The sequence below is a fragment of the Bradyrhizobium quebecense genome (genome assembly GCF_013373795.3).
GTDB classification, from domain to species: Bacteria; Pseudomonadota; Alphaproteobacteria; order Rhizobiales; family Xanthobacteraceae; genus Bradyrhizobium; species Bradyrhizobium quebecense.
Genome location: NZ_CP088022.1, coordinates 5,771,130 through 5,828,800, shown reverse-complemented (window position 1 = coordinate 5,828,800; position 57,671 = coordinate 5,771,130). Strand labels below are relative to the sequence as shown.

The window sequence follows — 57,671 nt, the reverse complement described above, 5'->3', positions numbered from 1 at the left end:
GCTCGTCTCAAGAAGCGCATTGTACGCACCCTCGTCCATGAGGTCGTGGCCGATATAGACGACGCGGCGTCCGAGATCGTTCTCATCGTCCACTGGGTGGGTGGCGCTCACAGCGAGTTGCGCTTGCCCAAGCGCCGGCGCGGACAGCGCAACAGCACTTCCGCCGATATTATCCAAGCCGTGCGTCAACTGGTGCTGATCGCCAGCGACGATCTGATTGCCGGCCTCCTCAACCGAAACGGCCTCAAGACGGGCAACGGCAATCGCTGGACCCGCGAGCGCGTCACATCAATGCGCTCGAGCTACCACCTCCCGGTGTTCAAGCCCGCCGATGACGGGATCGAACCCTGGCTCAACCTTAGCAACGCCGCAAAGCTCCTGAAGGTCGCGCCCAAGACGCTCCGGCTCGCCGCTGAAGCCGGCGAGATCGCAGCCATCCATCCGCTATCGGACGGCCCGTGGATCTTTGCTCGCGCCTCGCTGATAACAGCTGCCGCTCAATCTATCGCCGAAGGAGCGCGACAGAACCCAAGATACCCCACAGGATCGCATCCCGATCAGCAAACTCTCTTCTCTTCAACAACATAGACAGATGGGTGTTCTGATGCGCGGTTGTAGAAGCCTTCGATGAAGGCGAAGATATCGCGCTGGGCCTCGGCGCGGGTCTTGTAGTTGCAATGATGAACGAGCTCAGTCTTCAAGGTATGGAAGAAGCTCTCCATCGGAGCATTGTCGTAGCAATCGGCCTTGCGGCCGCATCGATGCGGTGATGCCGGCGCCTGCGAGAGCATTGCGATAGGCGTGTGAGGCATACTGCACACTTCGATCGGAGTGGTGGATCAACCCGGCTGGGGCCGTTGTTGCTGGATGGCCATCGTCAGTGCCGCTGCTGCGAGTTCGACCTGCATATGATCGCGCATGGCCCAGCCGACGATCTTTCGACTGAAGAGATCCATCACGGCCGCGAGATACAGCCAGCCCTCCGCGGTCGGGATGTAGGTGATATCGGCGAGCCAAATCCGGTTCGGAACCGGGGCTGAGAAGTCGCGCGCGATCAGGTTCGGCGCGATCGGCAGGTTGTGACGGCTGTCGGTGGTGCCCACACGGCGCGGCGGCGCCCTGATGGCGCGGATACCGTGCCGACGCATCATCCGCTCGATCCGGCCGCGGCTGGCGCCGCGGCCCTGCCTCCGCAGGACGGCATGGACGCGGGGACTGCCGTAGCGGCCGTTGCTGTCTTGATGGACTTGCCGGATCGCGGCCAGGAGCGCGGCATTGGACTTTGTCCGCTTACTCACCGGGCGATCGCGCCAGGCGTAATAGCCGGCCGGCGAGACCTCGAGTACGGCACACATCAGCCGTACCGGATAGGCATCGCGGTGATCCTCGATGAAGCGGAAGCTCATGTCCGGGTTCCGGCAAAGATCGCGATCGACTTTTTTAGAATGTCGCGCTCCATGCGCAGCCGTTCGTTCTCCTGGCGCAACCGGGCGATCTCCGAAGCCTGGTCCGCCGGACTTATCCACCCAGCGCCGCAACACCGAGTCTCGCAGACCAAGTTCCTTGCCAACCGACGTAATCGAGCGGCCGCTCGACACCACCAGCTCAACGGCTTGCCGCTTGTACTCCTCGGTAAACGACCGACGTTGACGTTCCATTCGACACCTCCGCGCTCAATGAGCCTACTACAGGTGTCCACTCATTCGGAGGAGGTTCAGTCCGCTTCCAGCATGCGCATGTAGGTGACGGCGTGCTCCCGGTCATAAGGCGTCAAGGTCTGATCGCTCGGGGCGATATCCCATGGCGGTCTTTGCATCGGATGCAACTTCGGTTCGTCACAACCTAGAGCGTGATTACTTTAGTTTTGGCCATATCCGGCGTCGGCGAAGTAATTGGCACATTCGGCGGGTGAGGAGCTATCGCTGAAAGTTGGTGACGGCGGGAATCGGGAAGGCGGCATATCGTGGGGGTGCTTGACGCCTCCACTTCTCCACCGAAGGAGCGATATGCCGTGTCCAAAGATAACATCATCAAGTTGATTCAGCCAGGAAACGTCGACGATCAACTCACCGAAATCTTGCGCAATGGGGCGCGTGCTCTGTTGGCCCAGGCGGTCGAGGCCGAGGTCGCGGACTTTCTCGGCAAGCATGCCGATTTGAAGACTGCGGACGGCCACCAGCGCGTCGTGCGCCACGGTCACCTGCCGGAACGCGAGGTGATGGATGGTATCGGTCCGGTCGGCGTCCGCCAGCCGCGTGTACGCGATCGCGAGGCGGAGGCTACCGATCCCGACCGCATCCGGTTCTCTCCATCGATCCTGCCGCCCTACATGCGCCGCTCGAAATCGATCGAGACGCTGCTGCCGATCCTTTACCTGAAGGGTATCTCCACCGGCGACTTCTCCGAGGCTCTGGCGGCGCTGCTCGGCAAGGATGCTGCCGGGTTGTCGGCATCGGCCGTCTGAAGGACGGTTGGCTTGACGAACACACCGCGTGGCAGAGGCGCGATCTGTCGGCGAAGCGCTACGTCTACATCTGGGCCGATGGCATCCATCTCCAAGCACGCCTCGAAGACGAAAAGCAGTGCATCCTGGTGCTGATCGGCGCGACGCCGGAAGGCCGCAAGGAACTGGTCGGCCTCACCGATGGCGCCCGCGAGAGCGCGCAGGACTGGCGCGATCTGCTGCTCGACCTGAAGCGGCGCGGGCTCGGCGTGCCGCCGCGGCTCACCATCGCCGACGGCGCGCTCGGGTTCTGGAAGGCCGCCGGCGAGGTCTGGCCGAAAACGCGCGAGCAGCGCTGCTGGGTACACAAGACCGCCAACGTGGTCGCCAAGTTGCCGAAGAGCCAGCAGCCTAAAGCCAAACGCGCGTTGCAGGAGATCTGGATGGCCGAAACCAAGGCCGCCGCCGAGCTGGCGTTCGACGCCTTCATCGAGAGCTATACGCCCAAATACGAGAAGGCGACCGACTGCCTGAGCAAGGATCGGGACACGCTACTGGCGTTCTACGACTTCCCGGCCGAACACTGGAAACACCTGCGGACCATCAATCCCATTGGAAGCACCTTCGCTACCGTGCGCCACCGCACGATAGCCTGTCCAACAGAACGGCGCTCGCGATGGTCTTCAAACTGCTTGAGGCCGCGCAGAAAAGCCGGCGTTGTCTCGATGGCCACAACCAGTTGCCAAAACTCGTTCTCGAGTCTGACATTCAACGACGGGATCGAGGTCATCGCCAAACCGACTGACCGTCAGCCCATAACCGCCGCCGCCTGACCGGCCGCGCCGTCACCAAAATTTGGCGATAGCTCTTCTGTCCAGCACCGTCATCCAACTGCCGACATTGGTAGGTTGTCGCCCGCCTTCTCACATGAGAGACCTTCCATTGTGGCTCGACACGGTGCCGCGCCACTCTCTCTGGCTTTTACTGAAGCCTAGATTTGAGACGACGAGAAGCCCGATCACCCGGAGATTGACATGAAGAGCACAACTGCAGACGCGCCTAAGCGGCCATCGCGGCCCGATACAACTGACCTCCCCTTACCGGTACTGCCACCTCCCACTATTCAGGGAGAGAAGGGCCCCTTCCCTAACGACAGCAGTAACTTCGGCTACCTTTAAGATCATTCTTAACTCCGTTACCGCCTCTCCCACGAGAGGCGGCAACGTTTAAGGAACCAATGCTCAAGGCCACTCTGAAAATAGCCGACTTGGAAAACTACGATCCTGTTGCCAAAGGCAGTTCGATACAGGTTGGTGAAAGCTACATCCGGCCGTTCCAACATAAGAGTCTTGAGAGTTCGTTAGTGAAGAACACTGAACAATGGTTCTTCGTCATACGTGAGCGTCAAGTAGCGGCGGACGAGGCTGGCGTTCATTCGGCCGTAATAGCCCATGCGTCTATGGATCAGTTTCGTCAGCACTACCAGAAATGTATGCACTGGCCGCTCGATTTTATCGTGATCGAGGCGGCTCGACGGGGCCCTCGGTTGCGTGTACGAGCAGGCTATATAGCCAGCCTCCCAATTTACTTCCACGTGGAGGAGCGCACTCGTACGGTTACGCTCTCCTGGGATTTCATGGATCTCTTGGATAAATCGGGAACGATCGATACAGAAATCATAGCCCATCATCTATCTATGAGAACGTTCTACTCTGCGCGACAGGCCCGCGTTGGCGTTAATCTGCTGACTGCTGGCGCCACCTTGTACGTCGACAGATCGCAAACGTCATTTGAGTACGGCGCGACAACCTCATCAGCCCCTGAGCTCTCTGGACGAGAGGGGAGCAATTATGTCCTTGAGTTTTCTGATACTCTTCAGGCGGTTGTTCGTTCGCGGCCGACGGCCTTCTGCGCAAACGCTGTGGAGCTGAGCGGAGGAATGGACTCCGCTTCCGTCGCAGTTGCTGTTAGCGAGAGTGTAGCATCGCTAGCATGTGGCGGGATACTATTGGGCGACGGGAGTAGCCCCAAGCAGATTGACCGCCGAGCTAGCATTTTGAGCGCACTGGATTGTCGCGATCACAAAGTTGACATGCACGCCCACATGCCGGCGATTGATCTAGATCTTGACCTGAAAGGACGCCTGCCACTCATTTCAGAGTATTACCTTGAGGCGTTCGGGTCACTCTGGGATCGGTTCCGAGGTGATGGCTGCGAAATAATCTGGACCGGCATAGGAGGAGACGAGCTTTGCGCTCGCTTCAGCAGCGACGAGGAGGAACCCAGATCTCCGTCTTCACCCGACCTGGATATCGCGCTTGGGCTTGCAGAAGACCTATTGACGAAACGCGGGCTTGACGCCGCTCGTTCATCCTTCCTTTTTAGCGCCCCCATCAGCGCCACTCTATCCACAACTCTGCTCGCAAGTCTTTGTCATGCTCGCCCACTCGCGACGCGAGGACTTTGGCCCGTCCGCCCATTCGGCGATCCGAGATTGATCAATTTTGGAGCGAAGCTTCCGTTTGCACTTCGCTCGGGCAAGGAGCTCCTCCGTTCTTACTTGCGTGAGCGCTTGGGCTCTGACGTATTTCCACGCGGTTACGCAAAGGAGACTTTCGCGCTTGTACTGCCAAAGGCGATTGCGGCTCGTGCGGACATAATTTCATCACAGCTTGCTTCTTGCGCCTTGGCCGACTTCGGCTTGGTTTCGCAAGAGGCTGTCATGGCACTCTTGAACAGGGTGATAACAACACACGAATTTTCCGCAACGAGCACCTTGGCACGTTTTTTATGGGCAGAACGTTTCGTTCGGCAACTCTGTTGATTGCGCCATTATCAGCGATGGGACATTCCCGGGCAAGGCACGGGTCATTGCAGCTACCGCTTCAGACCATTTTTCAAGGATAGCTATGTTGATCTCGGGGTCCAGACCGGCGGCGTCTTGCGCAAGATCTACGAGGTGAAGTCGAGTTGCGAGCGGCAGGCGCTCTACACGGCGATCGGGCAAGTCGTGGTTCACGACGATACCCGGAATGGCGATTGCAAGCGCCTAGGCCGCCTCTAATCGGCTCGCCAGATCGTTCGCGCCGATATCAGAGACATGAACGGAGGCAGCCTTCGCCGCCGCGCGTGAAGCCGGAATTCGACCACCCGACCTTGCCACGGCAGATCGGCTAAAGCGTCGCACGTAATGGCTGTGGACGCGACTCGTCTGGCAGACGCAACAGGGACACAGCAAGACCGCTGACTTCAGCCGAGCCACGAGCGCCACCCTGTCGGTCCGGGGAAGGATCTGGACAATCGAAAGCTCGGGGGAAACCAGTGAGCGGAAGGCTTGGAGCAAGGCGAATCACGGGCGCCGACTGCGATTCCGACCTTATGCCCTTATTCGCACTGTCCGTGAATCCTGCACCCTGCTGTCGCGCGCCATGGAAAACTGCCCCCTCAGCGTCACGAGGAATTGCCCCCCCTCGGATAGCTGAGGAGAGAGTGAATGAAGCGGGAACGAATCACTGAAGGCTCGCCGTGGAATGATCCACGGGGGCAGGTGATGAAGACGCCGGATGACGTGGCGGAAATGATGCGCCTGAGAGCGTGCGGGTGGGGCGTGAAGCGGATTGCGCGGCAGCTTGGCTGCAGCCATCACACGGTGAAGGACTACGTGGCGGCGGGCGGGGTGAAGCCGTTCAAGTCGCCTGAGCGGCCGAAGCGTCTCGACGGCCTTGAGGGCTGGCTGCGCGAGAGGCTCATTCGGCATCGCGGCAATGCCGACGTGGTGCGCCAGGACCTGTTGGCCGAGAAAGGCGTGGCCGTCAGCCGACGGACACTGCAACGCTCCGTGCAGCCCTATCGCCAGGCGCTGAAGGCGGAGGCGCTGGCGACGACGCGGTTTGAGACGCCGCCGGGCCGGCAGCTGCAGATCGACTTCGGGGAGCGTCTGGTCGAGATCGGAGGGGCGAAAGTCAAGGCATTCGTGTTCGTGGCAACGCTTGGACACTCGCGACGGCTCCATGTGCGTGCGTTCCGGGCCGAGAGGCAGGAGCATTGGTTCGCCGGGCTCGAGAGCACGTTCACGACCTTCAGCGGTGTGCCGGAGAAAGTGCTGATGGACAATCCACGCGCGCTTGTCGTGCGCCACGACGCGGTGAGCCGGTCGGTTCAGTTCAACGACAAGCTGATAGCCTTCGCAAAACATTGGGGCTTCCGTCCTCGCGCGTCCGCGCCATATCGGGCGCGCACGAAGGGCAAGACGGAGAACGGCGTCGGCTACGTGAAGAAGAACGCGATCGCCGGTCATTCCTTAGTTGGGAAGCATTCGAGGCGCATCTCGACAGGTGGGAGCGTGAGGTTGCGAACGTTCGTATCCACGGCACGACCGGCGAGGCGCCGATCATCCGCTTAGCGCGTGACGAAATACATCGGTTGAAGCCGCTCGGCGAGCAGCCGCCGTTCGGATCCTTGCGTGAACTGACCCGCGTCGTCGGCAATGATTGCGCCGTCGAGATTGATACGAACAGCTACTCGGTGCCGTGGCGCCTTATTGGCGAGCGCGTAGCGGTAACGATCGCGGCCGGCGAGGTGCGGATCCGCCATGGCGTGCACCAGGTCGCGGTTCACGAGCAATCGAAGGGGCGCCGGCTGCGGATCGTCGATCCGGTTCATCTCGACGGTGTTGCCGGGCGCAATGGCGCGGTCCGCCGGCCGGAGACTGCAGCGGCGGTGCCGGGATCGTCTCCACCGCATTCGTTGTTGCGTCCGCTTACCGAATATGAAGCCGTGATCGGGGGAAGCTTCTGATGACGCGCGCAAAGAAGGCAACCGAAGCACCGACCGATCCGCTCGATGCCATGCTGGCGCGATTGCAGCTCTCCGGCATCCGCGATCAGCTCGACAGCCTGCTCGACGAGGCGGCGCGCGCGAACCTGTCGGCGCGTGAGACGCTGATCTTGCTGTGCGAACGTGAGATCGCGCGCAAGGATCATCGCCGCATCGATATGGCGCTGAAGCTTGCACACTTCCCGGCCGTGAAGGAGCTCGCAGGCTTCGACTTCGAGGCGCAGCCCTCGATTGATCCCAAGCAGATCCGCGACCTTGCCGCATCACGTTGGATCGCTAACGGAGAGAACGTGCTGTTGCTCGGGCCGCCCGGAGTCGGCAAGACGCACTTGTCGATCGCGCTGGGCGAGAGGCGATCCTGGCCGGGTACACGGTGCAGTTCACCACGGCGACGACACTGGTCGCAGGCCTTGCCAAGGCGCATGGCGAACGGCGTCTGGATGAGAAACTGCTCGCGCTGTCGAAGCCAAAGCTGCTGATCGTCGACCAGCTCGGCTACCTGCCGCTGGAACCTGACGCGGCGCATCTGTTCTTCCAACTGGTCAGTCGGCGCTATGAAACTGGCGCCATGCTGATCACCTCGAACCGCAGTGTTGCCGAATGGGGCACCGTGTTCGCCGAGCCGATGACTTCATGATGCCTCCTTCTTCGAACGCTTGGTGCGTCGTACCCGATTGCGAAGCTGACGGATTTGGTCGTCTGAGAGCTCGATCTGCCATGGCTGGCCTTTGGCTAACTGACGACCTGCCAGCAATTCCCGCGCGAGATAATCGAACACCGTCTGCGGGGTCACTCCAAGCTCAGCCGCTGCGCCCTGAATTGAGAAGCTTCCATCGGGCCAGCGCATCGGATTCTTGTCCACGCCGTTGATTTTGACGGTGGGAATGCCCCAGCGGGTACGCAACAGCCAGACATTCTCGCCTTTGAAGGCGCAGCCTCGAGCCGCGACGAAGCCTTCCTGATTGAGTATTGCCGCGATCTCGGCATCCATTTTGTGTTCAGCATTCAACTCGACGATCCGTTGCCGCAACCGATCAATGTCGATGTAATCACGGTATGTCTGAACGCGCCGTTGCACGTGATGCTCGCTGGTTGCACCGGTCTGCCAGACGATCTTGAGCCACACCTGACCTCGGGTCCGCTTCTGATCAAGAACGACTTCGCGGATCACAAATCGCAGAATGCGCTTGCGATCGGCTGCCGACGTGGTGGCCGCGTTCCAAATCCGCGGCAGGTTCTCGCCGAGCGCTTGTAGCCCTGCGCATTCCGCCGGGCCAATCAGAAGCGGCTCTTGCCCGCGCCAACGCGCATGCTCCTGCTCGACCGCCTCTGCGACACGCAGCCTCTCTTCCCAAGCCCGCTCAAGTGAGCGCGCCACAAGACGGTTCTCGGGCTCTACGGCGTCATACTGGCGCCGAGCGCGCTCGGCCTCGTAGCGGGCGCGCTCCACGCGAAGCGCCCACTGGCGCTCGAGCTGACGGCTCTCCTGCTCCAGTTGGCCCGCGGCTGCGAGTGCGATCTCAATCTGATCCGGCACCAGGGCGTCGAGGACTATCCGCTCGACCAGCGCGTCAACCGCCAAGGCCCGGACTTCCTGGCACATTGCACTGCCTTGCTGGTCCCGATCCGAGCGGCAGCAATAGACCGGATAGTCGGCATTCGGGCCCGTGTAGCGCATGCTCATGCGCCGTCCACAACGACCGCAGACCGCAATTCCTTGTAACAGGGCTGCCCCCTTGCGCGGTACGCCAGAGTGACCTGCCTCATAGCGGCAGACGTTATCTGCCAATCGCCCCTGGTTGGCCATGAACTCCTCCCAGCTGATATAGCCTGGGTGAGCGGCGTGGAGGCAAACCGCCCAATCCGCGATCGCTACCTTGACCGTTCCCGTCAGCGATCCCCGCCGGCATCGGCTCGGGTCCTTTTGCCGGCGGCCATAAACATACGCCCCAGCATAGGCCGGATTCTGAAGGATATTAAGGACGCGTGTGCTATCTGGCGCACGCCAGACGATCTCGTGTGGAGAAGGTCCAAGCAGCGGCCGAACCGGCAAGGACAATCCATTCCTGTCCAAGTAGCGCATCACACGGCGCGCACTTTGCAGTTCCCGGAATTTAGCAAACACGAGATGAAGACGGGCGCGCACCTCCTCATCCGGATTGAGAACAATTGTGCCCGCTCGATCGTAGGCGAGCCCGGCCGGCAGCGGCAGCCGCAGTTCGCCCCGCGCCGCCTTCTGCCGTTCCCCTTGGTGAAGGCGCATCCGAAGCTGATGCAGCTCCGCCTCGCTCATGATGCCGGACAGGCCCAACAGCAGGCGGTCGTGATAGGCGCGCGGATCGTAAAGCCGCTCGCCATCCGCAATCAGCACGCCAAATACCGAGCACAGTTCGAGAAGCTGATGCCAGTCCCGGTTATTGCGGGCCAAGCGCGAAGCGTCGAGACTCACCACGAGACCGGCGTTGCCAAGGCCGATCTCGGCAATGAGCTTCTGGAAACCATGACGGTCCACGCCGCCAGCACCGGATTTGCCCAGATCCTCGTCAATCACCTGGACGCGCTCGGGCGGCCAGCCCAGACCGATGGCGCGATCGACAAGGCGGTACTGCAGCTCGGTGCTCTCCTGATGCTGGCGCACCTGGTTCACGGATGACTGCCGCACGTAGACATAGGCCAACTTGGCTCGGTGAGCCGTCGTGAGCCGCTCGTCAGCGACGGTCGAGCTGATCAGCACGACCCAGTCCCCTTCCGGGCGTGCCGGGGATCGCTTGCATTCGCCGCATCAGCGCGGCGATCGTTTGAGCAATCTGGGTTTGCGTCGCGGTCGACAGATTCGGCCAGAGGCGCGGAATATCGGCCATCGGACGGCCGGATGGATTTGCCAACGTTGGCAGGGGTCGATACGCAACGCGACCTGGGAGCGGTCGGTGGGTCATCGCGAATCACCTTCTCGTCGAGAAGGCTCAGACTCGCGCTCAAATGTTGCATCAATGGGATCAGCGTCCGTACACTGATGCGCGGCAGGTCGGCCGCGTTCGGGCGGAAAGCGATCGACGTCTCGGTAAGATCCGTCGACGCGATCCGAACCCCCCGCCGCCGTCCGTCCGGCAGCGCGACAACAACGTAGGCGGGACCGCGTCCCGACCGCTCCTTCAGCACCTCAAGCCGGTGCCCAAATAGGAAATGATGCGGGTCAGTGATCGTGACGTGAGACACGACCCGTTCAAGAATAGGGGTACTCTGCCGTGTTCGGCGATCCCGTGGTCGCCACCGCGATCCTCGACCGGCTCTTGCACCACAGCCACGTGCTGACGATCCGCGGCGACAGCTACCGGCTCCGAGCCAAGCGCAAGAGCGGCCTCATCAAGCCGCCCGCCGCTGACGGCCCTCCGGTCGGCTCCGCCTCCCTCCGTCCCGTCAGCGGCGGAGCCAACCTTCAACCGAGATCATAATCCCGATGGTGGAGGCAGTTCTTCATGACGCAAAGGGGGCAGTTCCGGATGGCGTTTGACACCTCGGGCGCATGCGGCGCGAGAACCTGCCAGATGTATGATCCTTGCGGCTGCTCCAATGCGTAGGGGGCCCTAGGGCCGATCGACATTCAGGATTGAACTAAGCCGCTGCCGCGGCGTAGGGGGCAAGGTGGCATAGATCGCCTCCTGGCTGAGAGGATGTGGGTGTTGGAGCCCACCCCCTCAGACAGGAGTATCGAGATGGCCGATTTGAGCCCTCTTCGCCGCCGCATGATCGAAGACATGACCGTCCGCAATCTGTCGCCGGCGACGCAAAGATCCTACATCAGCGCGGTTTCGAAGTTCAGCCGCTATTTTGGCCGATCGCCTGACCGGTTAGAGCTGGAAGACGTCCGCGCCTTCCAGGTGCATTTGGTCTCGACCGGCATCTCATGGCCGGCGCTGAACCAGATCGTCTGTGCGCTACGGTTTTTCTACGGCGTCACGCTCGGCGAGGCGCTCATCCCAGAGCGCATTCCCTATGCGCGAGAACCGCGCAAGCTGCCGGTCGTTCTCAGCGCCGACGAAGTGGTTCAGTTTCTTGAAGCGGTATCGAGCCTGAAGAGCCGCGCCGCGCTCACCACCGCCTATGCGGCCGGGCTCAGGGCCTCGGAGGTTGCGGGACTGCGGATCGAAGACATCGACAGCGCCCGCGGCGTCATCCAGGTGCGCCACGGCAAGGGCGCGAAGGATCGCAACGTGATGCTGTCGCCCCAGCTGCTGGGCATCCTGCGCACCTACTGGCGGCTCGCCCGGCCGCGGCTTTATCTGTTCCCTGGTCGTGACGAAGATCATCCGATCGATCAGACCGTGCTGCATGCCGCCTGCCGGTCGGCGGTGAAGGCTGCGGGCCTGACCAAGCAGCGTCACGCTGCACACGCTGCGCCACAGCTTCGCGACACATCTTCTCGAGAACGGAACCGATATCCGGATCATCCAGGTCTTGCTCGGGCACAATAATTTGTCGTCGACAGCGCGCTACACGCAGGTCGCCACCGATACGATCCGAGCGACGCAGAGCCCGCTCGATCGCCTGTCGCTGGAGGTGACGCCACCTGGATGACCCGCAGCGGGATGCGGGTCATGACCCGCTCCGACATCCGCTCCAACAGGCCCGCCATCGAGATTGCCGATATTCTGTGCCGGCATGGCGACGCCTATCGCCGTGTACATGCCGGTCATCTGGGGCGGGTCGAGCGGCGCGTGATGAGCGCGATCGTTGCGTGCCGGACCGAGGCGCTCGGCGGCCACATGCAGGCTTGCGACGACTGCGGCACGACACGCGTTGCCTATAATTCCTGCCGCAATCGGCACTGTCCGAAGTGTCAGGGGAGAGCCCGAGCCGCGTGGCTCGCCGCGCGTCAAGCCGACCTGCTTCCGGTTCCCTATTTCCACGTCGTCTTTACACTTCCCGCACCGATCGCCGCGATCGCTTTCCAGAACAAGGCCGTCGTCTATGCCATCCTGTTCAAGGCTGCCGCCGAGGCGATGACGACGCTCGCCGCCAATCCACGCCGGCTCGGCGGTGCGATCGGCGGCGTCGCCGTCCTCCACACCTGGGGACAGACGCTGATGCATCATCCCCACGTCCATTGCGTCGTTCCGGGTGGCGGCCTCTCGCCCGATGGCGCGCGCTGGACCGCTTGCCGACCGAACTTCTTCCTGGCCGTCAAACCGTTGTCCAGACTATTTCGCACACTTTTTCTCAAACGTCTGTCGGCAGCCTTCAACTCCGGTGCCTTGCGTTTCTTCGGCGATCTCGGAGCTCTGGCCGAGCCGGCTGCCTTTGCGGCCCACCTCGACGCCATGCGACGCATCAACTGGGTTGTTTACGCCAAGCGGCCCTTCGGCGGACCCGCACAGGTCCTGGCCTATCTCGGCCGCTACACCCATCGCGTCGCGATCGCCAACAGCCGGCTCGTCGCACTCGACGACGATCATGTCGCCTTCTCATGGAAGGACTATCGCCAAAACAGCGCGACAAAGATCATGAATCTCAAGCCCGATGAGTTCATTCGCCGTTTCCTGCTTCATACGCTGCCTGACGGCTTCCACCGCATCCGCCACTTCGGCTTCATGGCCAACCGCCATCGCGCTGCCAAGCTCGCCCTTTGCCGCGAACTTCTCGATCATGAGCGAACAGCCCCAAACGATGGCCAGCCGTCGCCTGTGGATTCGGAGGCTCAAACCCGGGCCGAGGTTCCTGCCTGTCCCGATTGTGGTGGCGTCATGCGCATCATTGAGCGCTTTCGACATAGCTTCAGACGCCCCAGCCCTCGAACATCACCGTTCCGATGCGACACATCGTGAGCCAAGTCATGTCGTGCACGACGATCATCATTCGTCATTTCGCTCCCAGCGTCTCGATCATCGCGGACGATGTCGAATCCGTGCTGTCACACTGCGCGACAACAACCGTCCGATGCAGCAAAAGGCCTATCGCGATCTCAGGCGAAGCGCGTCTGATCTCAACTCTTCCAGGATGCGCACTCCTGTGTCTCTGCCTCACGCGCCGAGCCAGCAGATCGGGCATGGCGATCTCGAACAATCCCCATAGCTGCAAAACCGCGAATAGCCTCCCGCGCCTTCGTTCAATCCGGCTTCAATGAGGTCGCGTCATAAGCGCCTGCCGCGCCCTCGCGTGAGCGCGACCTCACAGAACCCTCCAGATTCCGAAGTGGTTTGATCGCTGATTCATAGAGTTCCGTGATTCGACACGGAGCAGATGATGGCGGCGAAGCGATATGAGCTGACCGAGGCGCAATGGTCGATGATCTCGCCACTGCTGCCGGGGAAAGCTGGCGACCCGGGACGTACGGCTGCGGATAATCGTCTGTTCGTCAACGGATGTTTGTGGGTCTTGCGGTCGGGCGCACACTGGTGCGACCTGCCGGATCGGTACGGTAAGTGGAAAACGGTACATCAGCGCTTCAGCCGCTGGTGCCATGCTGGCGTCTGGGAACGCGTGTTCGCCACTCTGACCGCCGATCGCGACAACCAGTATCTGATGATCGACAGCACCATCGTTCGCGCCCACCGGCAGGCGACGAGCGGAAAAGGGGGGCCAAAGATCAGGCGCTGGGGCGTTCCCGAGGCGGACTGACGACTAAGATCCACATGCTGGCCGATGCGCTCGGCCGTCCACTCCGCTTCATCGTCACAGCTGGGCAGGTTAATGACATTACCCAGGCGCCCGCACTGCTTGATGGCCAGAGCGGCGACGCGGTGCTCGCCGACAAAGCCTATGACAGCAACGCCCTGCGTGCGATTATCGCGGAAATCGGCGCAACGGCGGTGATCCCGTCAAACCGCACTCGCAGGATCATCATCCCGCACGACGTTGACGCCTACAAACAGCGCAACTGCATCGAGCGCTGCTTCTGCCGACTCAAACACTTCCGACGCCTGGCAACCCGTTATGACAGGCGAGCCGCCAACTTTACCGGCTTCATCCATCTCGCAGCCGCAATGATCTGGATGTCATGAATGTCGATCGGCCCTAGCGTATAACAGCCCCGTTCGGTGGGACGGTGCGCCCATGTCGAAGGGGCACCCCAAAAGCACATTGGCCGTTCAGGATTACGGTTTCTGAACCGCCGGCAGCCAGTCCGCTACCGGCATCAGAGCTAAAAGCAAAATCCATGAACCATCAGCGAATCTCGCGCCGCGCCGTGGCGATCGCTCGCGTCTGCAGTCTCGAAGTGTTGCACGACAACGAAACATCTCAGCAGAGAGCCGACCGGTTGCTGGTGCCGCACAAGCGGCGTAACGGCATCGTCAACTTAATCGACCGCCGAGCTGAAGGAGGCGCTTCTCAAAGATTCGAGATTCGGCCATTGTGCTTGTCGTCTCGCACCAAGTCGCAAAGGCTCGCTCGCGCGAAGCGACGGCGGTGACGGCTCCCCATGCGAGCCAACAAATAAGCCCGCTAGCCTCTCCGGATTTGTTAGCGATCTGTGGACGCTCACATTGCTGTCGGCCGCCAAAGACGATCTTGGCGGGGTTTCCTCGGCAAGGCGGTTGATACCTTGGTCCGGCGAGTGTCGCCCACGTGTGGATTCAGGATCACTCGCCGAGGAGCTTCGACAATACAACGCCGCTCGCTTGAAATGATTCGAGCGGCGTTGGCTCCTAGCCCCGCGAAGGTGATGCAAAATCCCGACAAGGATGGGGCAGCACAAAGCGTGCCAAGGTTCATGTCTCAAACTGGAACTTTGTAGAACTGCGGGAGTCGATTCCTGGCTCTCGACCCCTTCACTACGCTCAACAGATGGAAAGCCCAACCAACTGAGCTGACGCCATTTAGTGTTCTTCGCGCTGGGACCCTTTGACTCTCGCGGAGCAGGGATTTCCTGTCTCTGGGGCTTCGGGTTCTGTCGCGTCCTTCCAGCAGTTGATGTCGCAATATGGTGCAGGCCCGGAACGTGTTGAAGTTCAAACCAACCCGCCGGGGAGGGCGGCTGCGCTTCGGTGACAACATCAACCGCCCGTCGACCCGTGCGGACTGGTTTTCGATCCGGCGCGTCTTTTTTCTTTGGCTGGGCCGACCTGACTCTTCTGGCAGGGGATTTGTGCCGGGCTTTGAAGATTATCTAGAAAGCGCCGGTCCGTAGCGGCTGTTGGTTCCAACCAACAGCAGGGATGAAGAGGCCGGTTGCATCGAGATCGTGCCAGCAGGAGCAGCACGATCGGAAGGAATAGTCATCAATGAACACGATCGTCATCAACAATAAAAAGTCGTCCGTTAACAAGCGGGATTGAGGGGCGACTGGGGTTGCGAAGGCGCGCCAAAGGACGATCAGGATGAAGCGCAAGAGCTTCCTGAGCCAGGCGAGGATGCGGCGGAAGTTATAGCCGACGGCGGAGAGGATGACGTTGGCCGCATCGCCGGCACGGCAGGTAGCAGCGGCCGAGGTGACCATCGACTTTCAGGTGTCCGATGATGGGTTCGATGGCGGAGCGGCGGCGCAGCTCGCGCTTGATGACACCGAAGACGCCGCGCTTCTGGCCAGAGATGAAGACGCGACGGGGATTTTGTGCGTCGTGGCCGCGATATCCCTTGTCGACATAGGCCCGCTCGATCGCGCAGCCGGTGAGTGTCTCGGTGCGGTCGATGACGTCCCGCAAGGTGTGACCGTCGTACGGGTTATCGGGTAGCGCCCTGGCGTGCAGCACGAACAGGCCACCGTGAGCCCGGCGGTTGTTGGTGACGATAGAGGCTTTGACACCGAACTCGTAAGACGCGGCTGCTTTGCCCTTGCCGATGCATTCCACCTCCGGGGCGTGGAAGGAATAGAGCTTCCAGCCGCGCTGGCGCTGCTGCTGCGCGCGAATCTGCGTGGCCCGGCTGAGCGAGAGGGCGAACGCGTTCTCGAGCACAGCCTGACCTTCGATCTTGCAGCGGATATCGCGGATGATCCGGCCCAGCCGGCTGCGCAGCTGCCGGTGATGCCGCTTGAATTGCTTGGCATGGGCGTAGCGTCCAGCCATCATTGCCGCGGTCTTGGCAATGCGAAGGTAGGACTGCCGCAGCTTGACCCCGTTCCTCGCCAGGCGGTTGAGCCCCTTGATCGCCGCGTGCAGCAGCTTGGCGTCGGTCGGGAAGGTGATCGCCTTCGGCTGCACGGTGGTATCGACCGTGACCCGCTTTAGGTCTTGGCTGCGTAACGCGCCGGCCTCGTGCGCCACCCGCAAGCTCTCGGCCAGCAACAGCTCCAGCTTGCCGCCGAGCCGCTTGCGCCAGTGGCTCAGGTCCGAGCGCTCGTGCGGGAACGCGTGCTGAAAGAACTCTTCGCCGGTGAAGTACTGGAAATACGGGTCGTGGACTCAACCCACACCCCCTCATCGGACAGGCCGTAAATGTGCTTGAGCAGCAGCCCGATCATGAAGCGGGTCGCGATGCCCGGCCGGCCGTTCTCGCTATAGAGCGGCGCGATCTCGCCGTCGATCCAGTCCCAATCGACCTTGCCGGCGGGCTGAACCAGCTCGTGCTTCATATTGATGATCTGGTCCAGCCTGGCCCGGAACAGATCGCCCGATCCCGTCGTCTTGTGCTTCTTCGGTCGCATCGCCACCTCCGATGCAACGACGGAATCATGACTGGCGATTCGACGGAATCCCGAAAATGAAACTGCAAGGTTCCGATGTCCGAAGCATCAAAGCCCTGCAATCCTAACAATCCAAAACGACAAATGCGATTCCAGCTCAATCACTTAGCCGCTCTTCACGGACGACTAAAAAGGGTGTCGGCAAGACGACGCTTGCTGTGCATCTGGCTTGCTTCATGGCGGAAGCGGGCCACCGGGTTCTGATGATCGATGTTGACGCGCAGGGCAGCGCGACCGACACGATCAAGCAGAATACAGGGTCGATCTCGGCGGCCGATCTCTTCAAGCCGGCGACCCGAGTCGCTGGTGAAAACAACGGTATCACGCTGGCGCCGGCCGACAGTGACTTTACGGATATCGATCGCGACAACGCTGCTGCCGTCATGACCCTGCAGCAATCTCGCCGATGCCGCCGAGCGGTTCGATATCTGAATGATCGATACCCCGCCATCGCTTGGGCTTCGCAGCGCCGCTTGCCTGATCGCCGCCTCGCATGTGCTGGCGCCAATTTACCTGGAAGATTAAAGGCCTGATGCAGACCGTGATCGGTGTCCAACGACGGTGCGGTCGCAGGACACGAGAATCTCGACTTGCTGCATTCGAATTTCAATACCAAGTCGCCTCGTCAACGGACGCACTTAGAGCAGCTCTTGCGCGAAGCGGGAAAGTACACATTCCCAGGCCAGATTATTGCACGAGACCGCTATGCCGAAGCCGTTGCGGAACGCGTGCCGGTGTGGAGATTGAAGCGTCGCTGGGCGCAAAAAATCGCGTAGTTTCACAACCGAGGTCGGCAGCATCGTCGCTGGCAATAAGGGTTCGCTATCAGAACCGGACCGGAGAGCTTGTTGTCGATCAAACGCAAGCAGTCGCAGCACTCAACGCAGCAAGGGTGGAGACGGGAAAAGAGCTTGGGATCACGGTCATAATGGAAAAATGGATCGTCTCCCAATCCGCCATCAATCCAGCCTTCGACTCCAACGAGAGAGAGCGAGAAGATTGGCTAGCAGCTAGGCGACATCTCGCTCTCGATACTCGATCTCGCCGATTGAAGCCGCTACGTTCCAGCTCTCGTAATAAGGGAAGCGGCCAAGGCGCGGCAGTCGGTCCCCGCGGTCACAGCAAACAGGCCAGCCCTATCACTACAAGGCACTGCTCCTTGGGAGCCCACCAAAACGGTAGTTGAGGCGACCGCGGCAGATTTGTAAGACCGTATGTCCGCCTCTACCGATGAGGTGGCTCGCCCTACACTGCGCGTCCGAGGGTTGCTCGGGCGAACCGAGCCGATCCTCATCACAGGAGGACGAGCCGTGGCAGATTATAGGGAAGCATTCGTCGGAATCGATGTGGCCAAGCTGAGAAATGCCGTCGCGATTGCGGATGCAGGCCGGGAGGGGGAGGTTCGGTTCTTCGGCGAGGTTGATGCTTCGGCCACCAACATGCGCCGCGTCTTAGGGCGGATCGCCAACCGGTTTGACCGCGTCCACTTCTGTTACGAAGCCGGCCCGACTGGCTATGGTCTTTATCGCCTGATCCGGTCGCTCGGCCACCAATGCACGGTGGTGGCGCCGTCGCTGATCCCAAGGAAGCCGGGTGATCGTGTGAAGACGAACCGCCGGGACGCCGTTTCTCTCGCGCGGCTGCTACGCGCCGGCGAGCTGACGGCGGTATGGGTTCCCGATGAAGGTCACGAAGCGATGCGCGACCTCGTTCGCGCTCGATCGGCAGCGGTTGAGACGCTGCGCATCCACCGGCAGCAGGTGAGCGCCTTCATGCTCAAGCATGGCCGCACCTATCCCCGCAAAAAGGGCTGGACGATGCGCTATTTGCGTTGGCTCCAGGAACAACAGTTCGACCACCCCGCACATCAGATCGCGCTACAAGAAATGGTCGAAGCAGTTCGCGTCGCCAGGGACCGGGTCGACCGGCTCGAGCGCACGATCGAAGAGTTCGTCTCGACCTGGTCTCTGGAGCCGCTCGTGCGGGCGCTTCAAACATTGCGCGGCGTCGATCTGGTCGTCGCAGTGACATTCGCAACCGAGGTCGGTGACGTGAGCCGTTTTGAGGGCCCACGTCAACTTATGGGTTACCTCGGTCTGGTGCCAAGCGAGCGATCGACGGGAGAGGCTGTCAGACGTGGCGGCATCACCAAGGCCGGCAACGGCCGTGTTCGCCACATGTTGGTCGAAAGCGCCTGGACATATCGACACCCGCCGAAGATCGGCAAGACAAAACTATACCGGCTCGAACAGACGTCGCCAGCAGTGCGAGAGATTGCTTGGAAGGCGCAGAGCCGCTTGACGGCCCGGTACCGGAAGCTGGCGGCGCGCGGCAAACGAACGACGGTGGTCTGCACCGCTATCGCCCGTGAACTGGTGGGGTTCATGTGGGCGGTTGCCAGGCAAGTGCAGACAGCCTGATCGAGCGCCCTTATCATCGTGCATGGGCGGAGGCGGGACCACGGCAGAGGGAATGCCCGTCAGACGCTTTGTGGCCGGCAAGAGCGCCGACGCCCGCAGTAAGATAGGAGCAGACCTCGGACGCACAATCGGGAATGCGGTAGCCAACCCGCGCATCAGAGCTTGATCACCGACGTCCTTCGGTTCCGCCTCCACCTATGCACGACCATCTCTATGAATAGCCGATCGACGACGATCGGGGCGGTGCTCTGCGTTCTAATCCTTGACAGCGGACATCAGAGCGCTGTTCTCGGGCCACAGCGTTGAGGTCTTGACGGCAATAGGCCCACGGAAGCAGCTGATCGATGTCGCTGTTTGGATGGCCGTTGACGATCCTGGTGAGGGCGCCGGGCAGGTAAGCGAGTGGATCGACGTCGTTCAGCTTACAGGTTTCGACCAGTGATGCGATGATGGCCCAGTGCTCGGCACCACCGTCAGAGCCCGCGAACAGCACATTGTTCCGGTTCAGCGTGATCGGACGGATCGATCGTTCGACAGTGTTGTTGTCGAGCTCGATATGACCGTCGTCGATGAAGCGCGTCAGGCCCTCCCAGCGTGAGAGCGCATAGCGAATGGCGTCGGCCAACTTGCCCTTTTGGCTGATCAACGCGAGCTTTGCACGGAGCCATCGCTCGAAGGCTTCCGCCAGCGCCCGGATTGTCTGCTGCCGAACGAGACGGCGCTCCTCGGCGCCGCGACCACGGATGTCCCTTTCGATGCGTAGAACTCGCCGATAGAAGTTACGTCGCATGTGCGACCAGCAGAACGCAAGTTGGACATCGCCACGCTCGGCGAGCTTGCCATAGCCGGAAGCCATCGACCTGCAGGATCCCTTCGAAGCCTGCGAGATAGGCGATTAGCCGATGGGCTTTGCGATCGGGGGCATAGACATAGGCGAACGCCCGGCGGATCGGCACCGCCCCGCGGCCGGTCGTCCGCTGCATAGGCCCAGAGCTGACCGGTCTTGGTGCGCCCACGGCCGGGATCGAGCACCGGCATCGTTGTCTCGTCGGCGAACAGCTTTGGCCGTCGCCTGAGCTTGCCGAGGAGGCGCTCATGCAACGGACGCAGGTGGAAGGCTGCTTGTCCCACCCAGTCCGCCAGCGTCGAACGATCGAGCTCAATGCCCTGGCGGGCGTAAATCTGAGCCTGCCGATAGAGCGGCAGGTGATCGGCATATTTGGACACCAGAACCTGGGCGACGGTTGCTTCGGTCGGCAGTCCGCCCTCGATCAACCGGGCCGGGGCCGGCGCCTGCATGACACCGTCCTCGCAAGCGCGGCAGGCGTATTTGGGACGCCGGGTCACGAGGATCCGGAACTGCGCCGGGACCAGGTCCAGCCGCTCGCTTCTATCCTCGCCGATCCGATGTAACTCGCCCTGGCAGCAGGGACAGGTCTTGTCCTCGATGTCGACGACGACTTCGATCCGCGGCAGGTGCGCCGGCAAGGCGCCACGGTTGACGCGGCGCCTACCGGCTTGCACCTCACGGCCTTCAGGTGCGCTCACGTCCTGCGCCGTCTCGTTGTATGCGGCGACCTGCTCGACGTCTTCCAGGCCCAGCAGCATCTGATCTTCAGGCAGCGTCTCTGCCCGCCGGCCAAACCGATGTCGCTGCAATTCCTTGATGATCTGACGCAGCCGTTCGCTCTCGCACCGCTCCGCAAGCAGCATCGCTTTCAGCGTCTCGGGATCGTCAGGCAGGGCGTCGCTCACACCCAATTCAGAGCATATTCGCCGCCATCTGGCGACACATCCCACGCTCTTGATTCACTTCGCCGCAGTGCCGCCAACAACTATCCCGCTCGCGTTGGCGCCGGCGTCTCCCGCGCCTCATGCACAAGGCGCCAGTCGAGTCCTTCCAGCAGCGCCGACAATTGCGCCGCCGACAGACGCATCACGCCGTCCTCGACCTTCGGCCAGCGGAAGATCCCATCCTCGAGCCTCTTGGTGAACAGACACAGACCCGTTCCGTCCCAGAACACCAGCTTGATCCGATCCGCCCGCTTGGCCCGGAACACATAGACAGCGCCCGAGAATGGGTCTGCCCGCATGCTCTCGCGCACCAGGGTCGCAAGCCCTTCCATCCCCTTGCGGAAGTCTACCGGTTTGGTCGCCACCATCACCCGGACCGCACCCGACGGACCAATCACCGGCTCGCCTTCAGTGTCTGGACGATCGACGCAATCATCGTCGGGTCCGCGCCACGACCGGCCCGGATCGTGATTCCGTCGACTTCGATCTCGATGATCCCGGCATCGCAACGGCGAGCCCGGGTATCCGCTTTGGCCTTGCAGCGCACCGTTTTGCGCTTCCGGCCAACAGCGGGCGCCGGCACCACAGTATCTACCACCGCCGGCACAAACTCTACTTCTTGCTCTTCGGAATAATCGACCGCAGCATCTCGCAACTGACGGCGCCAACCAAACAACTGCTGCGGCGACAATCCATGCCGTCGGGCTACCGAACAGACCGAGTCGCCGCTCGCCACGATCTCCGCAACGATCCGCGCCTTGTCCTCGTCGCTCCACTTCCGCCGGCGGCCGGCTCGGGTGAAGACCTCAAGCCGCCGCACCGGCTCCGTGATAGCACTATGCTCTGTGTCCATTCTAAGCCTAACGGTTCAAACAAACCGCAGACTCGCAGATCGTCCCGTGGTCCGGAAGGTGGCCGCTGAACGGCGCTTACCCAGATTTGCAGAGTACGACCCGTCTATCGATCACGGGGGCGATGCCGGAGCCAAGCTTTATGGAAAGCGTTCAGTACTTCGTCAAGCGCCATGAAGGCCAGTGGAGGGTTGCGCTCATTGTGAGCACTCCGGCGCTTACGCCACTGAGGAAGAGGCGATCCGCGCCGCGGTCGACGCAGCCCACAAGGAGGGAAAGGCAGGACGCGACGCTCAGGTTCTAGTTCAGGGCCATGACCACAGGTTCAGAAACGAGTGGACATATGGCACCAAGACCTATACCCACCGTCCGGCTAATCGGGCTGGAGCCCCAGATACGCACCCACGCTCGATGCCGATCGAAAACGCCGATGGGTCATCGATCGTATGGCGGAACGTCAAGGCGGTCACTACGAATTTCATTTCTCCGCAGGACTCATCGAAGCGCGTTGGCGTGAGTTTCCAATTCAGCGAATCTCGGAACGTCAGCTCAGGAGCACGAACACTGTTCGCGCGACAAGGTTTTTTCGTGTGTCTCCAGCCGACCGGAGACCCACGATTGGGTCACGAATTAGGCTTCTCGCCCGCCGTTGTCAAAACGAACTCTGCCGGCCGGCCGCGCGCAGCATCTCGTTCTGGGCGGTGGCGTAAAGCGTCCGCCACGATTCCCTCAGCTCGGGGTGAAAGAAGGGCCGAATTTGCAATCAAAGCTCCACATCAACGCCTCGCCCATTGCGACGAAGTGCGATGGCTGAACGCAAAGTCTGGCGTGCTTGTGACCTGAAAGCGTGATCAGCGATTGGAACATCGGTCTTTCGTCGAGCGAGGCGGGCAGCGCGGTGATCATATCCAGCGCCTTCATCCGCTGCTGCTCGATATCGCCGCCGAACATATCTCTTGCATCAGGAGCTAGTTCAACGAACCTGTTGTAACACAGGTCAGCGAGGTCGCGACGGACCGGCCACATCGCGTCAAACGATATCCTGATAAGGTCGACCTGCTCGGGCGTCATTGGTCAGACGAGCAGGCTCGTAAAGAATGGTTTTGTGATCTCAGCGACTGACGGCTCCCTTTCGTGGGAAGTGACGACGGAGATAAATTGGTGTTTGCAGTTCCAGCAGCGCCAAAGAACCTGAACTTCGTTCGCATTGACGCGTTCATGCCACTCGCTGGTGACTAACCCAGAACCACAGCGAAGGCATTCTTTGTGATGTGGTATTGAGATTGGTGTCATGTGAAACCTCGTTTCGTATGCACAAGCGACGCAAACGGTAGAAACGCGATAATTTGTAAGCCATCACTTGCGCTTCCTTGAGCAGCTGTGCTGGATCAGATCTCCGTTTCAAGGCTCGTGCCGATAAGCGAGCATACTGTGACCGACAGCATGCTGGAAACCGGTCAAAGAGGGAGCGCCGGAGCGGGTCACAGTGTCTTGAGGTATTCAAGCAACGCCTTTTTGTCGCGGTCGCTTAAACTGGTCCCGTACTCGTGTCCGCATGGGCTATTTCCAGAATTGATATTACTACAATCCGTGACAGACAGAGTTTCGCTCAGCGGCTTCCTGGGACGCAGCAAGACCAACGTCTTCAATGTCATATTTCCGTCGAACGCTGAACTGCGGTTTGCGCATCCCCTGATGGCTTGAGCAATTCCGCCAGGGTAGGGACCGAGCCGTTATGAAGATGAGGTGCGGCGGCCCAAATACCCTGCAGAACACGAGCCTCGTAGGCGCCCCACGGCTGCTCCCTGCCGCTTGGCCTTTTTGATTGCTTCGGAGGTGCTGGCAGTATCGAAAGCCGTTAGCAAATCCTGCAGCGTTGGTGGTAGTCGCACGAGCCCCAGAGACTCCGGTGTGTCCGACGATCCCGGGTCTGGCGCCGCTGCCACCCGTGCGTTAGTGGAAGGCGCGCCGCCGGCCAACAGGTGTTCTGCGATCGAACCAATGACCGAGGTCGCAAGAATGTTAAGGATCTCATCGTTCTCCTTGAGTGGGACGGTCGCGAAGGGATGTACGCTCCCTTCAGCACGCCCGTCTTCGCTTTCCAGGCGAGGACGTCGTATTCTCGTGTATCGGTACCAACGTTCTGGACCGTAGTCCTCCATGTTTTGATGAATGGAATGCGTTGCTCTCCGTCTTCAATCCCGTGGCATTCGCGACACCCCCCTTCAGCGGAATCCCTTTCACCCTTGCCTCGGGGGGCTAAAGCAGCGTCAATCTTCCAGGGCCATTTCGGAGTGCCGATTCACTTCACCAAGCTTCAAGCTCGCTCAGGCCGTCGAAATTGGCGGAGTTAATTGTCGAGGAAATTGATGATCGCGCCCTGACGCATCGGCTCGAACGTAGTGAATACCCCCAGAACCTCGCCAACGTTCCGAGCTAGCCCCAAGATGTCACTTCCATCGTTGGCGAATCCAGGCCATTGTCTTTTGTCCTGTCGCGGCGAATTCCAAAGGAATGGGTATCTCACAGGAGCGTCCGCGGTTTTCATGTTTTCCGGGATCATGAAGTCGGGTGGCGGGCCGATGTCCAGTCCGGATATGCGCTTGAAAATCATACCTACAGCATCCAGACGGCCAACTCCCCAGCCGTTCTTGGGCAGCGCACGCACCATGAGCGTGTGAAACCGCAAGTACCACCCATCTACCTGTCGACGAAGATCCGCAACATCGGCCGCATCCGGCGTTGCGGACCGCAGAACAGCTGCAGAAAACGGAGCGAACGAGCTGTCGCTGGCGATCACGTCGCCGACTGCCTTGTCCAGATCGCCAAGCAGTGCGTAGAAGTCTACAAACCCCGGACTGCCATCCACCCGATACACCTTGCCGTCAAATTCGATCTGGCGCGAGTGACATGCCGAGCTGGTCATTCCGACGACCTGGAAGTCTTGAGGGCCAGAAGCGTGAAAGCCGGCGGGAAGGTTGGCCGTGTTTGCAGGATTCCGTAGATACCCGTACCGTGACAAGCCATCCGCGAGGAACGGCTGTCCGTTCGTTTGCTTCAGGGCCTGCATCCAAGATAACGAAATCAAACGCGAACCCTGATCGCGCGAATAGAAATCCGCTCTCGCTGCCGCGGTCCAATCCATACGCGGTCCAATCCATACCTTGGTCAACATAGATAGGGTTGGCGTCGGTACCCTGAGCGCTCGATCTTGTCGTGACGAAACGCTAAGGCAATTAGAATGAGAGTACGGAGCATCGTGTGGCCTACCGCTTCCATTGTCAAAATCGCCCGAAGAGACGTTCGCCGAAACCCCACGCCGTCTCCGGCAAACTTGGGCTCGCCTTTCGGCTTGCAGGTCGCCTGATCATTGGTCATTAGAGGGCGCTGTCCAACTAAGTTCAACCTACCAAGTCTTGGGAGAAGGCACCGGCTAGCGGTGTATCGGTAGCCTTACTAATCGCAGAACTTGCCGTAGCGAACCAGACCCACGCCGATTTGTCTCCAGAGACTGACGATCGCTTTGGAGGCCTGGCTAGGTATTGGCGTGCGCTGCCGGGCAACATGCGTCTCACCGCATCGGGGTATCAAAGTCTCGGACCGTGAAATCGTTGGCCAAGCTCTCTTCTGAAAAGCACAAAGAGTCGTTGGGCAAACCTCTTGTTGCTGATTCCGCAACGAGCGCGGTACGATACGATCGATCATCGTACCGGATCTTTGTGTGTAGGGCGTCGACAATTGATCAGCATCAGCCTCATCGCCCAGGGGCCAGTCCTCTTGCGCCGCCGTTCCCCAGATCGTACGTGCGGGGACATAGGGACATAGGGGCGGGCGGCGCAAGCGCATCTGCACCTTCGATCGCAACGAATTTTCGTCGCAGGTCGTGTTACGTCGCCCAAGGCCCCGCATCCCCTGACCGATCGGGTTGGATCAACGTAACCGGGATGAAGCCCCCACCTCGCCATCGTGAGGCTCGCCTGCGATACAGCCTGGCATGAGCTGATCGGTGGAGGTGCAACGATGGCAAATACCATGCTTGATGCCAGGCAGGAAGGTGATTCCTATCGTCGGGTCGAGGTGATCACCGGACAGCGGCGGCGATGGACGGGCGAAGAGAAGGCCCGGATCGTAGCGGAGAGCTTCGAGGAGGGGGCGAACATCTCCGAGGTGGCGCGGCGCAATGGCGTTGCCCGCGGGCTGCTCACGGTGTGGCGACACCAAGCTCTCCGGGGTAATCGAGATCGAGATGAAATCCATCTTCGTGCACCGCGTCCTGAAGGCGATCACGTCGTGTACCTGGAGCCGGCTGTTCAGGTCGCTTTCGTCAAGTGCCGCAAATGACCGAGCGGCTGGCACGTTGATTGCGGAGGCGCAGCGGCTCACTGCGCTGAAGCGCGAGCAAATCGAGTTGGTCGTCGCCGAGACGGCCCGCAGCAGTGAAGCCATCGACCTCGCTGCTATCGACCACATGCACGACAACCCAGTGACGGACGACGACCGCGAAGTGATCGCGTTTGATCGCCATCGTCTTGCGCAACGTCTTCCGCTGCGGATGCCGAACCTGGGAGCCGTGATCCTGCCCGCGGGGTCACCTCGGGCGAGTACTCGGTCCTCCGCGCCGGGGTCGCGCTCGCCATCGTCTCCTCGCTCGGCGGCACGCTGGGCGCGGCGTTTCAAAGCATCTCGGCGTACCTCAGGGGGGAGATGGAGAGCAAAGAGATCATTTGACTGACGGCGACCGAGTTCATTGAGGCGGTTCGTGCCGGCCTCGTTCTATACATCGAAAAGCACATAGGAGCGTCCATTGATGGCCGTTCTTTGGTGAATACGAGGCGACGATATCCGATGCTCCCGTCCGTGTCGTTCCGGCTTGAGGAGGACAGGGGCATGTCCGTCCCGCCAGAACGCCAAGCGCTACTAGCTGAGGTATGGACCATTCTCTCAGCCGCCCGCGATCTCGGAGATATCGTTACGCACTTGGTTGCGCGCCGCATTGTGGACGCTCACTTGACTGACCGTCAGCCCCGCATCACGTCGGATATCGAAGTGATTATGATGTACTTCCATTGAGCATATCAAGCTATTGAAGATTTGCGGGGCCGGCCACTGCGCCGGCTTTTCGTTTTGGTCGATCTCTTCGCTTTCGCTTATGGTCCGATCACTTGTGCCTTCTCTGTCGGTCCGGTCGTGCAGCCGCCATGCTGTGCAAGCCGTATTAACGACAGATGCGGCCGCGTCTGCGATGAGAATACTATAGCTTCGAGAAGCTCGGTTGATGCTCATGTGCGCCTCCCCTCATCGGCAGACGAATAGCAGCCTCGAAGGCCAGTATAAATGTGGTCTGTCCATTGCACCAGCCTCCAGCGATCGTGAGCGCTGGCGTAGGAAGTGACTTTCCGTTTTCGAGGCCGTCTGGGCGGCGGCCTAGTCAGTTCGAGCTTCGCGATCGCGGCAAGCACGACAGCTGTTGCGACCGTCCCTTGGGACCACTGTGAGAGTGCCTCAATGGCGTTCTTCAACGCCTCTTCACGGGTCATAGCATGATCTCCACGCCGCGCCGCTAGGCCGATGCTACGGAAAGACGCGCGAGCGGCTGGAGGAGGCGCTGGCGCTAGTTAAGGCTGCGCGGACTTGGCCATCTCACGGGGGTTGTGCAAAAGTATGAGAAGCCAAATCCAAACGTCTCTCAGCAACTCGCGTGCCAGACAGTCAGGGAGGCGAAAAGCTGCACAGCCTCTTCACGGGTCATGATCGACACGAAACGCGGCGCTAGGGCGATCAATGAAAAGCGTGCGGACGGCGGAAGGAGCCGCCCGCACGAGTTGCTGGTGGAGACTTGGCCGTCTCACGAGGGTCATCAATAAGCAACCAAGCCAACAGGGCTCAGCAACTCGCGTGCCAGACGGTCACGCTGCAGAGACGCAAAACGGCTTGCTTTCACACCTTGTGCAGACTGACTACCTGCACTGTGGTGGCAGCTTCCGGACGTGCATGTCATGAACCGGACGCGACTGAACGAGATCAGACGTGCGGCGCTTTTAGTCACGTCTGGGGCGCGGGATGATTGGATCAACCTCGTCATCGTGTATAGCTATCAGCGCGCCGGGCTCCAGGCCGAGCCTTTGCAACTGCTCCTTTTCGATCGGGCAGTTAGCATTGCGGCCTTTGCGCCGCAGTCTTTCAGGGTCAGCTTCACGGCTTCCGCCGGATCGGTGACCGCAACCGTGTAAGTTACATGCCCGAAGTCTTCGTCGTCGTCGCTGTCTTTCTTGAAGATGGCGACAGTCACTATCCAACCATCCACCTTGCTGCCCTCGGGAGCAGCCCTCGTCATGTGAAATCGGCTCGGACCGATGATCCTGCAAATTCGGAGCCATCGGGCGTGCATGCCGTCAACCGAGCGCGGCTGCACGCAAACAAGAAACATACCCAGACTAGCCTCAACGGCTCGCGGGAGGCAGGTAACGAGGCATGATGCGCATTGCGCACTCATTAACCTGTGCGTGAAACGCGTCGGCGGTGTCGCTGTTTCCGAAAAATATTCGACGGCGGTCACGGCCAAGAGCTTCGATACAAAATTCGCGCGCTTTGTGGATAGCTCCACGTTCCGCGTCAGTTAGTGCGCTTTGGGCATTCACAGACGAATCGGTCAGGAGGAGGAGCGCGGCGGCGATCAACGGTCGTTTCATATCGGAGGCTCAACAAAGGCGCAGGCGAGATTGGTCCGGAATACTAATCGAGCCATCCCTCGTTGTCGAATTCGGCCGGTCTTGATTAATCCGTATCATCCCGGGAACCTCCTCCACACGGGCCGGGAGTTGCGCTAGACTCATAGCCTCAAGAGGAGGCGACTGGAAGTGCCGAGCGAGAAGCGGGTCAGTGTTGAAGAGCGGCCGGCGATCCTCCCGCGCCTTCGTCCCATACAGGCGTGACGCAGGGCGCGTTTCCAGCGTCTCCTAGCTGATCCTGACATCGCTCAGAATGATCCGGGGCGGTTCAAGTCCATCAAGGCGGCGCAGCACCACACGGCCGTCGGGATGCGCGCGGAAGCCATCCTGCGCAGGCTGATCGAGAGTTAAAGCGTGTCCGCCCGTTGTCGGCCTCGCCACGATGTGAGAGCTTATTTTGAGGATGAAACCGGGGTGCTTTGCGATCACATCATCATCAGCGAGATGCGAGCATAATCAATGGCCGTGACGAACGAACAGATAAAGTCTGTTGCCGTGCTCGGGACCAAAGGTATTGAGTTGCAGCTATCGCTGGCGGACAAGACAGTGCAGGAAGTTCTCTATCAAATCGGGCCATTCGCTTATTGCTACGGATTTGCGACCGCCGTCACTACTGCCTCGGCAGCGCCGACGATCATCCGGCTCGCGATGATGTGATAGATGTCGTTAAGCCAGACCGGCGCCGATTCCGCGATCGCGTCGCTATCAAAGTACTCTTGCGTGCAACGCGCTTGACCAAAACGCCTACGAATGGCGACAGGATCGCGATGATCACCGCCGACCCGGCAAGCACCGTCGGAACCAATACCTGCGCTTCGGTGTTCTGCGCAAGATCTTTCATCATAAACGGCAGGACTGGCGATACAGAACCACTCCAAAAATCGTCATCCATGGGGCAGATGTCAAAATCCATCCCTGCAGCGACCCCGCCTGTCTTGTCATACAGTTCCCCTTCTCGTGACATACTTGTTGTGGGCCGAAGTGAGTACGGAGTTTGCGTTCGGTCCACGGACGTGGCCCTGCCACCGCGGAATCGACGTCTGTCCCTTCCCAGCTGACTTCGCCTGCTTCCGATCAGACGGGCGTAGCCAGAAACGCGTAGCCTTCACGAAGAAGGCCCATCGAATGGTCCCGGCCAGCTCCGGTTTGCGCTGTTCCCGGCAAATGGCGCATGCGATGTCGTATACGCGACTGACCCTTTGCTCGCGCCGACGGCAATAGGTCACGAGCGAAGTCTACAAGTCGTCGTTGCGATCCAGTTCCTGGGCAAGAACCAGTGCATCCTCGATTGCCATACCGCCGCCGGATGTCATTTGCGGCGTCAACGAATGGGCCGCGTCGCCCAATAGCACGACACGGCCACGATGCCAGGGGGCTGGCATCATCAAGACATCAAATGGGCGATAGCTATGTAAATGAAATGGGCGGTAGCTTATGTGCTTGTCTTCCGATCACCTTGGCAGCCGCGACCAGTTCGGGCGCCGTAAAGGGGGCGAGCAGTTTACGGAGATAGTCGCACACCTGATCTTGCAGAATACGAAGCTTTTCGTCCGTGCGTTCCAAGAAGAACAGATAGCACAGTTCTTTCGATAGCGGCAGCGCGCCAACTACTCGGCCCGTCGGAAGGCGATACAGGACGAAGCCATTCATCGCCTCGGTGCGAAAACCGTATAACGCCATACGCCTTGACCGGCGTAGTGCGGCTTGAACTCTTCGCCGAAGATGCTGTGGCGGATGTTGGAATAGATACCATCCGCAGCGATCAGCAGGTCGGCGCGGCCCGTCTCGCCGTTCGATAGCTGAACCGTCACCCCTCCATCGTCCTGATCAATTCGGGTGACGGTTGTGTTGAATCAATCTTCGCGCCGCCCTTCGTCGCAAAGTCTTCCAGGATCTGTCCCAGACGTGGCCGCATGATTCCCAGTGCGCCAGGACGATCGGCGTCCCAAATTCTTGGGGTGGACTGTTCGCTCAGAATCGTTCCTGCGCCATCGCGCACCGACACGAAGTCCCAACCAAGGCCACCTTCAAGACACGCATCCACCAATCCCAGTTCGGCGAGTGCCAGCAAGGTGTTCCCCAGTAGCGTAATTTGGGTGCCGATCCGGTCACGCTTGTCTCCCACTTCAATGACTCTGGTGGATGCGCCGATCTGTAGAAGCGCATGGGCCACCGTCAAACCGCCAATTCCGCCACCCACGATGAAAACCGTCTTCACCGCGCCCATGTTTTCTCCTCTCCTTGTTGGCCTTTTATTATCTTGGCGATCACACCTCGCGGGCGTCAACAACTCGGTTGCCAAGGAGGAGAGAAGCAAGCGACTCGCGTCTTCACAACGCGCCAGCTAACTGCTCGTGGAGCTTCCGGACATGCATGTTTCCAATCCGACGCTGTTGAATGAAAAATCCGACGTTGGCTAATGATGCCGAGGCCGTGAGGTGATTGGATCAATGTCATCGTCGTGAACCACGGCCAGCTCGCCAGCTTCCCAGCCGAGACTTTGCAACATTGCAGCTTCGAGCGGACGGTTAACCATTGCGCCCTTTGCGACGCTATCTCTCATGGCCAGCTTTGCGGCTTTGCTCGGGTTTGCGACTGCGACCGCGTAAGTTATGTGCCTGTACCCGTCGTCGTCGTCATCGCCGTCTTCCTTGATGGCGACCGTTACTAACCAGCCGTCCATCTTGCCGCTCCGTGAGGCATTGGCGTACGAGTTAACGAGCCTCTGCCAGAGCCATCGAACATCCGTGACACGGGGCTGGCCGCGAGGTCGGGGCCGCGTGCGCCAGTCCGTTGATCAGGTCTCTTGTGCTTTCGAGGCGCGTGACGACCTAGCAGGCTGTTGAAGAACTCAGCCGCGTTCGCAAACGAAGGCTGAATCGTCGCCATTGTGTATGTAGAAGTGACCGACGAGCCTGCCCGCGGTGCCGATCATAGCCCATCGGCGACCGCAGGCGGGGTCATTCTCGTCGTGCCCTTCCCATGAGATCTCCGCGCAGGCCGAACTGTCTCGCGCGCCGTAGCGGACACCGCGCCCGATTGCCGGTAGACCGCGAACCATCGCTCCTTGCCAAGTCATCGTGTTCACTGATCAAACTTAATGGAGTTGGCGGGGCCAGATCAGCCAATCATGCGTGTCGTCCCATAGGGAATAAATCCCGCCTTTCACCATGCCGAGATCATCCAGTTGCTGTAGACTGAGTTCAGAATTCGCCAAGGCCACCCAGCCGAGACCGGCATCCAATGAGAATCGGGAGGCGCCGACATCCAGTGAAGCCTTGATGGCTTCGGTGGCGTTAGCCACCGCGACCGCATACGTTACGTGCCGAAGTTGGCCGCTTTCTATGTAGCCAATTGAAACCATCCAACCTGCTGCCATGTGTGCAATCCGATATGGAGACTGCCCCAGCTTACTCTGCGCCACTAAGCGCAAAGCGCACCTACTAATAGTGGGAGGTTGGAAGGGCCGGCTCCCTTAGGCTCGCAACCTCAAGAGGAGTGGCAGATTTGACGAGCGAGAAGCGGATCAGCGTTGAACGGCCGGCGATCCTGACGTGTCTCCGTCGGGTGCAGGCGTGGCGCAGGCAAGGCTCCAGCGGATGCTAGACTTAGACTAACCGATCCCACATCGCCAGAATGATCCCGCGCGACACAAGTCCATCAAAGCCGCGCAGCACTACTTAGCCATCTCGACGCGCGCCATAATCATTCTGATTGGGCTGACGGAACGCTAGGCATATGGTTCCGTGGGCCGGACCCGCTTGCGTAGCGATCTCACGTCGCGCCGAGAACGGCTCAGTCGCGGTCAGTGTAGGGATGCACGTTGCCACCGCTATGCTGTCCGCTCGGGCTTAGAGGCCCCCAGAGGTACTGGGTCCGTTCTTTTGAAGCGTCCACACAGGACACTGCCGCTGACTGACATACGCGAAGCGCTCTCCTGATCCGTCATGTAATGGTGAGTATTATGTTCTGGACCGATTTTGATGGCGTCGAGTTTAGCCTTATAAGCTTAGCGGGGATATCGCTCGTCGTCAGCGTAAGTTGGCTGCTGATCGGGTGAGCGTCCTACTTCTCGTGATGAGGACAATTCGGCCTCGGCGTGTAGCCTCTTCCTTTCGGGGGCCGCGAAGTTGACTCTTCGCTTTGATGATGTGGAACAATTTACCACGGCTTGGTGCTCTTTCCGGGGCGTTGCGACCGTCCTTTCCAAGGTGGGACCATGACGGAGGAACACCGCGATTGGACTCTCATCATCGTACTTCTGAGTATTGCCGGCGCCGTGCTGCTGGTTGAGCGTATGTTCTAGGTGGTGTGGACTCTAGGGATTGAACTAAGCCGCTGCCGCGGCGTAGGGGGCAAGGTGGCATAGATCGCCTCCTGGCTGAGAGGATGTGGGTGTTGGAGCCCACCCCCTCAGACAGGAGTATCGAGATGGCCGATTTGAGCCCTCTTCGCCGCCGCATGATCGAAGACATGACCGTCCGCAATCTGTCGCCGGCGACGCAAAGATCCTACATCAGCGCGGTTTCGAAGTTCAGCCGCTATTTTGGCCGATCGCCTGACCGGTTAGAGCTGGAAGACGTCCGCGCCTTCCAGGTGCATTTGGTCTCGACCGGCATCTCATGGCCGGCGCTGAACCAGATCGTCTGTGCGCTACGGTTTTTCTACGGCGTCACGCTCGGCGAGGCGCTCATCCCAGAGCGCATTCCCTATGCGCGAGAACCGCGCAAGCTGCCGGTCGTTCTCAGCGCCGACGAAGTGGTTCAGTTTCTTGAAGCGGTATCGAGCCTGAAGAGCCGCGCCGCGCTCACCACCGCCTATGCGGCCGGGCTCAGGGCCTCGGAGGTTGCGGGACTGCGGATCGAAGACATCGACAGCGCCCGCGGCGTCATCCAGGTGCGCCACGGCAAGGGCGCGAAGGATCGCAACGTGATGCTGTCGCCCCAGCTGCTGGGCATCCTGCGCACCTACTGGCGGCTCGCCCGGCCGCGGCTTTATCTGTTCCCTGGTCGTGACGAAGATCATCCGATCGATCAGACCGTGCTGCATGCCGCCTGCCGGTCGGCGGTGAAGGCTGCGGGCCTGACCAAGCAGCGTCACGCTGCACACGCTGCGCCACAGCTTCGCGACACATCTTCTCGAGAACGGAACCGATATCCGGATCATCCAGGTCTTGCTCGGGCACAATAATTTGTCGTCGACAGCGCGCTACACGCAGGTCGCCACCGATACGATCCGAGCGACGCAGAGCCCGCTCGATCGCCTGTCGCTGGAGGTGACGCCACCTGGATGACCCGCAGCGGGATGCGGGTCATGACCCGCTCCGACATCCGCTCCAACAGGCCCGCCATCGAGATTGCCGATATTCTGTGCCGGCATGGCGACGCCTATCGCCGTGTACATGCCGGTCATCTGGGGCGGGTCGAGCGGCGCGTGATGAGCGCGATCGTTGCGTGCCGGACCGAGGCGCTCGGCGGCCACATGCAGGCTTGCGACGACTGCGGCACGACACGCGTTGCCTATAATTCCTGCCGCAATCGGCACTGTCCGAAGTGTCAGGGGAGAGCCCGAGCCGCGTGGCTCGCCGCGCGTCAAGCCGACCTGCTTCCGGTTCCCTATTTCCACGTCGTCTTTACACTTCCCGCACCGATCGCCGCGATCGCTTTCCAGAACAAGGCCGTCGTCTATGCCATCCTGTTCAAGGCTGCCGCCGAGGCGATGACGACGCTCGCCGCCAATCCACGCCGGCTCGGCGGTGCGATCGGCGGCGTCGCCGTCCTCCACACCTGGGGACAGACGCTGATGCATCATCCCCACGTCCATTGCGTCGTTCCGGGTGGCGGCCTCTCGCCCGATGGCGCGCGCTGGACCGCTTGCCGACCGAACTTCTTCCTGGCCGTCAAACCGTTGTCCAGACTATTTCGCACACTTTTTCTCAAACGTCTGTCGGCAGCCTTCAACTCCGGTGCCTTCCGTTTCTTCGGCGATCTCGGAGCTCTGGCCGAGCCGGCTGCCTTTGCGGCCCACCTCGACGCCATGCGACGCATCAACTGGGTTGTTTACGCCAAGCGGCCCTTCGGCGGACCCGCACAGGTCCTGGCCTATCTCGGCCGCTACACCCATCGCGTCGCGATCGCCAACAGCCGGCTCGTCGCACTCGACGACGATCATGTCGCCTTCTCATGGAAGGACTATCGCCAAAACAGCGCGACAAAGATCATGAATCTCAAGCCCGATGAGTTCATTCGCCGTTTCCTGCTTCATACGCTGCCTGACGGCTTCCACCGCATCCGCCACTTCGGCTTCATGGCCAACCGCCATCGCGCTGCCAAGCTCGCCCTTTGCCGCGAACTTCTCGATCATGAGCGAACAGCCCCAAACGATGGCCAGCCGTCGCCTGTGGATTCGGAGGCTCAAACCCGGGCCGAGGTTCCTGCCTGTCCCGATTGTGGTGGCGTCATGCGCATCATTGAGCGCTTTCGACATAGCTTCAGACGCCCCAGCCCTCGAACATCACCGTTCCGATGCGACACATCGTGAGCCAAGTCATGTCGTGCACGACGATCATCATTCGTCATTTCGCTCCCAGCGTCTCGATCATCGCGGACGATGTCGAATCCGTGCTGTCACACTGCGCGACAACAACCGTCCGATGCAGCAAAAGGCCTATCGCGATCTCAGGCGAAGCGCGTCTGATCTCAACTCTTCCAGGATGCGCACTCCTGTGTCTCTGCCTCACGCGCCGAGCCAGCAGATCGGGCATGGCGATCTCGAACAATCCCCATAGCTGCAAAACCGCGAATAGCCTCCCGCGCCTTCGTTCAATCCGGCTTCAATGAGGTCGCGTCATAAGCGCCTGCCGCGCCCTCGCGTGAGCGCGACCTCACAGAACCCTCCAGATTCCTTTTAAGGAGCAAATCAGATTCAAAGCTGCTTTTGGGAGGCAATCTTTGGTGTGATGCAGTGGTTGGTTTTGAGCGATGCGGCGTGGGAGCGGATGGGCGCCGCTAATCATCGGTCGGCTTGACCAGAAGGGCTCAACGGGACGCGACAACCGGATGTTTGTGGAGGGCGTACTTTGGATCGTGCGCACAGGCTCTCCCTGGCGTGACCTTCCGGAGGCGTTCGGCGACTGGAACAGCGTGTTCCGGCGCTTTAGCCGGTGGAGCATCAAGCGAGTTTGGGCACGGATTTTCGAGGCGATGTCGGACGATCCGGACTTCGAATATCTGATCGTCGACTCCACCATCGTCCGGGCGCATCAGCACGCCGCCGGAGCGAAAAAAGGGGGTCTGAAGATCAAGCGCTCGGCCGCTCGCGCGGCGGCCTGAGCACCAAGATACATCTGGCCGTCCGAGGCCTGGGATGCCCGGTGCGGTTCACGCTGACCGCAGGCCAGAAGGGCGACGCGCCGCAAGCTGCCGAACTGATCGAGGGATTGCCTGCCGAGGTCGTTATGGCTGATACGGCCTACGACGCCGATCATTTGCGCCAAGCCATCGCAGCCAAAGGGGCACTCGCCGTCATCCCCAACAACCCGTCGCGGGCACTCAAACATCCGCTCGACAAGCATCTCTATGCCCAGCGCCATCTCGTGGAATGCTGCTTCAGCAAACTCAAGCAGTTCCGTCGCGTCGCAACCCGCTTCGAAAAAACCGCCCGAAATTACCTTGCCGTCGTCACTCTCGCAGCCATCGTTCTATGGATGCGATAAGTGTCCACGCCGCCTAGACCTTGACGGCTATTCGAACCGGTTTTTACCGGCCTGCGTCATCCTCGTGAAGGTGCCGCTCTCGTGGATGGACTCTAGCGAGCCACGCGGGATCGCCCTTTTGTAGCCCAGCAGTGAACTCTCGGTGGCGCTACCTGGCTATGTTCTGTTAATATCAGTATTGTAGAAGTTTTCGGTAAGGGGCCGTTGGCATGACGCGGCCCGTTTCATTGTCTCACCCTAACCGGAGAGAATTAGGGCATGTGTATATTCCGGCAATCAGCAATGATTTTTCGGAAGCGGAACGGGACGAACGCGTGCGAACGGACTCAATCGCTGGACTGAGACCGAAGAGCGCTTGCTAGTTGCGCTGCACAAGTCCGGGATGGATCACCGGCCCACAGCGCTCCAGTGCGGCGCCAACCTTCGAGGCTATCGAGATCGAGGGAGTCATGGTGTCAATTCGCCCTGATTTCATCGTCGGCGGCGGCGGAGGTGGGACCATGGCGTCGCGGTGCTCGATAGCGTCGGCACGGAGATCGGGCGAGAGGTTATTGGCGAGATGCCTCGCTGAGGAGCGACCCAAGGCATCCAAAGTTCGCCGCTCTCCTTCGTCGATCCAGAATTTCACATTCGCTATATGCGACATAATATGCGCTCCGTGTACTGGTGGTTGGCAAAGTCGGTCATTGCGACTGCCGAGCCGTTAACGAGCTATCGCTGAAAGTTGGTGACGGCGGGAATCGGGAAGGCGGCATATCGTGGGGGTGCTTGACGCCTCCACTTCTCCACCGAAGGAGCGATATGCCGTGTCCAAAGATAACATCATCAAGTTGATTCAGCCAGGAAACGTCGACGATCAACTCACCGAAATCTTGCGCAATGGGGCGCGTGCTCTGTTGGCCCAGGCGGTCGAGGCCGAGGTCGCGGACTTTCTCGGCAAGCATGCCGATTTGAGGACTGCGGACGGCCACCAGCGCTCGTGCGCCACGGTCACCTGCCGGAACGCGAGGTGATGACCGGTATCGGTCCGGTCGGCGTCCGCCAGCCGCGTGTACGCGATCGCGAGGCGGAGGCTACCGATCCCGACCGCATCCGGTTCTCTCCGTCGATCCTGCCGCCCTACATGCGCCGCTCGAAATCGATCGAGACGCTGCTGCCGATCCTTTACCTGAAGGGTATCTCCACCGGCGACTTCTCCGAGGCTCTGGCGGCGCTGCTCGGCAAGGATGCTGCCGGGTTGTCGGCATCCGCCATCGGCCGTCTGAAGGACGGTTGGCTTGACGAGCACACCGCGTGGCAGAGGCGCGATCTGTCGGCGAAGCGCTACGTCTACATCTGGGCCGATGGCATCCATCTCCAAGCACGCCTCGAAGACGAAAAGCAGTGCATCCTGGTGCTGATCGGCGCGACGCCGGAAGGCCGCAAGGAACTGGTCGGCTTCACCGATGGCGCCCGCGAGAGCGCGCAGGACTGGCGCGATCTGCTGCTCGACCTGAAGCGGCGCGGGCTCGGCGTGCCGCCGCGGCTCACCATCGCCGACGGCGCGCTCGGGTTCTGGAAGGCCGCCGGCGAGGTCTGGCCGAAAACGCGCGAGCAGCGCTGCTGGGTACACAAGACCGCCAACGTGATCGCCAAGTTGCCGAAGAGCCAGCAGCCTAAAGCCAAACGCGCGTTGCAGGAGAGCTGGATGGCCGAAACCAAGGCCGCCGCCGAGCTGGCGTTCGACGCCTTCATCGAGAGCTATACGCCCAAATACGAGAAGGCGGCCGACTGCCTGAGCAAGGATCGGGACACGCTACTGGCGTTCTACGACTTCCCGGCCGAACACTGGAAACACCTGCGGACCACCAATCCCATTGAAAGCACCTTCGCTACCGTGCGCCACCGCACGATCCGATCGAAGGGCTGCCTGTCCAACAGAACGGCGCCCGCGATGGTCTTCAAACTGCTTGAGGCCGCGCAGAAAAGCCGGCGTCGTCTCGATGGCCACAACCAGTTGCCAAAACTCGTTCTCGGTGTGACATTCAACGACGGGATCGAGCTCATCGCCAAACCGACTGACCGTCAGCCCATAACCGCCGCCGCCTGACCGGCCGCGCCGTCACCAAAATTTGGCGATAGCTCTCGTGCTCATCGGCCGATGATGACTTTATGCCTCAACGCATGTGATGCAGCCGGATCGGCACAGTTTTCAGTGACGATCATTAACTGGGGTGGTCATGCCCCCATCAGCAGGTCAATTGCGAGCCTTGGTAGTTGATCGCATGCGGCAATTGTCGTCGATGAGGGGCTTGACTATTTGGCAGGCCGTCGGATCGACCCAGCCCAGAAGGGCGGCCAGAAGATCAGGTTACACCGGCAGACCTGACCACGTCCCGCGCCGCTGAAGCCTGGACAGGTTCAGGCCACGCCTGCTGATGTCCTCAAGCTGAAATATGCCCACCAGGATGCGACGCAGCCGGCGGGAGCGAAGCAATGAGGTATCCGCTGTCTAACGCAGCCCCGATGCTTGGCTCGCTGGCGCCATGCGCGGCCCACGCTCAGGAAAACACGCCAGAGCCGATCCTGCGGGTGACGCTCGATCCGCCCTGCGTCGTGGTGAGACAGGCCGCCACGCAGCGGATCGAGGTGCTGGCGCCGAACTACAAGACGGCGCCGCCCAAGCTGCCAGAGTTCCAACCGTGCAATGTCCTGACGCGGCAGCTGCGCAGCCCCTATGAGAGCGAAGAGCGCGACGGCCTCACTGATGGCGGTGTCTGGTTCGATTTCGCGATCCATCCGCAGGAGCCGGGCAGTTATGCGATCTCTGGTCTGACGATCGTCGCCAAATACGCGGCCGATCCGCCGGCCACACGCGAGGCAACGCTCACGCTCCCCCGGATCGCATTTCAGACCTTCATCCCGCATGTGGCATCCGATCTGCCCTTCCTCGCTGCAGGCAGTCTGTCGAACGCGCTGACCATCAATCGCTCGTCGGATCGGCTCGAGACCGGGAATGCCGTGACGCGAACCGTCACTATCGAGGACCGAGGGCATTCCTACGATGCTGTTGTCGCCGGCGAAATTTGCTGCCTAGACGGGCTCATGCTCTACCCCGCTCAATCGTCGCTTCAGACGCCGGCGCGCAAAGAATCGACGTGACGCATTTCGATGCGGTGACCTGCATATCGAGGCAAACCCGTCAGCGAACGGCGCATCGCCGGTTGGTACGTCCGGCGCACGCCGGTCGTGAGGCGTATTGCGCGGCGTGCTCGCGCGCGACTGGCTGCAACAGTTCGAACCGGTCGCGCCACGCATGCGATCGAGGCATTGCGGCTCGCTGCCCACGATCCTGTACTCGACGCCGAGATCAGCGTGGTCGAGCGCGCGCTCTTCCGCGGCAGCCGTTCAAAGCGATTCTGGAGAAGGACAGCAGGGCGCTTGCCGCCAGCGGCGAGAAGGGCCTGGTGCAGATTAATGGCGGTGCCGTATGCCGGCATGACCACCGATGCGTTCGCAAGCTCAGTGCGCGGCTGGCTCGGACGGCTCAGTTGCGGTGCCAGTTTGGAGGCTACGACGGCAAGATCCAAAACTGCCTGCCGATCACCAAAGTCTGGAACTACACGGTTCGGCTCTACCGGGCGACGATGGCAATTGCCCGAGGCAAAACCGGCGGACTGAATACGCAAGGAGGTGATGCGAAATGAAAGCGCTCATCTTCGAGGGGCCCGGTAAAAAGTTTCTCGCGCAGCGACCGAAACCGGCCATCCTGGAATCCGGAGACGCCATCGTGCGGATCGTGAAAACCACGATCTGCGGCACTGATCTCCACATCCTCAAGGGTGATGTAACGACCTGTCAGCCCGGCCCAATTCTAGGCCATGAGGACGTGGGCGTCGTTGACAGGTTGGCTGTGGCGTGACCGCTTTCAAGGCGGGTGACCGCGTCCTAATCTCCTGCATTCGTCCTGCGGCAAATGCGACTTCTGCCGGAGAGTTATGTATTCGCACTGTCGCACCGGCGGGTGGATCCTCGGCAACAAGATCGACGGCACGCAGGCCGAATATGTCCGGACGCCGCTGCCGACACCAGCCTCCACCATTTGCCTGATGGGGTCGATGAGGGAGCTCTCGTCATGCTCAGCGACATCCTTCCCACCGGATTCGAGTGCGGCGTGCTCAACGGCAAGATCTCGCCCGGCTCCGCCGTCGCCATCGTCGGTGCCGGCCCCGTCGGCTTGGCTACGCTGCTGACCGCACAATTCTACTCGCCTGCCGAGATCATCATGATCGATGTCGATGACAAGGTCACCGGGCGGCGAGATGACGGCGCTCGAGATTGGCTGGAATTCGGCCTCTACCCGAAAGGCAACGCGCGGACATGGGCCGAGCTCGGCCCGTCCCGGATCCGGCCGCTCCTGGTCGTGAGCGCGATGGTCTATGGTAAGCGTAGCTCTGCGGCTCTTTTGATTGGCTCTTGACGCCCTATTTTGATCGTAGCTTTTGCCGACGTGGCTTCCAAATTCCGGACAATGCGTTGGCGGCGGCCTCAAGCGCCTTCCGGTCGACGACGTTGGGATCAAACCGCTCCGGGCCCCAGAGGCGCATATGTTCGTGCTCCGGATGGGTGGGGTCACCGACGGCATCGAGGTATTCGGCATAGCCTGGCGCACCGCCGACGTCTTCCGGAGGACAACGACCGGCGGCCTCGAGCAGGAAGGGCATGCCCTCCGTCGTGGTGTTGTCGAACCACTTTTCGAGCTTGATCACGTGATCCCAGCTGTCGCCGAAGTCATAGAGATAGTGGATCGTCTTGGCGCCGGTCTCTCGAACGATATCGCAAAGCCGCGCTTTACGGGCATCAATGGGCTGGTGGCCGTAATCATTGTCGGGGTCGGGAATCCCCCAATGTGCCTCACCAGCGAAGAACTCGAAGAGGTGACTGTTCGTCCAGCCGAATGCCTCCTGAAGCGTCAGATGCAACCGATCAAGGCGCAGGGTAACGGGTACGACAAGGCGACGCATCACCTCCGGCTTCACATCCTTGAGAGTTACCTTGATCCGGACCGCGGTCGTGTTCAGGCTCATGCCGCCAGCCTCGGATCGTGTGCATGCATCGTATATGTCGACGCCCAGGGAAGCAGCTCGTCCAGTCGCGCCGCTGGCCAGCCATTGACGAGCTTCGCGAGAACGTCAGCGAGCCAGTGCTCGGCACTGACGCCATTGAGCTTACAGGTCTCGATTAACGAAGCGAGAACTGCCCAATTCTCGGCGCCCTCGTCGCAACCGGCAAAAAGGGAGTTCTTGGCGTTGAGCTTGATCGGCCGCATCGCACGCTCGACAGCATTCGTGTCCATCTCGATGCACCCGTCATAAAGATGGAGCGTCAAGCCGTCCCAATGACGCAGCGCGTAACGCAGGGCCTTCGCCGTGTCGCTCTTCTGTGCAAGGTAATCAAGCTTGGCCTCAAACCACTGCTTCAAGGCTGTCGCCAGAGGTCAGCATGCGCCTGCCTGCCAGCACGGCGCTCGACATCTGATCGGCCGCGGAGCGCTTTTTCGACTGCGTAAAGTTGGGCGATGCACTCAAGAGCCTCGCGGGCAACCGGAGCTGGCGCCGGAGCGGCCTCGCGCTCGATCTTCACAAACTGGCGCCTCACATGCGACCAGCGGAAGGCAAGCGTCCCGGACAAGGCGTCCGCACGCGTCTCTCGGGTCATAGTCTTGTAAGCCTGATAGCCGTCGCAGTGGATGATGCCGCGAAAGCCCTCAGGCAGCTGCAAGCCATGAACGGCCCCACGGCCCGGTGCATAGGCGTAAACCACGCCAGGTGGGTCAGGTCCGGCCCGGAGCCTGTCATCGCGTGACAGCGCCCAGAAGTAGCCGGTTTTGGTCCTGCCGCGCCCCGGATCCAACACCGGTGCGGGGGTCTCGTCGACACAGAGCTTCGAAGAGCCGAGCAGAAGCTGGCGCAGACGATGCCACAAGGGCTTCAATTCCTGGGCGGCATAGCCGACCCAGAAGGCGAGCGCAGAACGGTCGATGGCGATACCGTGCGTCGTCAGCATCTGCGCCTGGCGGTAGAGCGGCAAATGCCAATGATACTTGGCGTCGATCACATGCGCGACCAGCCGCTCGGTCGGCAGTCCTCCCCTGATCAATCGCTCGGGAGCAGCATGCTGGAGGACGACGCCGTGACAGACGCGGCAGGCCAGTTTGGGGCTGCGGGTGACGATGACGCGATACTGCGCCGGTACGACGTCCAGCATCTGGCTCTCATCGTGACCGATCTCAAAAAGGTCGCCTGCGCAGCACGGGCAGCAGGTTGCAGCGGGCATCAGGGTCTCGACGATGCGTGGCAAATGCTCCGGCAGCTTGCCACGATTGGCCCCGCGCTTGGAAGTTCTCTTCTCGCAGGTTCTTGGATTGGCGTGATTCTCGGCTGCTTCGAGAGCCGCGACGGCCTCTTCGATGTCCTCCAAAACAAGCTGTAGCTGATCAGCGTCCAGCTTTTCCGACGATCGACCGAACTGCGCATCTTTTGCAAGCTTGAGCAACCGCTCGAGCCTGGCGCAGCGATCCAGCAGAGCCGCGGCAAAGACACGCAAGTCGCCTGGATCGCTCGGCAGCACATCAGGTAAATCACTCATTGGCCCGAGTCTGCCATGCTTCGCGCCACGATGCAGCGAAGATTTTATGTCTTACGCAAAGCGCTTTCGGCTGCGGGATTCGAGGCGCATGCATGCGTGTCCACTCAATGCCGGCCAGAAGCGCGGACAGCTGCGCGGCATTCAACCGCATGACGCCGGCCACGATGGGAGGACATGAAGCGGCCGCCATCGAGCCGTTTCCGGTACATCACAAGGCCGCTGCCATCCCAGACGACAATCTTCACCCGATCAGCGCGCTTCGCACGGAAGACCACCGCCACACCCTTCATCGCGTCTTGGGTTGAAGCTTCCACGGGGTAAGATGAGGGCCGCCGGCTAAGTTGGGCACCTAAGCCCGGACGATCTAATCCATCTGCCATGTGGGCAGTCACTTGATGCTCCCGCGCTTTGCGCAATATCGCGTCGCACTTTGGGCATGCCGGCATCTGGTCAGCGCAGTTCCTTAAGCGCGCCACCTCTTCCAACAGACGGTCAGTAAGGGGCTTTGCTTGCTTGAAAAGCATTCGGTGTTTGATCATGCGCTTTATCTCTGCCGAGAGAAACCTATGATGGGTCGCTGGCAATACCATCGCGGGCCGCCCGCGCCAGTTCTGACTTTGACGATTTGGTGTCCCGCGACATCGGGGCCAAGCAACCAAGCCCAGCAACGAGCGTGCCAAACGACCGCACGCGGCCCGAAAGGCTCTGGTCAGCGGTGCCTTGAGAATTGGGGCGGCTCGATCCTAGCCGGTATCAGGACGCCACGTCCGTGAGATCAGCGGATCATTCCGATCATCATATATGGTCACAAGCTCGCCAGCTCTCACGCCGAGGCCCTTCAAGTCAGCTTCGCGTAGTTCGGAATTCGAGATCGCTGCTTCGCCCGCGCTGGCCGCCAACGAAGCCTTTACGGCTTCTGTCGCATCGGCCATTGCGACCGCATAGGTTACATATCGAAGCTTGCCGTCGGCTTTGGGAACGCCGATCGAAACCATCCATCCTGCTGCCATCTCACTCGTCCGATATTCAAGACAGGCGGTTACTCTACGCATCCACGCTTAGTAGCCACCTCCCAATAATGGGAGGATTGCAGATCCGTGGCGGCCCAGTCCGTAGGATCACGGGACCCTCTTCCATGCGTAGCGCGAGCTGCGCTAGGCTACGACTTGGAGGAAAGCCGCCGTGGCGAGCAAGTTTGAGCGGATCGACACTGTCGCGCGGCCGGCCATCCTGCCACGCCTCCTCCGTGTGCAGGCGTGGCGCAGGGCGCGGTTCCAGCGCCTCCTATCTGATCCCAACATCGCACAGAATGACCCGGGAAGGCTCAAGTCTATCAAAGCGGCACAGCACTACATGGCCGTCTCCGTGCGCGCCAAAGCCATCTTCGCCGGGATCATCGATCGCTAGGGGACGCCGGGGGCAGCGCAGCATATAGCCAAATCAAGCATCGGGCCGTAGAGCCTGCCAGCTCCGATCAATAGTTCTTCCGCGACAATTTCGATAGCGCGCCAGCTTTCCGCCACGAGCGTCTTTGCTTTCGCCTCATAGTGCTCGCGCGGCTCCGGCAATTGCGTCATTGCGCTGGTGATGTTGGCTTCGTCATCGCCAGCACAAAGCAGCCGGCCGGTGAAGCGAGCTTCCGCGAATGGCCCTGCCATCGTGATCAAGTTTTCAGTCTTGGGGCTGGCCTTCTCGTGCCACACGTGCCCAATGCGACCCATAAAAGGAATGATGGCAACACACGCGACCTCTATGTCTAGTGCGCGAGCAATCACTGCATGCCCCGCCTCGTGATATGCAGCGATCTCGCGCTCTTCGAATACTTCGGTGTACTCCTGCTCGATATCCGGAGGATGGCAGCGCGACCCTAGGGGCCTGACATTGCTAGGGCGTAACTTTAACGCGCGCATCCGCGTTATGGAAGAGAGCTTCCGTTTTGGAGGCCGCCTAGGTGTCGGCCTACTCGCTTCGAGCTTCGCGATCTCGGCAAGCACGACGGCCGTTGCGACCTTCCCTTGAGACCATTGTGTGGGCGCCTCAATGGCGATCTTCAACGCCTCTTCACGGGTTATGGCATGATCTCCGCAGCGTGCACTAGGCCGATGCTACCGAAAGACGCGCGAGCGGCTGGAGGAGCCGCTCGCGCGAGCGCAAGGCTGCGCGGACTTCGCCATCTCATGGGGGTTGCGCGAAAGTATGAGAAGCCGAGTCCAAACGTCTCTCAGCAACTCGCATGCCAGACCGTCGCGACGCAAATGAGGCGAAAAGCTGCGCAGCCTTTCCACAGGTCACGATCCACACGAAGCGCGGCGCTAAGGCCAGCACCGTGAAAAGGGTGCGGACGGCGGAAGGAGCCGCCCGCACGAGTTGCTGGTGGAGACTTGGCCGTCTCACGAGGTTCATCAGTAAGCAACCAAGCCATAAGGGGGTAGCAACCGGCGTGCCAAATAGTCGAAATGCAACTCTGCTCGAAGGAGAGGCAGAACGCATCGCTTCCAGCTTTGGCCCGAGGCTTCCAGCTTTGGCCCGAGCAATTTCTCGCAATTCAAATGGCGGCTTCCGGACACATGTCATCAATCGGACGCGGGTGAGCGAGATCAGACGTGCAGCGCTTTTAGTGACTTTGGGGTCGCGAGATGATTGGGTCGATCTAGTCATCGAGTATAGCGATCAGCTCGCCGGGCTCCACGCCGGGCCTTTGCAATTGCTTCTCTTCGATCGGGCAGTTTAGCATTGCGGCCTTTGCCCCCGCAGTCTTTCAGGGGCAGCTTCACGGCTGACCGCAAAGTTACATACCTGTTCGTCGTCGTCGCTGTCTTCCTTGAGGATGGTGACCGCCACTATCCAACCATCCATCTTGCTGCACCTTGGAAAGAGTCCTTGCTATGTGAGGCCGGCTCGCACCGATAATCTTGCAAATCCGGAGCCACCGGACTTATCAACGCCGCGCAGCACCGCACGGTCGTCTATGCATGCCAAAGTCATTCTGTTGGGGCTGATAGGCGCTAGGCATATGCCGCGCGGAAAGGCGAAGGTCTTCTCAGCCCTATGGGCGAGACGCTAGGTCTTTACGCTCTCTTAACCACTCATGCTGCGGATGTCAGGCAGAAAGCAGGTGACTGCCATGACACTCGACGAATTTGTCGCTGCCGATATCGCTCATCTTCGAAAGCCAATTGCGATCGGCGATAGCTGCCCGCCAATAGCGGACAAGAACAGGCACAGCGCGCTAATCGCAGAACTCGATGCATCGCTCGAGACGATTGATCAGCCGCAGAGCGCGGCCTGGTCAGGCTAGATGCGGTAAGGGGCCCTGCTCCGAGCAAGGGGGCATGATGGTGGCTGTCCCCTAATCAAACGGGGTCACGACTTGAGTCGGCCCAAGCATCCTGAGACGGAGGGTTGCCGTGGAGAACTAGGCCGGAATCGACGTGTCATTGGAACTGTCGGGCGTGTGCGTTGTGATGCCCAGGGTAAAATCCTGAAGGAAGCAAAGGTCGCGAGCGAACCCGACGCCTTACTCAACGGCGCGATGGTTTCCAGTGTCATGTAACGGGCACGCTGGACGGCCCATTCATCGTTCTGCTCGAGCAGGATCGCGCCGATGAGGCGGAGATGGCATCCTCGTTGGGGAAGATGCCAACCACCTCGGTGCGCCGCTTGATCTTGCTGTTGAGGCGCTCGATTGGGTTGGTGGAGTGCAGCTTGGTGCGATGTTGCGGCGGGAATTCATGTAGGCCAGCACATCGGTCTCCGCTTCGTCGAGGAAGTCGGCAAGCTTGGGCAGCTTGGGACGAAGCTGGTCGGCGACCTTCCGCCACTTTACTTGTGCGGCCTCGGCATCGTCCTGGGCGAACGCCGTGGCAATGAAGGCGGAGACGACGCGCTGCCCGCTCTTGCCGGCGCGCGCCAGCGCGTTGCGCATGAAGTGGACGCGGCACCGTTGCCAGCCGGCGTTGAGCACCTTGGCGACGGTGGCCTTGATGCCCTCATGGGCGTCGGAGACGACCAACTTGACGCCACGCAAGCCCCGGCGAGCGAGCTTGCGCAGGAACGCCGTCCAGACTTCGCGCCGGCCGTCGCTGTTGACGCCAACAGCGACGATCACTGCGACCGACACGATACGCCCCTGCTGGCGTACCTTCACGTAGGTGGCGTCGATCCACAGATACGGCCAGTCGCCCTCGATCGGCCGGGCGAGGAACGCCTTCACCTTGTCGTCGATCTCCGCGCAGAGCCGGCTCACCTGGCTCTTGGAGATGCCGCTTATCCCATCGCCTGGACGAGATCGTCGACTGAGCGGGTCGAGACGCCCTGCACATAGGCTTCCTGAACTACGGCGGTGAGCGCCTTCTCGGCCATCCGGCGCGGCTCCAGGAAACCCGGGTAGTAGGAGCCCTTGCGCAGCTTGGGGATGCGAAGCTCGACCGTGCCGGCCCGGGTCTCCCAGGTTCGGTCGCGGTAGCCGTTGCGCTGGGCCAGCCGTTCGGGGTTCTTCTCGCCGTAGGCCGCCCGGTGTGGCCCTCGACTTCCAGCTCCATCAGCCGCTGGGCGGAAAAGCCGATCATCTCGCGCAACAGATCGGCATCAGGGGTCTTCTCCACGTGCGTGCGCAGGTTCATCATATCGTCGGTCATCGGTGGTTCCTCGGTTGCGTTGGCGTGTCGCAACCCGATCCTACCGGCGAATCGCCGGTGACCACCGCAAAGCCGCCCGCCCGCTACGGCGCTATTTGAGGCGCGCGTACGGGCGGCTTTGCTCTACCGAGCTACACCATCACTGGGACACGACCGGATTCTCATAGAGCAGTTTCTCGGTGGCTCGCGCATCATCCACATGTACGGGAAAATACGAGACGATGTAGCCAACGCTATTCAGGTTGACTGAGAAGCTGAGGGCACGGTCTTAGAAGCTGCGTTCGGCCGTGGCACCGGCGAATGTCATATGAGAATGAAGCACCTTCTTGATGTGGTACATGCTGTGTCAGCGGGGTTGCGTGTGATCGATCCTCACGACAAGCAGGAGTCGTACCAGCAAGGTCGTTGCCAGCACCAATGTCTGTCCCTCAACTGCTGTGACATCGGCCAATGAAACGCCTTCGAATGCCACGACATCATCTGATGAAACGTTCGCCCAGAATGGCCAGGAACGGAAGCTCGCCTTCGTCAGCGCATCCGTCGACCGCCGGACGACCAGTCCGGATCGCCTCGTGAGGCCAGCTTCGCCGTTTGTGGTGCAGGCCGGCACAGTCATTCCGGCCGCTCTCATCACGGGCATTCGATCCGATCTACCGGGGCAAATCACGGCGCAGGTGACGGAAGCTGTCTATGACAATCCAACGCGGCGAGCTCGAAGGCTGATCGGCACCTACGACAGCCAGGCGGCATTTGGCCAGTCGCGCGTACTGTTGGTTTGGACGCGGCTGATTATGCCGAACGGGCGTTCGATCGTCCTGGAACGGCAGCCTGGCGCAGATGCATCTGGATACGCCGGCCTCGAGGACGAGGTCGACAATCACTGGAAAGAGCTCTTGGGCGCAGCAGCGCTTTCGACACTGCTGGCTTTTGGCACGGAGGTCAATTCGGGCGCGGACGCAGGCAACACCAACAGCGACCTCATTGCTGCGCTCCGGCGTGGAGCGGAGGATTCCGCAAATCAGACAGGACAGCAGCTGGTTCGCCGCAATCTCAACATCCAGCCAACGTTGACGATCCGCCAGGGATTCCCGGTGAGGGTGATCGTCAACCGCGACCTGGTGCTCGAACCATATAGAGGATAACGCGATGGCCAAGCTCAAGCTTGGAGCGATCGAAGACGACAAACCGATCAAAGTGGCGCACGAACTGCCGGCAATCGTCCACCGGGACCTCGCTGCCTACGCTGAAATCCTGGCCCAGGAAACGGGACAACCCGTTCAGGATCCAGCCAAGCTGATCGCACCTATGCTGGCGAGGTTCATGGCGGCGGACAGGAGCTTTCGCAAAGCTCGGCGCGCGCGTTAGCGTGCGAATGGAGGCGAGGGGTAGCGCTCTGACAGCAAGTTCAATGCGGCCAACTTGGGTTGTCGTTGTCCGCTCGCGAATATGCCCAAGAGTCGAGCCGGCCGCGGCCGGTTCCGTCGCGCATTCGCGTAGAAGAGGCTCGCATACGATTCCTGCGTTCGTGCTAATCAGGCTCGCGGCGGCGGCTGACACCGTGGCGCTCGATTTTTGGCGCCTTCAGGCTAAACTAGCTTGGAAAACAAAAAATCCCCAAAGGCTTTCCGTCTCTCGTAGTTCTGCATCGTCACGCTATCGCCGTGGGTGCTGATGACGGACTATCGCTGGGCATGGCTGAAGAGGAATATTGGCGCGTTCCAACTCAATGATCGATCGCGGCTCAGCATCGACTTCAGATCGCGCTTATCAACTGTCGACTTCGGCGGAGTAGAATAACACATCCGCGATCATGATCATTTTGCGTCGTGATGCAAGCCGGTTGATCCGCATGCTGGCCAGCATGTACCGGGACTTACATGTTGAGGATCCAACCGGTCGCTGTGTTGAGAAGAAGGCCGTTCACGGAATACATTATTACCGAGTGGCCTGGGCTGACGGACGGCCGGGAGAGTCGCCGCGGACTCGTCGTGCAGGATTGCCTTCCCTTAAGCCCCCACTTGCCGGGGATGAGCTGGATCACTCTGGTGGCCTTTATTGCTCTGGCCGAGATACGCCCGGTACGCCAACTTAATGCCTTCCTCCAGTGAGGTCTGGGCACGCCAGCCGAGCCTGGCCAAATGGCTGACGTCGAGCAGCTTGCGCGGGGTGCCGTCCGGGCGCGACGTGTCGAAGCTGATCTCACCGCGATAGCCGACGGCCGCCGCCACCAAGAGTGCGAACTCGGCGATAGTGATGTCTGCGCCGGTGCCGATATTGACCAGGTCCGGCGACGAATAGGTCTTCATCAGGTGGATGCAGGCGTCGGCGAGGTCGTCGACATAGAGGAATTCACGGCGCGGCGTGCCGGTGCCCCACACCACGACGTTACCAGCGCCGGAAACCTTGGCCTCGTGGAAGCGGCGGATCAGCGCGGCGACGACGTGGCTGTATTCGGGATGATAATTGTCGCCGGGACCGTAAAGATTGGTCGGCATCACGCTGATGAAATCGGCGCCGTACTGGCTGCGATAGGCCTCGGCCATCTTGATGCCGGCGATCTTGGCGATGGCATAGGGCTCGTTGGTCGGCTCCAGCGGGCCGGTCAGCATCGAATCCTCGCGCAGCGGCTGCGGCGCCAGGCGCGGATAGATGCAGGACGAACCGAAGAACATCAGCTTCTCGCAACCATTGGCGTGCGCCGCCTGGATTACGTTGGTCGAGATCGCCAGATTGTCGTAGAGGAATTCCGCCCGCAGCGTGTTGTTGGCGACGATGCCGCCGACCTTGGCGGCGGCGAGGAACACGGCCTGCGGCCGCTTCGCGGCAAACCAGGCGTTGACCGCGGCCTGGTCGCGCAAATCGACCTCGCCGCGCGACACGGTCAGCAGATCCGCCTGTTCGCGCGCCAGCCGGCGCATCAGCGCCGAGCCGACCATGCCGCGATGGCCGGCGACGAAAACCGTCTTGCCCTTCAGTTCAAACGCCGCGCTTGCCATTGGCCGCATCCTGCCTGGCCTCAGCGAGATCGCTGGCGACCATCTCCTTCACCAGCTGCGCGAATGGCGTCTTCGGCGCCCAGCCGAGCTTGGCGCGTGCCTTGCTGGCATCGCCGATCAGGAGATCGACCTCGGTCGGGCGGAAATAGGTCGGATCGATCTGCACCAGGGTCTTGCCGGACGCCTTGTCGACGCCGACCTCGTCGACGCCCTTGCCGCGCCATTCGATGCTGCGACCAACCTCCGCAAACGCCAGCTCGACGAACTCGCGGACCGAGCGCGTCTCGCCGGTCGCGAGCACGAAATCATCAGGCTCGTCGGCCTGCAGGATTTTGTGCATGCCTTCGACATAGTCGCGGGCATGGCCCCAGTCACGCTTGGCATCGAGATTGCCGAGATAGAGCTTGCTCTCGAGGCCGACCTCGATGCGGGCGACGGCGCGCGTGATCTTGCGCGTCACGAAGGTCTCGCCGCGGATCGGGCTCTCATGGTTGAACAGGATGCCGTTGCTGGCGAACATGCCATAGGCCTCACGGTAGTTCACCGTGATCCAGTAGCCGTAGAGCTTGGCGACGCCATAGGGCGAGCGCGGATAGAACGGCGTCGTCTCCTTCTGCGGCACCTCCTGCACGAGCCCGTAAAGCTCCGAGGTCGAGGCCTGGTAGAACCGCGTCTCCTTTTCCATGCCAAGGATGCGGATCGCCTCCAGCAGGCGCAGGACACCGATGGCGTCGGCGTTGGCGGTGTATTCCGGGCTCTCGAAACTGACCTGGACGTGGCTCTGGGCGGCGAGGTTGTAGATCTCGGTCGGCCGGATCTGCTGCATCAGCCGGATCAGATTGGTCGAATCCGTCATGTCGCCGTAGTGCATCAGGAACGGCACGTTGCCGGCATGCGGGTCCTGGTAGAGATGGTCGACACGCGCGGTGTTGAACGAGGACGACCGGCGCTTGATCCCGTGCACGGTGTAGCCGAGGCCAAGCAGATATTCGGCGAGATACGCGCCGTCCTGCCCGGTCACGCCGGTGATCAGCGCCACGCGCCGCTTTGAATTCTGAGCCGCCATGGTCTCTATTGGTTGCGCCGTAAAGAGCCCCCCTTAAGAACGCCAGTTGTGAAGCGGCTGCGAGAGATCTAGATGCTCAAGCGCGCTCCACCCGCAACTAGAGGAAAGCGATCGTCAGCTCCGATCATACACATCATATATTCATGTACACTACATACATTGATTTATACCGATCCGGCAGTTGCTCCCAATATTAAAATCATTCGGACCTGGCTTATCGTGGCCGGATAAAGCGACGTGCTGAGGTTAGCCAGTTGCAAGTTAGGAGATCGGCATTGCATTGATAGAATCGCAGCATGCAGGCCGACACCCAGCCACAGCCTGTGCATAGATAGTCGTCCGTTAACAAGCGGGATTGAGGGCGACTGGGGTTGCGAAGGCGCGCCAAAGGACGGTCAGGATGAAGCGCAAGAGCTTCCTGAGCCAGGCGAGGATGCGGCGGAAGTTATAGCCGACGGCGGAGAGGATGACGTTGGCCGCATCGCCGGCACGGTAGGTAGCAGCGGCCGAGGTGACCATCGACTTTCAGGTGTCCGATGATGGGTTCGATGGCGGAGCGGCGGCGCAGCTCGCGCTTGATGACACCGAAGACGCCGCGCTTCTGGCCAGAGATGAAGACGCGACGGGGATTTTGTGCGTCGTGGCCGCGATATCCCTTGTCGACATAGGCCCGCTCGATCGCGCAGCCGGTGAGTGTCTCGGTGCGGTCGATGACGTCCCGCAAGGTGTGACCGTCGTACGGGTTATCGGGTAGCGCCCTGGCGTGCAGCACGAACAGGTCACCGGGAGCCCGGCGGTTGTTGGTGACGACCGAACTCGTAAGGCGCGGCTGCTTTGCCCTTGCCGATGCATTCCACCTCCGGGGCGTGGAAGGAATAGAGCTTCCAGCCGCGCTGGCGCTGCTGCTGCGCGCGAATCTGCGTGGCCCGGCTGAGCGAGAGGGCGAACGCGTTCTCGAGCACAGCCTGACCTTCGATCTTGCAGCGGATATCGCGGATGATCCGGCCCAGCCGGCTGCGCAGCTGCCGGTGATGCCGCTTGAATTGCTTGGCATGGGCGTAGCGTCCAGCCATCATTGCCGCGGTCTTGGCAATGCGAAGGTAGGACTGCCGCAGCTTGACCCCGTTCCTCGCCAGGCGGTTGAGCCCCTTGATCGCCGCGTGCAGCAGCTTGGCGTCGGTCGGGAAGGTGATCGCCTTCGGCTGCACGGTGGTATCGACCGTGACCCGCTTTAGGTCTTGGCTGCGTAACGCGCCGGCCTCGTGCGCCACCCGCAAGCTCTCGGCCAGCAACAGCTCCAGCTTGCCGCCGAGCCGCTTGCGCCAGTGGCTCAGGTCCGAGCGCTCGTGCGGGAACGCGTGCTGAAAGAACTCTTCGCCGGTGAAGTACTGGAAATACGGGTCGTGGACTCAACCCACACCCCCTCATCGGACAGGCCGTAAATGTGCTTGAGCAGCAGCCCGATCATGAAGCGGGTCGCGATGCCCGGCCGGCCGTTCTCGCTATAGAGCGGCGCGATCTCGCCGTCGATCCAGTCCCAATCGACCTTGCCGGCGGGCTGAACCAGCTCGTGCTTCATATTGATGATCTGGTCCAGCCTGGCCCGGAACAGATCGCCCGATCCCGTCGTCTTGTGCTTCTTCGGTCGCATCGCCACCTCCGATGCAACGACGGAATCATGACTGGCGATTCGACGGAATCCCGAAAATGAAACTGCAAGGTTCCGATGTCCGAAGCATCAAAGCCCTGCAATCCTAACAATCCAAAACGACAAATGCAACTCAATCGCTTAGCCGCTCTTCACGGACGACTAGATATCGCAGCCCACAATGCGTACCGCTCACTCAACTTCCAACAGAACACTCAGCCTAGGGCGCAGCAAGCTCATCGACCGTATCGATGACAATCGCTTCTGCTGGTGCAGGAAATACGGGGAGCTTGCAAACACTTGTATAGTTCTTCGAACGTTTCGACATCGAAAGTTTACCTTCGTACAATCGAGCTATCGATATTGATCGCTTAGTCTGATCTCGACAAGCGGAGCATGCATCTGTCCGAGTATCGCATGTTCGCCTGAACGAGCGCGACAAACATTTCCAGTAACAAATGGCAATACACGCTAGAGCAGCCCCGCAACTACGTCGACAGCAGACCATTCGGAAGCCGCGGCTTCGCGAACTTGGGGTGCATTGATCAGCATGTGTGGAATTGTCGGCATCCTGGGGCGTGGTCCGGTCGTTGGACAGTTGGTCGCTTCGCTCGAGCGGTTGGAGTATCGTGGCTACGACTCCGCAGGCGTTGCGACGCTCGAAGGTCTCCGTATCGAGCGGCGCCGCGCTGAAGGCAAATTGAGAAACCTTGCCGAGCGGCTGCACCGGCAGCCGCTATCGGGTCATATCGGTATTGGTCACACCCGATGGGCGACTCATGGAAGGCCTACCGAAAGAAATGCCCATCCGCATGCGACGGAAAATGTCGCGGTCGTTCATAATGGGATCATCGAGAATTTCCGCGAGCTGAGAGCCGAACTGGAACAGAATGGAGCTCATTTCAGTTCAGAGACCGACACCGAGGTGGTGGCTCATCTCGTTGAATCCTATCTCATGAATGGCTACTCGCCACAGCATGCGGTGCAGGCGTCGGTGCTGCGGCTGCACGGAGCCTTCGCGCTGGTATTCCTGTTCAAAGGCCACGACGATCTTTTGATCGGTGCGCGCAAGGGATCAGCCCTTGCGATTGGGCATGGCAATGGCGAAACGTATCTAGGATCGGACGCGATCGCGCTCGCACCCTTGACCGATTCCATTGCCTATCTTGAAGATGGCGACTGGGCCGTGCTTACCCGCACGAATTGTGTGATCCACGACGCGGACGGCACTATCGTCCACCGGGAAACATCAAAGTCAGGCGCGTCGTCACTCCTGGTAGATAAAGCGAATTACCGCCACTTCATGGCTAAGGAAATCCACGAGCAGCCGATGGTGGCCGGGCAGACATTGGCTCATTATGTCGATATCGGCGCCGAGCGCGTAGCCCTGCCGCTGACTCTACCGTTCAACTTCAATTCGATTCAGCGAATCTCGATTACGGCCTGCGGCACGGCAAGCTATGCCGGTTACATCGCCAAATACTGGTTCGAGCGGTTAGCACGCCTGCCGGTCGAAATCGATGTGGCATCCGAGTTCCGTTACAGGGAGGCGCCTTTGCGTAAGGGCGATCTCGCGATCGTCATCTCGCAGTCGGGGGAGACTGCCGACACACTGGCTGCGCTGCGTTACGCCAAGAGCCAGGGTCTGCACACGATATCTGTAGTCAACGTCCAGACCTCGACGATTGCGCGTGAGAGCGAATCCGTGTTGCCCACGCTGGCGGGACCGGAAATCGGCGTCGCCTCCACCAAGGCGTTCATCTGCCAGCTAGTGGTAATGGCGGCGCTTGCCCTGGCAGCAGGCAAAGAGCGCGGTAAACTGCACGAGATCGATGAATCGAAGCTTGTCCGCGAGCTTATCGAAGTGCCGCGGCTGATTGCTGCGGCGCTGTTGATCGAGCCGCAGATCGAGAAACTCGCGCGTCATGTCGCCAAGTCGAGCGATGTGCTCTATCTCGGCCGCGGCACATCGGCCCCCCTGGCACTGGAGGGTGCGCTCAAGCTGAAGGAAATCTCGTATATCCATTCAGAAGGCTACGCCGCTGGCGAGCTCAAGCACGGACCGATTGCATTGATTGATGAGACGGTGCCCGTGGTGGTGATCGCGCCATACGACGCGGTCTTCGGAAAAACTGTCTCGAACATGCAAGAAGTCGCGGCTCGCGGCGGCAACATCATCTTGATCACTGATGCGAAGGGCGCTTCGGAAGCGACGGTGGATACGCTCATGACCATTGTGATGCCGGACATGGGTGGAAGCTTTACGCCCATCGTTTATGCCATCCCGGTTCAGCTTTTAGCCTATCATACTGCCGTCGTTATGGGGACGGATGTGGATCAGCCGCGCAATTTAGCAAAATCGGTCACCGTCGAATAGCCGGCCGCGGCAATGTCGAGGTGCTTCTCCGTTGTCTAGCCATCAGGCCGCGGCGGCTGCCCCATCTGGTGGATTCAAAATCCGGAAAGGCTGTAGTCTCGCGCTTATCCATGTTTGGTCATGGTTGGCGGATACTTGGTTGTCGCCAATTCTGGTAACTGTTAGCAGGCCGTGCGCTCCCCCGGACCTATCGAGACCGCAATCTGGGCATACGTCTAGCATGGCGCGCGGCATCAGAAGGAGAGCGTTCGACGGCTGATTCAATCAGGAGAACTATCGATCGAACCCGCTCCTGATGGGCTGACATTGCGAGCCATGCTCGTAGCCTCACCAATCCCGGCAACGCCAATGCGACGTGCATTGGTGCCGCTTTAGGAAAGTTTGCCGAAAGGATGAGAGGGCATTCACGGTCGAGCTATCGCTGAAAGTTGGTGACGGCGGGAATCGGGAAGGCGGCATATCGTGGGGGTGCTTGACGCCTCCACTTCTCCACCGAAGGAGCGATATGCCGTGTCCAAAGATAACATCATCAAGTTGATTCAGCCAGGAAACGTCGACGATCAACTCACCGAAATCTTGCGCAATGGGGCGCGTGCTCTGTTGGCCCAGGCGGTCGAGGCCGAGGTCGCGGACTTTCTCGGCAAGCATGCCGATTTGAAGACTGCGGACGGCCACCAGCGCTCGTGCGCCACGGTCACCTGCCGGAACGCGAGGTGATGGATGGTATCGGTCCGGTCGGCGTCCGCCAGCCGCGTGTACGCGATCGCGAGGCGGAGGCTACCGATCCCGACCGCATCCGGTTCTCTCCGTCGATCCTGCCGCCCTACATGCGCCGCTCGAAATCGATCGAGACGCTGCTGCCGATCCTTTACCTGAAGGGTATCTCCACCGGCGACTTCTCCGAGGCTCTGGCGGCGCTGCTCGGCAAGGATGCTGCCGGGTTGTCGGCATCCGCCATCGGCCGTCTGAAGGACGGTTGGCTTGACGAGCACACCGCGTGGCAGAGGCGCGATCTGTCGGCGAAGCGCTACGTCTACATCTGGGCCGATGGCATCCATCTCCAAGCACGCCTCGAAGACGAAAAGCAGTGCATCCTGGTGCTGATCGGCGCGACGCCGGAAGGCCGCAAGGAACTGGTCGGCTTCACCGATGGCGCCCGCGAGAGCGCGCAGGACTGGCGCGATCTGCTGCTCGACCTGAAGCGGCGCGGGCTCGGCGTGCCGCCGCGGCTCACCATCGCCGACCGCCGACGGCGCGCTCGGGTTCTGGAAGGCCGCCGGCGAGGTCTGGCCGAAAACGCGCGAGCAGCGCTGCTGGGTACACAAGACCGCCAACGTGATCGCCAAGTTGCCGAAGAGCCAGCAGCCTAAAGCCAAACGCGCGTTGCAGGAGAGCTGGATGGCCGAAACCAAGGCCGCCGCCGAGCTGGCGTTCGACGCCTTCATCGAGAGCTATACGCCCAAATACGAGAAGGCGGCCGACTGCCTGAGCAAGGATCGGGACACGCTACTGGCGTTCTACGACTTCCCGGCCGAACACTGGAAACACCTGCGGACCACCAATCCCATTGAAAGCACCTTCGCTACCGTGCGCCACCGCACGATCCGATCGAAGGGCTGCCTGTCCAACAGAACGGCGCTCGCGATGGTCTTCAAACTGCTTGAGGCCGCGCAGAAAAGCCGGCGTCGTCTCGATGGCCACAACCAGTTGCCAAAACTCGTTCTCGGTGTGACATTCAACGACGGGATCGAGGTCATCGCCAAACCGACTGACCGTCAGCCCATAACCGCCGCCGCCTGACCGGCCGCGCCGTCACCAAAATTTGGCGATAGCTCTTCACGGTCTCGCGTCAGGTTTTGGTAAGGCAGTCAGCCTATCAACTCGGCCGGGTCTAACAAGCCTGAACCAAATGCGG

Annotated in this window: 44 protein-coding genes and 15 pseudogenes (1 of these 59 only partly in view); 29 read left to right on the top strand and 30 right to left on the bottom strand. The window is 60.7% G+C overall.

Annotation, left to right across the window (positions count from 1 at the left end; all coding sequences use genetic code 11):
• Positions 1 to 588, top strand: partial view of a recombinase family protein gene (locus HU230_RS28130; RefSeq protein WP_176529004.1) — the final stretch only. It extends 1,482 nt beyond the left edge of the window; only the last 588 of its 2,070 coding nucleotides appear in the window; its start codon lies beyond the left edge, outside the window; it ends in the stop codon at positions 586 to 588.
• Here HU230_RS28130 and HU230_RS28125 read toward each other — a convergent pair.
• Both HU230_RS28125 and HU230_RS28120 read right to left on the bottom strand, forming a co-directional pair.
• Positions 558 to 791, bottom strand: a complete 234-nt coding sequence (locus HU230_RS28125; protein ID WP_224924194.1) for an IS3 family transposase — start codon at positions 789 to 791, stop codon at positions 558 to 560. The genes HU230_RS28130 and HU230_RS28125 overlap by 31 nt on opposite strands.
• 48 nt (positions 792 to 839) lie before the next feature.
• Positions 840 to 1,658, bottom strand: a complete 819-nt coding sequence (locus tag HU230_RS28120; RefSeq protein ID WP_224924193.1) for an IS3 family transposase — start codon at positions 1,656 to 1,658, stop codon at positions 840 to 842.
• A gap of 353 nt (positions 1,659 to 2,011) precedes the next feature.
• Here HU230_RS28120 and HU230_RS28115 point away from each other — a divergent pair.
• The 4 genes and pseudogenes from HU230_RS28115 to istB all read left to right on the top strand — a co-directional run.
• Positions 2,012 to 3,276, top strand: a pseudogene (locus HU230_RS28115) (IS256 family transposase).
• 404 nt (positions 3,277 to 3,680) lie between these two features.
• The gene (locus tag HU230_RS28110; protein WP_224924192.1) at positions 3,681 to 5,267 is read left to right on the top strand and encodes a hypothetical protein; all 1,587 of its coding nucleotides are present in this window, start codon (positions 3,681 to 3,683) and stop codon (positions 5,265 to 5,267) included.
• Between the two features lie 669 nt (positions 5,268 to 5,936).
• Positions 5,937 to 7,240, top strand: a pseudogene (istA, locus tag HU230_RS28105) (IS21 family transposase).
• Positions 7,240 to 7,913, top strand: a pseudogene (gene istB, locus HU230_RS28090) (IS21-like element helper ATPase IstB); the annotation flags it as partial. The pseudogenes istA and istB, both read left to right, overlap by 1 nt.
• Here istB and HU230_RS28085 read toward each other — a convergent pair.
• Both HU230_RS28085 and HU230_RS28080 read right to left on the bottom strand, forming a co-directional pair.
• Entirely contained in the window at positions 7,911 to 10,013 is a 2,103-nt protein-coding gene (locus HU230_RS28085) for a recombinase family protein (protein ID WP_176529005.1), read from the bottom strand. The pseudogene istB and the gene HU230_RS28085 overlap by 3 nt on opposite strands.
• Entirely contained in the window at positions 9,988 to 10,140 is a 153-nt protein-coding gene (locus HU230_RS28080) for a hypothetical protein (protein ID WP_224497196.1), read from the bottom strand. Before HU230_RS28080 ends, HU230_RS28085 begins: the two co-directional genes overlap by 26 nt.
• Before the next feature lie 375 nt (positions 10,141 to 10,515).
• On the opposite strand from HU230_RS28080, the pseudogene HU230_RS28075 reads away from it, so the two are divergent.
• The 4 genes and pseudogenes from HU230_RS28075 to HU230_RS28060 all read left to right on the top strand — a co-directional run.
• Positions 10,516 to 10,731: pseudogene (locus HU230_RS28075) on the top strand (ATP-binding protein); the annotation flags it as partial.
• A 261-nt stretch (positions 10,732 to 10,992) separates the two neighbouring features.
• Positions 10,993 to 11,854: pseudogene (locus tag HU230_RS28070) on the top strand (tyrosine-type recombinase/integrase).
• 20 nt (positions 11,855 to 11,874) lie between these two features.
• Complete coding sequence (locus HU230_RS28065; RefSeq protein WP_176528572.1) at positions 11,875 to 13,101, top strand: IS91 family transposase; 1,227 nt, start codon at positions 11,875 to 11,877, stop codon at positions 13,099 to 13,101.
• A 418-nt stretch (positions 13,102 to 13,519) separates the two neighbouring features.
• A protein-coding gene (locus HU230_RS28060) for an IS5 family transposase (RefSeq protein ID WP_207835011.1) occupies positions 13,520 to 14,277 on the top strand; the annotation gives its coding sequence in 2 pieces (ribosomal slippage) (positions 13,520 to 13,862 and positions 13,862 to 14,277; 759 coding nt in all).
• Positions 14,278 to 15,554: 1,277 nt separating this feature from the next.
• Here HU230_RS28060 and HU230_RS28055 read toward each other — a convergent pair.
• A pseudogene (locus HU230_RS28055) lies at positions 15,555 to 16,859 on the bottom strand (IS5 family transposase); the annotation flags it as partial.
• A gap of 215 nt (positions 16,860 to 17,074) precedes the next feature.
• Between HU230_RS28055 and HU230_RS28050 the strand changes: the two are divergent.
• The 3 genes from HU230_RS28050 (at position 17,075) to HU230_RS28040 (ending at position 19,318) form a co-directional block, all read left to right on the top strand.
• Entirely contained in the window at positions 17,075 to 17,431 is a 357-nt protein-coding gene (locus HU230_RS28050) for a ParA family protein (RefSeq protein WP_234600200.1), read from the top strand.
• A gap of 15 nt (positions 17,432 to 17,446) precedes the next feature.
• Positions 17,447 to 17,674: a hypothetical protein gene (locus HU230_RS28045; protein ID WP_224943637.1), complete on the top strand. Its 228-nt coding sequence runs from the start codon at positions 17,447 to 17,449 to the stop codon at positions 17,672 to 17,674.
• 534 nt (positions 17,675 to 18,208) lie between these two features.
• Positions 18,209 to 19,318 (top strand): IS110 family RNA-guided transposase, encoded by a 1,110-nt coding sequence (locus HU230_RS28040; protein ID WP_173643979.1) that lies wholly within the window; start codon positions 18,209 to 18,211, stop codon positions 19,316 to 19,318.
• Positions 19,319 to 19,529: 211 nt separating this feature from the next.
• Here the strand turns inward: HU230_RS28040 and tnpC (HU230_RS28030) are convergent.
• The 3 genes and pseudogenes from tnpC (HU230_RS28030) to tnpA all read right to left on the bottom strand — a co-directional run bounded on the left by tnpC (HU230_RS28030) (position 19,530) and on the right by tnpA (position 21,932).
• Positions 19,530 to 21,031: pseudogene (tnpC, locus tag HU230_RS28030) on the bottom strand (IS66 family transposase).
• Between the two features lie 122 nt (positions 21,032 to 21,153).
• Positions 21,154 to 21,510, bottom strand: a complete 357-nt coding sequence (gene tnpB / locus HU230_RS28025; RefSeq protein WP_176529006.1) for an IS66 family insertion sequence element accessory protein TnpB — start codon at positions 21,508 to 21,510, stop codon at positions 21,154 to 21,156.
• On the bottom strand, positions 21,507 to 21,932 hold the full coding sequence (gene tnpA / locus HU230_RS28020; RefSeq protein ID WP_224943635.1) for an IS66-like element accessory protein TnpA: 426 nt from the start codon (positions 21,930 to 21,932) through the stop codon (positions 21,507 to 21,509). The genes tnpB (HU230_RS28025) and tnpA overlap by 4 nt, the downstream gene beginning before the upstream one ends.
• A gap of 214 nt (positions 21,933 to 22,146) precedes the next feature.
• Here tnpA and HU230_RS44175 point away from each other — a divergent pair, with 214 nt between their 5' ends.
• Positions 22,147 to 22,806 carry a DUF2188 domain-containing protein gene (locus HU230_RS44175; RefSeq protein WP_224924196.1) on the top strand — a complete coding sequence of 220 codons (660 nt, stop codon included), beginning with the start codon at positions 22,147 to 22,149 and terminating at the stop codon, positions 22,804 to 22,806.
• Here HU230_RS44175 and HU230_RS28015 read toward each other — a convergent pair.
• The 3 genes from HU230_RS28015 to HU230_RS28010 all read right to left on the bottom strand — a co-directional run bounded on the left by HU230_RS28015 (position 22,693) and on the right by HU230_RS28010 (position 25,108).
• A complete protein-coding gene (locus HU230_RS28015; protein WP_224924937.1) occupies positions 22,693 to 23,034 on the bottom strand; it encodes a globin domain-containing protein in 342 nt (113 codons plus the stop codon). The two genes, HU230_RS44175 and HU230_RS28015, sit on opposite strands and share 114 nt — an antisense overlap.
• Before the next feature lie 580 nt (positions 23,035 to 23,614).
• A complete protein-coding gene (locus HU230_RS43870) occupies positions 23,615 to 23,725 on the bottom strand; it encodes a c-type cytochrome (protein ID WP_338077473.1) in 111 nt (36 codons plus the stop codon).
• A gap of 588 nt (positions 23,726 to 24,313) precedes the next feature.
• The gene (locus HU230_RS28010) at positions 24,314 to 25,108 is read right to left on the bottom strand and encodes a di-heme-cytochrome C peroxidase (RefSeq protein ID WP_224924197.1); all 795 of its coding nucleotides are present in this window, start codon (positions 25,106 to 25,108) and stop codon (positions 24,314 to 24,316) included.
• An 875-nt stretch (positions 25,109 to 25,983) separates the two neighbouring features.
• Between HU230_RS28010 and HU230_RS44170 the strand changes: the two genes are divergently transcribed.
• Entirely contained in the window at positions 25,984 to 26,304 is a 321-nt protein-coding gene (locus HU230_RS44170; RefSeq protein WP_414645689.1) for a transposase, read from the top strand.
• Here HU230_RS44170 and HU230_RS28000 read toward each other — a convergent pair.
• From HU230_RS28000 to HU230_RS27990, 3 genes are all read right to left on the bottom strand, one after another.
• Complete coding sequence (locus HU230_RS28000; RefSeq protein ID WP_176529008.1) at positions 26,288 to 26,488, bottom strand: hypothetical protein; 201 nt, start codon at positions 26,486 to 26,488, stop codon at positions 26,288 to 26,290. The two genes, HU230_RS44170 and HU230_RS28000, sit on opposite strands and share 17 nt — an antisense overlap.
• A gap of 416 nt (positions 26,489 to 26,904) precedes the next feature.
• Positions 26,905 to 27,246 (bottom strand): hypothetical protein, encoded by a 342-nt coding sequence (locus HU230_RS27995; protein ID WP_176529009.1) that lies wholly within the window; start codon positions 27,244 to 27,246, stop codon positions 26,905 to 26,907.
• An 811-nt stretch (positions 27,247 to 28,057) separates the two neighbouring features.
• Positions 28,058 to 28,252, bottom strand: coding sequence for a hypothetical protein (locus HU230_RS27990; RefSeq protein ID WP_224924198.1), 195 nt, complete (start codon positions 28,250 to 28,252; stop codon positions 28,058 to 28,060).
• Between the two features lie 898 nt (positions 28,253 to 29,150).
• Here HU230_RS27990 and HU230_RS27985 point away from each other — a divergent pair.
• Positions 29,151 to 29,348: a hypothetical protein gene (locus HU230_RS27985; protein ID WP_176529010.1), complete on the top strand. Its 198-nt coding sequence runs from the start codon at positions 29,151 to 29,153 to the stop codon at positions 29,346 to 29,348.
• 578 nt (positions 29,349 to 29,926) lie between these two features.
• On the opposite strand, the gene HU230_RS27980 is transcribed toward HU230_RS27985, so the two are convergent.
• From HU230_RS27980 to HU230_RS27955, 6 genes are all read right to left on the bottom strand, one after another.
• On the bottom strand, positions 29,927 to 30,073 hold the full coding sequence (locus HU230_RS27980) for an FAD-dependent monooxygenase (protein ID WP_275949094.1): 147 nt from the start codon (positions 30,071 to 30,073) through the stop codon (positions 29,927 to 29,929).
• 25 nt (positions 30,074 to 30,098) lie between these two features.
• On the bottom strand, positions 30,099 to 30,341 hold the full coding sequence (locus HU230_RS27975) for a hypothetical protein (protein WP_224924199.1): 243 nt from the start codon (positions 30,339 to 30,341) through the stop codon (positions 30,099 to 30,101).
• On the bottom strand, positions 30,338 to 30,502 hold the full coding sequence (locus HU230_RS27970; protein ID WP_224924200.1) for a hypothetical protein: 165 nt from the start codon (positions 30,500 to 30,502) through the stop codon (positions 30,338 to 30,340). The genes HU230_RS27975 and HU230_RS27970 overlap by 4 nt, the downstream gene beginning before the upstream one ends.
• Positions 30,499 to 30,918: an NAD(P)-binding protein gene (locus HU230_RS27965; protein WP_224924201.1), complete on the bottom strand. Its 420-nt coding sequence runs from the start codon at positions 30,916 to 30,918 to the stop codon at positions 30,499 to 30,501. Before HU230_RS27965 ends, HU230_RS27970 begins: the two co-directional genes overlap by 4 nt.
• Before the next feature lie 189 nt (positions 30,919 to 31,107).
• Positions 31,108 to 31,374: a hypothetical protein gene (locus HU230_RS27960; protein WP_176529011.1), complete on the bottom strand. Its 267-nt coding sequence runs from the start codon at positions 31,372 to 31,374 to the stop codon at positions 31,108 to 31,110.
• Between the two features lie 414 nt (positions 31,375 to 31,788).
• Positions 31,789 to 32,070 (bottom strand): hypothetical protein, encoded by a 282-nt coding sequence (locus HU230_RS27955; RefSeq protein WP_173643875.1) that lies wholly within the window; start codon positions 32,068 to 32,070, stop codon positions 31,789 to 31,791.
• A gap of 1,052 nt (positions 32,071 to 33,122) precedes the next feature.
• Here HU230_RS27955 and HU230_RS27950 point away from each other — a divergent pair.
• The 5 genes and pseudogenes from HU230_RS27950 (at position 33,123) to HU230_RS27930 (ending at position 39,546) form a co-directional block, all read left to right on the top strand.
• Positions 33,123 to 33,984, top strand: a pseudogene (locus tag HU230_RS27950) (tyrosine-type recombinase/integrase).
• A gap of 20 nt (positions 33,985 to 34,004) precedes the next feature.
• Positions 34,005 to 35,231, top strand: a complete 1,227-nt coding sequence (locus HU230_RS27945; RefSeq protein WP_176529012.1) for an IS91 family transposase — start codon at positions 34,005 to 34,007, stop codon at positions 35,229 to 35,231.
• 418 nt (positions 35,232 to 35,649) lie between these two features.
• Positions 35,650 to 36,405: pseudogene (locus HU230_RS27940) on the top strand (IS5 family transposase).
• Between the two features lie 806 nt (positions 36,406 to 37,211).
• Positions 37,212 to 38,494, top strand: a pseudogene (locus tag HU230_RS27935) (IS256 family transposase).
• A 416-nt stretch (positions 38,495 to 38,910) separates the two neighbouring features.
• Positions 38,911 to 39,546 carry a hypothetical protein gene (locus HU230_RS27930; RefSeq protein WP_176529013.1) on the top strand — a complete coding sequence of 212 codons (636 nt, stop codon included), beginning with the start codon at positions 38,911 to 38,913 and terminating at the stop codon, positions 39,544 to 39,546.
• Here HU230_RS27930 and HU230_RS27925 read toward each other — a convergent pair.
• Positions 39,516 to 39,974 (bottom strand): hypothetical protein, encoded by a 459-nt coding sequence (locus tag HU230_RS27925; protein ID WP_176529014.1) that lies wholly within the window; start codon positions 39,972 to 39,974, stop codon positions 39,516 to 39,518. The genes HU230_RS27930 and HU230_RS27925 overlap by 31 nt on opposite strands.
• 113 nt (positions 39,975 to 40,087) lie before the next feature.
• On the opposite strand from HU230_RS27925, the gene HU230_RS44165 reads away from it, so the two are divergent.
• Together HU230_RS44165 and HU230_RS44160 are read left to right on the top strand one after the other, a co-directional pair.
• Positions 40,088 to 40,306, top strand: a complete 219-nt coding sequence (locus tag HU230_RS44165) for an alcohol dehydrogenase catalytic domain-containing protein (RefSeq protein ID WP_414645690.1) — start codon at positions 40,088 to 40,090, stop codon at positions 40,304 to 40,306.
• Between the two features lie 213 nt (positions 40,307 to 40,519).
• Positions 40,520 to 40,864, top strand: coding sequence for a hypothetical protein (locus tag HU230_RS44160; RefSeq protein ID WP_234633909.1), 345 nt, complete (start codon positions 40,520 to 40,522; stop codon positions 40,862 to 40,864).
• A gap of 4 nt (positions 40,865 to 40,868) precedes the next feature.
• Here HU230_RS44160 and HU230_RS27910 read toward each other — a convergent pair whose 3' ends face one another.
• The 4 genes and pseudogenes from HU230_RS27910 to HU230_RS27900 form a co-directional block, all read right to left on the bottom strand.
• Positions 40,869 to 41,471, bottom strand: a complete 603-nt coding sequence (locus tag HU230_RS27910; RefSeq protein ID WP_176529015.1) for a plasmid pRiA4b ORF-3 family protein — start codon at positions 41,469 to 41,471, stop codon at positions 40,869 to 40,871.
• A pseudogene (tnpC, locus tag HU230_RS27905) lies at positions 41,468 to 43,032 on the bottom strand (IS66 family transposase). Before tnpC (HU230_RS27905) ends, HU230_RS27910 begins: the two are co-directional and overlap by 4 nt.
• Before the next feature lie 104 nt (positions 43,033 to 43,136).
• Entirely contained in the window at positions 43,137 to 43,322 is a 186-nt protein-coding gene (tnpB, locus tag HU230_RS44155) for an IS66 family insertion sequence element accessory protein TnpB (protein WP_420840899.1), read from the bottom strand.
• A gap of 453 nt (positions 43,323 to 43,775) precedes the next feature.
• A complete protein-coding gene (locus HU230_RS27900) occupies positions 43,776 to 44,042 on the bottom strand; it encodes a hypothetical protein (RefSeq protein ID WP_173643880.1) in 267 nt (88 codons plus the stop codon).
• Positions 44,043 to 44,214: 172 nt separating this feature from the next.
• Between HU230_RS27900 and HU230_RS27895 the strand changes: the two genes are divergently transcribed.
• Positions 44,215 to 44,439, top strand: coding sequence for a hypothetical protein (locus HU230_RS27895; protein ID WP_176529017.1), 225 nt, complete (start codon positions 44,215 to 44,217; stop codon positions 44,437 to 44,439).
• On the opposite strand, the gene HU230_RS27890 is transcribed toward HU230_RS27895, so the two are convergent.
• A complete protein-coding gene (locus HU230_RS27890) occupies positions 44,436 to 45,086 on the bottom strand; it encodes a M41 family metallopeptidase (protein ID WP_176529018.1) in 651 nt (216 codons plus the stop codon). The two genes, HU230_RS27895 and HU230_RS27890, sit on opposite strands and share 4 nt — an antisense overlap.
• A gap of 1,070 nt (positions 45,087 to 46,156) precedes the next feature.
• Here HU230_RS27890 and HU230_RS27885 point away from each other — a divergent pair.
• On the top strand, positions 46,157 to 46,330 hold the full coding sequence (locus HU230_RS27885; RefSeq protein ID WP_176529019.1) for a hypothetical protein: 174 nt from the start codon (positions 46,157 to 46,159) through the stop codon (positions 46,328 to 46,330).
• Positions 46,331 to 46,551: 221 nt separating this feature from the next.
• Here the strand turns inward: HU230_RS27885 and HU230_RS27880 are convergent.
• A pseudogene (locus tag HU230_RS27880) lies at positions 46,552 to 47,654 on the bottom strand (IS256 family transposase); the annotation flags it as partial.
• Here HU230_RS27880 and HU230_RS27875 point away from each other — a divergent pair.
• From HU230_RS27875 to HU230_RS27865, 3 genes and pseudogenes are all read left to right on the top strand, one after another.
• Positions 47,550 to 47,768: a hypothetical protein gene (locus HU230_RS27875; RefSeq protein WP_224944338.1), complete on the top strand. Its 219-nt coding sequence runs from the start codon at positions 47,550 to 47,552 to the stop codon at positions 47,766 to 47,768. The pseudogene HU230_RS27880 and the gene HU230_RS27875 overlap by 105 nt on opposite strands.
• A 278-nt stretch (positions 47,769 to 48,046) precedes the next feature.
• Positions 48,047 to 48,811: pseudogene (locus tag HU230_RS27870) on the top strand (TraB/TrbI/VirB10 family type IV secretion system protein); the annotation flags it as partial.
• A 4-nt stretch (positions 48,812 to 48,815) separates the two neighbouring features.
• Positions 48,816 to 49,034 carry a DUF2274 domain-containing protein gene (locus tag HU230_RS27865; RefSeq protein ID WP_176529020.1) on the top strand — a complete coding sequence of 73 codons (219 nt, stop codon included), beginning with the start codon at positions 48,816 to 48,818 and terminating at the stop codon, positions 49,032 to 49,034.
• A gap of 641 nt (positions 49,035 to 49,675) precedes the next feature.
• On the opposite strand, the gene fcl is transcribed toward HU230_RS27865, so the two are convergent.
• The 3 genes and pseudogenes from fcl to HU230_RS27850 all read right to left on the bottom strand — a co-directional run bounded on the left by fcl (position 49,676) and on the right by HU230_RS27850 (position 53,382).
• Positions 49,676 to 50,665 (bottom strand): GDP-L-fucose synthase, encoded by a 990-nt coding sequence (gene fcl / locus HU230_RS27860; protein WP_420840810.1) that lies wholly within the window; start codon positions 50,663 to 50,665, stop codon positions 49,676 to 49,678.
• Positions 50,646 to 51,731 (bottom strand): GDP-mannose 4,6-dehydratase, encoded by a 1,086-nt coding sequence (gmd, locus tag HU230_RS27855; protein WP_176529021.1) that lies wholly within the window; start codon positions 51,729 to 51,731, stop codon positions 50,646 to 50,648. Before gmd ends, fcl begins: the two co-directional genes overlap by 20 nt.
• A 342-nt stretch (positions 51,732 to 52,073) precedes the next feature.
• Positions 52,074 to 53,382 (bottom strand): annotated as a pseudogene (locus HU230_RS27850) (IS5 family transposase).
• Positions 53,383 to 53,929: 547 nt separating this feature from the next.
• On the opposite strand from HU230_RS27850, the gene glmS reads away from it, so the two are divergent.
• Both glmS and HU230_RS27840 read left to right on the top strand, forming a co-directional pair.
• Complete coding sequence (glmS, locus tag HU230_RS27845) at positions 53,930 to 55,756, top strand: glutamine--fructose-6-phosphate transaminase (isomerizing) (protein WP_176529022.1); 1,827 nt, start codon at positions 53,930 to 53,932, stop codon at positions 55,754 to 55,756.
• Between the two features lie 510 nt (positions 55,757 to 56,266).
• A pseudogene (locus HU230_RS27840) lies at positions 56,267 to 57,556 on the top strand (IS256 family transposase).
• Positions 57,557 to 57,671 lie beyond the last annotated feature (115 nt).

Excerpts from the sequence above, each read along its gene's own strand:
- HU230_RS28125 (WP_224924194.1), bottom strand. The coding sequence starts at position 791 with ATGCTCTCGCAGGCGCCGGCATCACCGCATCGATGCGGCCGCAAGGCC.
- HU230_RS28120 (WP_224924193.1), bottom strand. The coding sequence starts at position 1,658 with ATGGAACGTCAACGTCGGTCGTTTACCGAGGAGTACAAGCGGCAAGCC.
- HU230_RS28110 (WP_224924192.1), top strand. The coding sequence starts at position 3,681 with ATGCTCAAGGCCACTCTGAAAATAGCCGACTTGGAAAACTACGATCCT.
- HU230_RS28080 (WP_224497196.1), bottom strand. The coding sequence starts at position 10,140 with ATGGCCGATATTCCGCGCCTCTGGCCGAATCTGTCGACCGCGACGCAA.
- HU230_RS28065 (WP_176528572.1), top strand. The coding sequence starts at position 11,875 with ATGACCCGCTCCGACATCCGCTCCAACAGGCCCGCCATCGAGATTGCC.
- HU230_RS28050 (WP_234600200.1), top strand. The coding sequence starts at position 17,075 with ATGGCGGAAGCGGGCCACCGGGTTCTGATGATCGATGTTGACGCGCAG.
- HU230_RS28015 (WP_224924937.1), bottom strand. The coding sequence starts at position 23,034 with ATGACGCCCGAGCAGGTCGACCTTATCAGGATATCGTTTGACGCGATG.
- HU230_RS28010 (WP_224924197.1), bottom strand. The coding sequence starts at position 25,108 with ATGGATTGGACCGCGGCAGCGAGAGCGGATTTCTATTCGCGCGATCAG.
- HU230_RS44170 (WP_414645689.1), top strand. The coding sequence starts at position 25,984 with ATGGCAAATACCATGCTTGATGCCAGGCAGGAAGGTGATTCCTATCGT.
- HU230_RS28000 (WP_176529008.1), bottom strand. The coding sequence starts at position 26,488 with ATGGCGATCAAACGCGATCACTTCGCGGTCGTCGTCCGTCACTGGGTT.
- HU230_RS27995 (WP_176529009.1), bottom strand. The coding sequence starts at position 27,246 with ATGAGCATCAACCGAGCTTCTCGAAGCTATAGTATTCTCATCGCAGAC.
- HU230_RS27985 (WP_176529010.1), top strand. The coding sequence starts at position 29,151 with ATGGCCGTGACGAACGAACAGATAAAGTCTGTTGCCGTGCTCGGGACC.
- HU230_RS27980 (WP_275949094.1), bottom strand. The coding sequence starts at position 30,073 with ATGCCAGCCCCCTGGCATCGTGGCCGTGTCGTGCTATTGGGCGACGCG.
- HU230_RS27975 (WP_224924199.1), bottom strand. The coding sequence starts at position 30,341 with ATGAATGGCTTCGTCCTGTATCGCCTTCCGACGGGCCGAGTAGTTGGC.
- HU230_RS27965 (WP_224924201.1), bottom strand. The coding sequence starts at position 30,918 with ATGGGCGCGGTGAAGACGGTTTTCATCGTGGGTGGCGGAATTGGCGGT.
- HU230_RS27960 (WP_176529011.1), bottom strand. The coding sequence starts at position 31,374 with ATGGACGGCTGGTTAGTAACGGTCGCCATCAAGGAAGACGGCGATGAC.
- HU230_RS27955 (WP_173643875.1), bottom strand. The coding sequence starts at position 32,070 with ATGGCAGCAGGTTGGATGGTTTCAATTGGCTACATAGAAAGCGGCCAA.
- HU230_RS27945 (WP_176529012.1), top strand. The coding sequence starts at position 34,005 with ATGACCCGCTCCGACATCCGCTCCAACAGGCCCGCCATCGAGATTGCC.
- HU230_RS27930 (WP_176529013.1), top strand. The coding sequence starts at position 38,911 with ATGCTTGGCTCGCTGGCGCCATGCGCGGCCCACGCTCAGGAAAACACG.
- HU230_RS44165 (WP_414645690.1), top strand. The coding sequence starts at position 40,088 with ATGAAAGCGCTCATCTTCGAGGGGCCCGGTAAAAAGTTTCTCGCGCAG.
- HU230_RS44160 (WP_234633909.1), top strand. The coding sequence starts at position 40,520 with ATGCTCAGCGACATCCTTCCCACCGGATTCGAGTGCGGCGTGCTCAAC.
- HU230_RS27910 (WP_176529015.1), bottom strand. The coding sequence starts at position 41,471 with ATGAGCCTGAACACGACCGCGGTCCGGATCAAGGTAACTCTCAAGGAT.
- tnpB (WP_420840899.1), bottom strand. The coding sequence starts at position 43,322 with ATGAAGGGTGTGGCGGTGGTCTTCCGTGCGAAGCGCGCTGATCGGGTG.
- HU230_RS27900 (WP_173643880.1), bottom strand. The coding sequence starts at position 44,042 with ATGGCAGCAGGATGGATGGTTTCGATCGGCGTTCCCAAAGCCGACGGC.
- HU230_RS27885 (WP_176529019.1), top strand. The coding sequence starts at position 46,157 with ATGACACTCGACGAATTTGTCGCTGCCGATATCGCTCATCTTCGAAAG.
- HU230_RS27865 (WP_176529020.1), top strand. The coding sequence starts at position 48,816 with ATGGCCAAGCTCAAGCTTGGAGCGATCGAAGACGACAAACCGATCAAA.
- fcl (WP_420840810.1), bottom strand. The coding sequence starts at position 50,665 with ATGGCAAGCGCGGCGTTTGAACTGAAGGGCAAGACGGTTTTCGTCGCC.
- gmd (WP_176529021.1), bottom strand. The coding sequence starts at position 51,731 with ATGGCGGCTCAGAATTCAAAGCGGCGCGTGGCGCTGATCACCGGCGTG.
- glmS (WP_176529022.1), top strand. The coding sequence starts at position 53,930 with ATGTGTGGAATTGTCGGCATCCTGGGGCGTGGTCCGGTCGTTGGACAG.